Source organism: Neptunomonas sp. (assembly GCF_016744175.1).
Classification (GTDB): Bacteria; Pseudomonadota; Gammaproteobacteria; order Pseudomonadales; family Balneatricaceae; genus Neptunomonas.
Genome location: NZ_JADGEV010000008.1, coordinates 25,932 through 83,602 on the forward strand (window position 1 = coordinate 25,932; position 57,671 = coordinate 83,602).

Genomic DNA, 57,671 nt, shown 5'->3' on the forward strand with positions numbered 1-57,671 from the left:
TTTGATATCACCTCAGAGCGTACGCTCGAAACTGTTGCCTTAGATGACTTAGATTGAGCAACAATTTGACTGATCGTACTTTCTTGGCTTTGGTTTTGATTAGCCCGCTTTTTCATTGCTAGCTGAAGATTAGCTACCTTAGATTTAGGCGAAGTTTTAGACTCAGCATTTCTCTCTGATTTTGCTTCTTCAGCGGCTTTTGCTTCTTCAGCGGCTTTTGCTTCTTCAGCGGCTTTCGCTTCTTCGGCTGCTTTTGCTTCTTCGGCTGCTTTTGCTTCTTCGGCGGCTTTTGCTTCTTCGGCTGCTTTGGCTTCTTCGGCTGCTTTTGCTTCTTCAGCGGCTTTGGCTTCTTCAGCGGCTTTCGCTTCTTCGGCTGCTTTTGCTTCTTCAGCGGCTTTCGCTTCTTCAGCGGCTTTCGCTTCTTCGGCTGCTTTTGCTTCTTCGGCTGCTTTTGCTTCTTCAGCGGCTTTGGCTTCTTCAGCGGCTTTCGCTTCTTCGGCAGCTTTTGCTTCTTCAGCGGCTTTCGCCTCTTCAGCGGCTTTGGCTTCTTCGGCTGCTTTGGCTTCTTCAGCGGCTTTTGCTTCTTCAGCGGCTTTAGCTTCTTCGGCTGCTTTCGCTTCTTCAGCGGCTTTTGCTTCTTCGGCTGCTTTTGCTTCTTCGGCTGCTTTTGCTTCTTCGGCGGCTTTGGCTTCTTCGGCGGCTTTGGCTTCTTCAGCGGCTTTCGCTTCTTCAGCAGCTTTGGCTTCTTCGGCTGCTTTTGCTTCTTCAGCGGCTTTGGCTTCTTCGGCGGCTTTGGCTTCTTCAGCGGCTTTCGCTTCTTCAGCAGCTTTCGCTTCTTCAGCGGCTTTTGCTTCTTCAGCGGCTTTGGCTTCTTCGGCGGCTTTTGCTTCTTCAGCGGCTTTGGCTTCTTCGGCTGCTTTAGCTGCTTTGGCTGCTTTGGCTGCTTTGGCTGCTTTGGCTTCTTCGGCTGCTTCGGCTGCTTTCACTTCTTCGGCTGCTTTCGCATCCTCCGCGGCATCTGCTTCTGCTATCGAGGAAAAATCAACACTAAATTTTTGTTCTGCAGTCTCTATACTCGGATTTATTACTTCTTCAAAAAGCTGATCAATTGAGCTTTCTAAACTTTTTACACTAAAAGGTTTACATAAAGTTACGGTATTTTCCCACTGCAACTCGTTAATAGAAATAACGATAGCGGGAAGTGAAATTTTCTTTTCTAGGTATTTTTTTAAAAGATTCTTTGGCTGCGGTTGGTCTGCATTAAAAATAACCCAACTAGCACGCGATAAAGAATCAACTACTTTAAATTTTTTACCGCTGCGTTGTGACTGGAAGAAATATTCCAAAGTATGGAGCGTGCTACCTTCAAAACCGACAAGTAGAACATGCAGATAACCTTTTTTGTTTACAGCCATGTATTACTTCTTCCTCTTTTGATATGTCGCCGGCAGGCTACAACCATTTATCAAAATAGATCCTGAAACATCTAACTCAAATATCCGACTGGCACTTTTTTCTCGTGTAATCTCTTTTAGAGTTCCACACAACGGAGCACCAAGAAGCACCTCTGCTTCTTGAATAAGCCGAATCAATAAAGGGCTACCCCGATAACGTAATATAATTAGAAGGTCGATTAAAGAACCTAACACCTTTTTCTCGGATTTACACAACATAGCAAGATAAAAACGCTTTACGTGCGTCATCAATTGCATAGGTTCGCCCGCTACCCGTCTGATAGCGTAATCCAAGTTCAATTCTGTTAATGAGCCTTTATAAATCAAGCTTCTCTGTTCCATAGATTCAAAAGCAGCCTGAATATTTTCAGCCAAATCGCTTTCGAGTTCTGCATTAATATCCCAATCAGATAGTGCCATCCAAATAGGGGAATTAACCTTTTCTTTTTCCTGAACTAGCATAATTGTATAATTCTTATATTAAGCGTCTGATTGTTATCCGCGTTACTTCAGTAACATCATAGTATAATAAATCAATTACCAACTGAGAAATGTCTCTTTTTCATAAAATTCAAATAGTAGGACAGATCATGCTACAACTTAGGCACAAAGTCTAACACTCTGAATTGTCTACAAACTTAACTTTATGGCGCCTATAAGCTAGAATCTCCACGCAGATTAACAAAGAGACTAAATCTTTACGTAGCATCGACTTCCGGTGTGATGAGTAAAGAACGGTGGGAATAACAGATGAGGGCTAAATCGTGCTAGAAGCTTATCGTAAACACGTAGAAGAACGCGCCGCTGAAGGCGTACCAGCAAAACCATTAGACGCTGACCAAACAGCTGCGCTGGTTGAACTACTGAAAAACCCACCTGCAGGTGAAGAAGAATTCTTGTTAAACCTGTTAACAGACCGTGTTCCAGCCGGTGTTGACCAGGCCGCTTATGTAAAAGCAGGCTTTCTTGCTGCCGTCACTAAAGGTGATGCAAGCTCACCTCTAGTTGATAAAGTTCAAGCAACTCAATTACTGGGTACTATGTTAGGTGGTTACAACATTCAACCACTGATCGACTGCCTAGATAATGAAGCACTAGCGCCAACCGCTGCTACTGCACTATCACGCACACTGCTTGTATTTGATGCGTTCCACGATGTTCAAGAGAAAGCAGAAGCGGGTAATACCCATGCCCAGCAAGTTCTTGAATCATGGGCTAATGCAGAATGGTTCACGTCTAAGCCAGAATTGGCAGAAAAAATCACAGTTACTGTTTTCAAAGTAACAGGTGAAACTAACACAGATGATTTATCTCCTGCGCCAGATGCATTTACGCGTCCTGATATCCCAGTGCACGCAAATGCAATGCTGAAAATGTCACGCGATGGCATTCATCCAGATGATGATGGCACAACAGGCCCACTTAAGCAGATCGAAGAGATCAAAGCGAAAGGCTACCCTGTTGCATACGTTGGTGATGTTGTAGGTACAGGTTCTTCACGTAAGTCTGCTACAAACTCCGTATTGTGGTTCTTCGGTGATGATATCCCAAACGTTCCTAACAAGCGTGCTGGCGGATACTGCTTTGGTGGTAAAATTGCTCCTATCTTCTTCAACACAATGGAAGATGCGGGTGCTTTACCTATCGAAATGGATGTAGAAAAAATGAATATGGGTGACGTTATCGACGTTTACCCATACGAAGGTGTTGCTAAGAACGCTGAAACTGGTGAAGAACTTTGCACATTCGGTCTAAAAACACAGGTACTTCTTGATGAAGTTCGTGCTGGCGGTCGTATTCCTTTGATCATTGGTCGTGGCTTAACTGATAAAGCACGTACAGCGTTAGGACTAGCACCTACTGAACTGTTCCGTAAACCAGACCAGCCTGCAGATAGCGGAAAAAGCTATACTCATGCTCAGAAAATGGTTGGTAAAGCATGCGGCGTAGCCGGTGTTCTTCCTGGCACTTACTGTGAACCAAAAATGACGACTGTAGGCTCTCAGGATACTACTGGTCCAATGACACGTGATGAGCTTAAAGATTTGGCATGCCTAGGATTCTCTGCTGACCTGACAATGCAGTCTTTCTGCCATACAGCGGCTTACCCTAAACCAGTCGATGTCCATACTCACCACACATTGCCTGATTTCATCATGAACCGTGGCGGTGTTTCACTACGCCCTGGTGACGGTGTAATCCATTCTTGGCTAAACCGTATGCTACTTCCTGATACTGTAGGTACAGGTGGTGACTCTCATACTCGTTTTCCAATCGGTATCTCTTTCCCTGCAGGTTCTGGTTTAGTGGCTTTTGCTGCAGCTACCGGCGTAATGCCACTAGATATGCCTGAATCAGTACTGGTTCGCTTTAAAGGTGACAAGCTTCAACCAGGTATCACTCTACGTGACCTCGTTAATGCTATTCCTTTGTACGCAATTAAAGCTGGTTTGATGACAGTTGCTAAAGCCGGTAAGAAAAACATCTTCTCGGGTCGTATCCTTGAGATTGAAGGCTTACCAGACCTGAAAGTTGAGCAGGCTTTCGAACTGTCTGACTCTGCTGCTGAGCGCTCTGCTGCTGCTTGCTCTATCAAGCTAGATGAAGCGCCAATCCGCGAATACCTAAACTCCAACATCACAATGTTGAAGTGGATGATTTCTGAAGGTTACGGTGATGTTCGTACAATCGAGCGTCGTATCGTTGGCATGCAAGAATGGCTAGCTAACCCAGAATTGATGACGGCTGATACCGATGCTGAGTACGCTGCAGTCATCGAAATCGATCTAGCTGATGTTAAAGAACCTATCTTGGCTTGTCCTAACGACCCTGATGATGTGAAAATATTGTCAGAAGTTGCTGGTACAAAAATTGATGAAGTATTCCTTGGTTCTTGTATGACCAACATTGGCCATTTCCGTGCTGCAGGCAAGCTGCTAGAAGCAGCAAACACATCGCTGCCAACGCGTATGTGGGTTGCTCCACCAACGAAAATGGATGCTGCACAGCTAACCGAAGAAGGTTATTACAACATCTTCGGTAAAGCCGGTGCGCGTATGGAAATGCCGGGTTGTTCATTGTGCATGGGTAACCAAGCACGCGTAGCAGACAAATCAACCGTTGTTTCTACGTCAACTCGTAACTTCCCTAACCGTTTGGGTACAGGTGCTGATGTTTACCTGTCTTCTGCTGAATTGGCCGCTGTTGCAGCCCTTATTGGTAGAATTCCTACGGTTGCAGAGTATATGGAATATACCGCTAAGCTGGATCCAATGGCTGAAGATGTATACCGTTACTTGAACTTCGATCAGATCGAAAACTACACAGCTAAAGCGGCAACTGTTATTCCTACAGTTCAAGCATAATTACAGCTGGCATCAAAAAGCCCGTCTTATGACGGGCTTTTTAGTTTTATTGCCAATTATCTTTATAGTAATAATATTGCTTCTAATACAGTTAAATTTTTTCCTATAACATTAGATAATGGCCCTTTTAGATAACAAATGATCTCCCATCACCAGCATGCACGGTGTAAGAAACAAAGTCAGCAAGGTTGCAAAGCTTAAACCACCAGCAATGGTACTGGCCAGTTGAGTCCACATTTGCGATGAAGGAGCACCAATACCTATCTGCCTGTTGATTAAATCTAGATTCAAACCGTATGCCATCGGTATCAGCCCTGCAATGGTCGTAACTGATGTCAGCAAGACTGGCCTCAATCGCTCAGATCCGGTAGCTATAGCCGCCTCTACGGCAGAGATTTCCTGCACCCTCTTTCGGTTGTAGGCATCAATAAGAATAATGTTGTTATTAACCACAATACCAGCAAGTGCGATGACTCCTATACCTCCCATAACAATACCAAAAGGTTGGTGTGTTACAAACAAGCCCAACATCACTCCAGCGGTAGAAAAAATAATCGCACTCAGCACTAATACGCTTTGATAAACGCTATTAAACTGCGTCACTAGTATCAACAGCATGATAAATAAAGCGACCAAAAAGGCCTTAAATAAGAACTCCATACTCTCCTGCTGATCTGCATCCTCACCTTTAAATGTAAGCGCTATACCCGCGGGTAGATTTATCGCTCCAATACCTTCTTTCAGCTTTTTTAATTGGGTATCAACTAGTAAGCCCTCAAGTATGTCTGATTTCAACGTTGTTACCCGCCTACCATCAACACGTTGAATAATACTGGTTTTGGGTGATGGTCTGATTTCGACAAAATTACTAGTAGGTATCATACCTCTAGCCGTTTTCAATCTAAGATACTCTAATTGCTGTAATGTCCGATCTGAATGCGGAAAGCGCGCACGAACATCAATCTCATCATAAGCATTGTCTGGTCGATATTTAGTCAAATTAATACCTGATGTGACCATTTGTACTGCATTTCCAATTGAAGCTATATCAGCACCATAGCGTGCAGCTTCCAGCCTATTCACTGAAAGTATCCACTCAATGCCCGGCAGAGGGCGATTGTCTTCAATGTTGTTAAAACCCTTCATCTGCAGCATTAAGTTACGGATAAGTTCAACCGCCTTTGACAAGTCTTGTTGTTGTAGCCCGCTAACCTCTATCTCAATTGGCTTACCACCAGATGGGCCACCTTCCTCCTCAAGAATGTCTAAGTACAATCCGGGTATACCGGCCGTACGTTGTTGAAGATCCTTTAATATTTTTTTTGCAGGGCTTCGCTGATACCAATCTGTAAAGCGAAACTGCACAATACCAATTAAATCCTCTTTTCCCTCATTGTCTGATTGTGCAAAAGAGCGAGCGTAAACAGATCTAAGATCCTTCATTCCTATCATGCGTTTTTCAACGTGCCTTAGGAGCTCATCTTTTTCTATTACTGATAAATCACCACGAGCATGCACTTGGATCATTGCCGTTTCTGGCTCAGTATCAGGAAAAAATTCAATCCCAACACCATATAAGCCATACACTGAATAAATTGATAAAACACAAATCAATGTCGCTACTAACGTTTTTCTAGGGTGTTTAACTAAGGATCTTAGTAAGGAGGTATACACCCTAACACCTGTGCTGATAGGTATCACTTGATCCACTTTTGTGCCCGTTTTTGAGCGATTAAACATATGGCCTAACACCGGCAAAAAGATCAGTGCCATACAAAGAGATGCAAGTAAACACAAGACCACGGTGATAGGTAAGTACTTCATAAACTCACCTACCGTGCCTGGCCAGAACGCTAGCGGTATAAAAACAGCTAGCGTTGTTAGTGTGGATGCAATAATGGGCCAAGCCATTTGTCTAGCGGCATAACCAAATGCTTCAAACCCACTATCACCAGCTTTTAACCGTTTATCTGCCATTTCAACTATAACAATCGCGCCATCAACTAACATACCGACGACAAGAATTAGGCTGAACAATACGACTATATTCATCGTTATGTTAAGACTGTATATCAGTAAAATACCGATCAGGAATGATCCAGGGATAGCCAAGCCCACTAATAGCGCAGAACGTAACCCTAATACGGCAATAATGATTATCATCACGATGACCATAGCGCTAAGGATGTTATTGAGTAGATCCCATAATAACGTACTGATCTGAGCAGATTGATCAAGGATGTAAGTGATGTCTACTTGTTCTGGCATCACCTGCTGAGCAGCGCTCACTACTGCTTGTACTTGAGTGACTGTTTCAATAATATTGGCACCAGAACGCTTAGAAATTTCTAACGAAATAGCAGGCTTCCCATCCACTCTGGCGAAGCCATCTGGATCTTTAAATGTGCTTCGTAACGTTGCTATATCAGCGAGAGTGACCACTGTTGAACCACTAACTTTAACTGGCAACTGAAGAATGTCACCTAGCTCAGTTATCACTCCCGGCACTTTGAAAACCATTCTGCCAGCCCCTGTATCTAAAGCACCTGCCGTGACCAACAAATTATTTCGATTGACAATATCCATCACTGCTTGAAAATCGATTTGGTAGCCATCCAGCAAAACAGGGTCAATTTCGACCTCTAGGACTTCCTCTCTATCTCCTCCAATTTCTACAGAAAGCACATTGGGTAATGCGACTATTTCACGCTTTAATTGTCTTGCCATAGTAATAAGTTCACGCTCATCTAAAGCAGCTGAAAGACTTAGCGTCATCACAGGAAAAAGCGCCGTGTTAATCTCATTTACCGTAGGGCTCTCTGTTGTTGTCGGCAGCTGAGTCTTTGCTAGCTCAACCTGAGAGCGCACATCCAATAATGCTTGCTTGGCATCAAAACCGGCCTCAAACTCTAAAATAACTGAGGCAGAACCTACTGAAGCCGTAGATCTCATCTCTTTGATCCCTGTGATATTTCTTAACTCTTTTTCCATAGGCTGAACGAGTAAACGCTCGGCATCTTCTGGTGATATGCCTTCGTGAATCATCGAAATGTAAATAAAGGGAATAGGAATATCTGGATCGGATTCTTTAGGGATTGCTATAAAAGCTACTGCACCCGAAATCATCAGAAAAGCTAACAGCAATAATACGGTACGATTACGTCCCATCAAGAATCCAATCATAACGACTGCTCCTGCTTGAGCTCTGACACAGCAACTGACTTAACAACGTCATCGTTTAGGTGCTCTCCCTTCTGGTAATACCCCTGCCCTTGAATCAGCAAGTTCACAACATCGGGCAACCCCGATACCCAAACACCTTTCATTTCATGGCGAATAATTGAAACCGAATATGTTTCAACCCGATTATCTTCACCTAAGGTTTTTACGTATAACCCACCTTGGTAATCAAGGTTCAATAAAGCAGGTGAAACAAGGTGCGCACTGTACTGAGTTAAAGGTAATTCCACACGGCTACTTAAACCTAACCACGGCTGTCGCTCAGGATTAGGCACTTGTATTTCGGTGGTAAAGCTGCGGGTTTCTTCGTTGGCTAAACTAGCTATATATGAGACATGACCGCTCACCTCCTCACCGGTGACCAAGCGCGCTGTAACTTTTTGTCCCTGTTGAATATTCGCTAAGTGATTCTGCGGTATTTGTACGTTAATAAGTACATGGCTATCGTCGACGAGCACGGCTGCTTTATCTGCACGATCAACAAAGTCACCCACCTCCACAATGCGTTGGTCTAGTACCCCGTCAAAAGGTGCATATATTTGTGTTTTGAGAATATCTTCTTGAATGTGCGCTAATTCAGCTTCGGCGGTGGCAACTAAAACTGCATGATTAAGAACGGTGGATTTTGCGCGAAGACCTTTATTTTTCAATTTAACATTAGCACGCCAATCACTTTTACGTTGCTGCAGAGCTGTTTCCGCTTGCTTAAGCTTTGCTTTACGATCATTCATAGATAATGTGATGATTAATTGATTGGCCTTAACACGCTGGCCGCGTGCCACCGATGTGGAAACTACCTTAGCAGAAGTTTCTGCACGCAAAGTGACCATTCGATAAGGCTCTACATGCCCCGCTAGCGTAAGCATTTTATGAATGAGCTTGGCACTTGAAATGCTTGTTTTTACAACAACATTTGGATTCGTTACTACTGAGTTAGATTCTTCGTTATCCAACTCCTCATGGCTTGACTGGACACTGCCCGTTAGTACCCAGACACAAACCAATACAAACAAACTGGTAGCAAGCTGTTTTGATCGTTTCACCTAACACCTCAACCAATAACCGAAGAAAAAAAAGGGCCTTAATGGCCCTTGTAATGAGGATTGTTCTCAAAAGGTGTAAGCAACGCCCAGAGTCGTAGCCCACGTGTTATCGCGATCAACAATAGAAGAGTTTTTTATCTTGCTGCCTAACCAAGAATAACTAGTTGAGTGAAATAGACTCCACTGATCAGACACAGGAACCATGACGTCATAGCCAACATAAGGTGTGACTGTCGCCTCACCTTTATATGCAGTGCGTGTCGCTGTAGCCTCATTGGCACGTACACCATAGTAATAATCAACATAGTCTTTACTTAGAAAGCTCAAACCTGCCGATGGAGATAAAACTGCAAAGTTACCTAATTCTATAGCATGGCTATAACTGACGTCTGCAAAGAAACCTTTATAAGCACCTGCAACATCATGAAGCAAAGAAGCCGATAACTCTCCTGCATCGCCCACTCTATACACAGCAGAGATACCTAAATCAACACTCATATCGCGATCTTTCATGCCGGCAAAGTACTTAGAGTCTTTGCTTTTAAATTCCGACCCCACTGATGTCAGCGTGGCATAAAGACTTAAAGGCGTATCATCATTCCCTAAAAAACGATAATGCGCACCTGAAGAACCAACAGAAAAATCTTCTCCTTCGTATTCAATAAAGAACAAAGGGCCATTGTTATCTTTAAAGCCTTTGTAAGGAGTTTTAAAAGAAGCACCACCGGCACCTATTGTAAAGTCTCCGGCGTTAACCGTAAGCGTGGTCCCTAATAACAATATAGTGGTAGCAATAAGTGTTGTTTTTTTCATTGATCTAGCCTCATCTGTGTTTAAATTTAATGAGGCTATTATTCAGAACGCACCACCCGGACAATAGTGCAAGTATGTATTGGATTGTATAGATTATGTCTTCGAGGAAGAGGTCAGTGGTAGATAAAGCGCGAAACGCGCGCCCCCTAATGGAGAAGTAAAGACTTTCACCTCTCCTTTATGTAATTCCATGACTTCTTTGACTATAGACAATCCCAAGCCGTGCCCACCAGTATCACGTGTCCGTGCTGCATCAAGTCTTTCAAAGGGTTCAAAAACACGCTCACGATCTGTTTCAGGGACACCTTGCCCATCATCATCAATACAAATGACCAAGTAATCACTATCAATATATGAGTAAAGCTCTATCTGGGTTTTAGCATGAATATCTGCATTCCTGATTAAGTTGCTTAGCGCCCTAAGAAGCAAACGACTATCAAACTCAATCTCAACAGAGGGCCCTGGTAAAACACGAAGAGCCTTCTCACAACTTCGCTGCATTATTGGTCGCTGGAGCAATAACCAGTGCAAGAAAATTTGAGCACTAAAACTAGCTCCTCCACCCGCTCTTTGCATCTTTGCATAACTGAGCAACTCTTCTACCAGCTGATCCAACTCTGTTAAGTCTTCTTCCATACCCTGCAGAAACTGCTGATGACTGGAAGAGTTTATATCTTCTTCCAGCATTGTTAACTGACAACGTAAACGAAAGATAGGCGTTCGTAATTCATGAGCAACAGCATTGGTTAAGCGCTTATGACTGGCAATAAGTTGCTCTATGCGTTCAGCCATTTGGTTGAATGAACGATTTAGCCCCCCGACTCGATGCTTAGCTAACATAGGGGCCCTAGCGGAGAAATCGCCGTTAGCAATTGCAGTAGATGAGCTTTCTAACATTTTTAGTTTGCGTTGCAAGAGGTAAATCCATACGGCAAGCGTTAAAGCAGTAACGAGAAAAAAACCCCACAGATAGACTTGCCCTAATATCTCAGCAGCCTTTACGAAATCAGAAGAAGTATCGTTAGTAGAACGGTAGATTTTATCATTTACACTAAGACGGATATAAAGAACATCTCCATCATCAATGTCTGGCTCAAGGCTTTGAAGAAGTATGCTCGAATCCGGCATATTTTTAATTTCGATTCGTTCAAGTATGCTAGCATCCGTAACTACAGTTAGTATCTGGCTTTCTAGCTTTGCCGTTCGCAACATTGACGCCTCCATTTGTTCCTCGCCTGACAGCTCATATACTTCTTCAAAGAGGTGAACATAGGCAAGCAGGCTACGACGAGTACTCTCTTCTTCAAAGTCGTAAAATAACTGTGTAGTAAAGACCTCAATTAACACCAAAAAACCAATTAGCGCTGCAATAATACCCATATATAGGGTGAAGAAGAGACGAGCCATAAGCAGTGGTTCCCATTTATACTAATAGTGTTAACTTATTCTTACACAGAGAAGGTAATAGCATCACTAGAAGGAGTGTATGGAAATGTATGGATCAGCTCCATTGACCTGAAACTAACATGTATCCCTTGCCTCTTACCGTAATAATTCGCGAAGGCAGCGTTGAGTCATCGTTCAATTTTTTGCGAAGAATGGCAATTTTATTATCAATGGTTCGATCAACCCCATCATAATCAATTCCACGGGTCGATTTCACAAGAGTATCGCGAGATAAAGCTTCATCGGCATGTGAAACAAGCAGCAATAGAAGGTCAAACTCTCCAGGTGTGAGATTTACAAACTCACCCTCCAGATAGCAACGTTGGGTTAATTGGTTGAGAGACAGCGTACCCAAACTCAATTGATGTTCACTGGTTACAGACGGAGTTACTTGCCTGTTGCTTATAGACGTTGATTCATGACTGCTGCCTGTCTGTCGACGTAGCAACATACGAATACGAGCGAGTAACACTCTAGGCTGTAAAGGTTTACAGACAAAATCATCAGCGCCCATCTCTAACGCTGCCACCTGATCCATGTCATCATCACTTGCTGTAAGAATTAAGATTTTCCCGCTAAATGTTCCCCGAATCTCACGACAGACACTCAGACCATCCATTCCCGGCAGCATAAGATCAAGGATCAGCAAATCAGGCTGCTCTTGCTTCAAAAGCTGTTTTGCCTCATCACCTCTATGGCCAAACGCCACTTCAAAACCATTGCGTGTAAGGTATAAGCTAAGTAATTGAGTGAGTTTTTCATCATCTTCAATTAATAGGATTTTATCTGGCATCTATCGCGGTACCTGGTAATTTTTCAAATGAAACAAAAAAAGTGAAATTTTTCATATCGAACCCAACTATAAACCTTTTTTTAAATAATATTATATAAACTCATTAGCCAATAGATAGGTTTGTTTTGTTCCTCAATTTCTTCACTTTGCTATACAATATTGTTCGTTTTAAATTTCGTTGGATTTTGTTATGAAAACGCCACCAGTAGATACCCCTATTTCTGAAAACGCTGAAACTAATCAGACAAAAAATGGTTTTTTGGCTTTAGTTTCTAAGCTAACCTTTGATGAAAACTTGCCTATACGCTTTATGTACAAAACAGTACCGGAACACCTTAACGATACAGGCTGGCGCCTTTATACAGGCTATGAAACAGAAGAATATGCTGCAAACGAACTTGCAAACATGCTCCCTGTCCCTTTAGTAAAACTATCATCGATGGACCCTTCATTAACAGATTTACTGACATACAATGCAGGTACGGTGTGGGAGCGCGCACCTAATAGCGATAGCTGGGAGCGCGTACATGATTTTAAGATTCCATCAGCGAATGTTGAAGTAGATATTACAAACAACCTAGATCGCTTCAATGCTCCAGACGAATCCCAATAGTTGGCATGAAAAATAAGTAGCGAGGCACTCTAATGCCCCGCTACTGACGTTCTCTTATTATGAACCTATAAAAGCAGAGCATCGTCAATTGGATGGAAAACAGAGGCAGCCTCCACCAAAGAGTTAGCTGTTAATGAGGGCACACCATAAACCTCTGCGTTAACCCCATATTCTGTACATATTTTATCCAACAACAGATCAAAATCACCATCACCTGACAGCAAAATAACACTATCTACACCCTTAGCCACATCCATCACATCGATTGCGATACCTACATCCCAATCGCCTTTTGCCGAACCATCACTTCGCTGAATAAAAGGCTTAAGCTTAACAGTAAACCCCATATGCTTAAGCGCACTCTGAAATTTATGCTGTTTATCATCACCTCGATGAATCGCATAAGCAGTCGCTGACACTATTTCACCTTGTTGACTGATGCGCTCCCACAGTTTGCGGTAATTAAACTGTCGACCGTATGCTTGTCGAGTTGTGTAGTAGATATTTTGTACATCAACAAAAATTGCTATTTTTTTCAAAGAATTTGCCTAAATATCACACGTGTTTATTTTTTTGTTATCTCACTAGATAGACAGAATAACCGATTAATAACATCACTTTCTATAAAGTGCTTAACTATAAAAGAGTCAATAATTACAGAGGGTATGCAGAAGAATATACATTGCAGTTATTAAGTGTGACAAGAGGAGTATTGGAGAGATACTGAGGAGTAACAGATCGTTAAGCGAGCAACGCTTCACTCAAAGTTATATCCCCCCAGTATTTAGTATATATAGTGCTATTTTTCGTTCTTCTTTTCTTCGCTAGCCTTTTTGCGCTTTTCAGCATCAGCTTGCTCTTGTTGTTTAATTTCTTCTGCACTCTGACCACCACAAGAACCACAACATGTACTCATCACTGTTACCTAATTGTTTATGTAAGATGACTCATATAATAACCAACTAAAGAACTCGGACAATTGACATAAATCAGTTACTGTTACATTTCTTAAAACTTCACCCTCTACCCTACCCGAATCTTGCCGCCTTCATCATTTCAGGGGCTTAACGTTCTTACACCCATGCTAGCCACAGTCAATAAGGCTACTTCTATTAATTCAATTAAAGCACCTGCTGTATCCCCTGTAGTACCCTTTAAGCGTGCGAGCATCATGCTACGCGCAATCCAAAATACTATAACCGTTACCAACAACCATGCAAAACCAAGCCAGGCTAATACGAGTACTCCTAGTAAGCCCATTGCATAGATGCCTTGTCGGGGCATTGTCGCTACCATTGAAGATGCGATTCCTTGTGGTCGTACATAAGGCGTGCTAGCCAACAAGATAATAGCTCCCAATCGAGCAAACACCGGAGCAAGCAACATCGGTAACAGAGTCGCTGTACCGAGTAACGTTAAGAGCGCTGACCATTTCAATAGAAGTAATAGTATTAAAGCCAGAACACCTATCGCCCCAGAGCAGGGGTCCTTCATAATTCGCAAGGTGCGCTCAGGGTCACCTAAACCACCCATCCATCCATCAGCGCTGTCAGCTAATCCATCAAGATGTAAGCCTCCCGTAAGCACCACCCAGCAGATCAGCACGAGTGATGCTTGCATATATATTGGTTGCTCATTAAGCAACCAACTAAGTGCATACAAGACGCCACCAATCACAGCACCAACAAGTGGGTAGTAGAGCAATGACAGGGCTTGTAATCGGGAGTCAGGATAAGAGCGAAGTCGAATAGGAAGCTGCGTCAAAAACTGCATAGCTACGCAAAGAGCTTGCCAGTGCTTAGAGAAAAAAAGCTTCATGCGCGCGGCCACACAAGACGGTGTAATTCGCCGTGTTTAGCCTCAACCCCAAACATTCTAGATACAGACGCTCCTTCATTCAAACTGGTCAGCGCTTTGATCACACCACCGTGAGTAATTAAAAGTACTTTGTTATGCTCACTGGTGATCTTTGCATTTAAAAAAAACTGTAAGCGTTTAAAAAATTCAGTTATTAGTTCGCCTTGTGGAGGAGGAAAATGCTCGGGATCACGCCAAAAGTCTGCTAGCTCATCTGCCCAATGCAGCATAATATCTACTGCCGTCATGCCATCCCACAGACCAAAATCATATTCTTGGATTAATGGATCGGAGGTTAGTAATTCAGCACCTGACGCTTGAGACCCAACCCAACATTCAGCAAACGCCTGACAACGGATTAATGGCGAAGTAATGACGGCATCGTAATCATCCAGGCTGATATTTTGCATAGTGGTCTGCATTTGATGCCACCCATGATCCGTTAGCTCAGCATCAGTGCGCCCCAGATAGCATTGACCTTTTACTGTCTCTCCGTGTCGCAACGCATCAATAATCAACGGTTGTTTGCTATTACAGTGCTGTTTCATCTTACTGTGCTACTTCGCTGGTAGGCATTGTTACTGTTGAAGAAGACACCGCCGCTTCTTCAAATGTAGACATTTCATGGTGCAAAGAACAGGCAAGCCTTATAAGCGGAACAGCAATAGCTGCACCGCTACCCTCCCCTAAGCGCAATTCAAGATTCAGTAACGGCAACTGAGCCCCAAAGCTTTCTAGCAATAATGCATAGGCGGGTTCAGCTGAATTGTGAGATAAGATGAGCCAATCAGACACCTCAGGGTTAATACGACACGCCACCAAGGCTGCCACTGTACAGATGAAACCGTCAACAAGAGCAGGCATGCCCTCTTGCGCACACGTTAGATAAGCACCGGTAAGTGCCGCAATTTCAAAACCACCTAATATTTGTAATGCCATTAACGGGTCGGTTGAACTATTCGCCAGAGATTTCTCATGTACTTGCAGTGCTTGAGCGATAATCGCTGCCTTATGCGAAACACCTTTAGCATCTAACCCAGTACCAGGCCCAGCAAGTTTCTCAGGGGCTATGTTAAGTAGCACAGAAGCAACAGCAGTTGCCGATGTAGTATTGGCAATGCCCATTTCTCCTGCAATAAATAGATCAAGTTTCTCTTCTTGTTCTAGCTGTTTTTCTGACGCAGTTAATACCGCTTTGCGTCCAATATTTATTGCTAGTGCAAGCTGGCCTTCTGTCATAGCAGGATAATGAAGAAAACTGGCTGTCTGTGGAGCAATCACACAATTAACAACATTAGCCAACCCTTCAGTGGGAGAGATTGTACCTAAGTTGTATACTGTCATAGGAGCATTTATAAACCGCGCCGCCACACAAATAGCGGCACCACCATGAGAAAAGTTTTTAACCATTTCAGCAGTCACTGATTGAGGAAACATCGACACTCCCTCTTCTGCAATGCCATGATCTGCTGCAAAAATAGCGATAGAAACATTAGCCGCAGTAGGAAATAACACGCCTTGCATGGCAGCTAATCGAACAGCTATATTCTCCAACTTACCTAAGGAACCCGCAGGCTTAGTGAGCTGTTTCTGATGATCTTCAGCAGCCAGCATCGCCATACTATCTAATGGTTTTATCGCGCAGCGTAGCCATGCCACTGATGGAGTATCACTTTTCATATACTGTTTGCCTTTACATTAAATGCACTATGATTTGTCTTTATGATCATTAGCAACGGGTTTAATAACAACGGGAATTCCCGCCACCATCAAAACCACTTGGTCTGCTAACACCGCGACTTCCTGATGCAACCAGCCCGCTTCATCACAATAACGACGCGTTAGCTTTCCCATAGGAACAACTCCCATGCCCGTTTCATTGCTCACTAATATGACATCGCCTTTTGCGTTACTCAGTGCATCAATCAACTGTTGTTTATAATCAGCTATGCTTTTATCTTCACACAGTAAATTCGTAACCCATAACGTCAAGCAATCTATTAATAAACAATTACTTGAAGAGCTTTCATTATTAATAACATTACTTATCTCTAGCGACTCTTCAAAGACATCCCACTGACTCGGCCGCTGATTTTTATGCTGATCTATGCGTTCTTGCATCTCATCATCATAGGCTTGTGCTGTTGCTATATAGATGACATCAGAGCCACTATTTCTGGCTAAATTTTCAGCGTAACGACTCTTTCCTGAACGTGCACCGCCAATAATAAAATGAATCACTCAACACTCTCCGGTACAAAAGGAGCATTTAACAGACGATGAATAGCTTGCATATCCAGATGCTCTTCAATTGAGTCAGCTAACCTATCAAGATCAATATCTTTACGTTCGTTATAATCAAAAGCAGCAACAGTTTTAAGGCCTGCCCATTGCAAGACTTGATTCACAACACCTGAGGATTCAAATAAACCATGGAGGTAAGTTCCAGCAATTTGACCATCAACGGAAACGGCACCTTCAGGTGCCCCATCAGAAAAACGTATCAATGGAGTAACCAATGCATCGCCGATTGAGGTGCCACAGTGAATTTCATAACCAGCCACTACAACAGCTTCTTTATCACCAAGACAAAAAGTACCGATTTGATTTGATAAGTGCTTTCCAGGATGAAGACATGTGTCCATTGCCAGCAGGTGCAACCCTAGTGAGCAACCGGCCTTCCCTTCAATTGCATGAGGGTCATCAATTGTATGACCAAGCATCTGGAAGCCTCCGCATATGCCTAGTAGTTTTCCACCATAGCGAAGATGCTTATTAATCTGGGTATCCCAGCCTTGGTTTCGCAACCACTCTAAGTCACTTCTTACCGATTTTGAGCCTGGCAAAATGATAAGGTCAGCCGCTGGCATTGGTTGGTCTGGCCCAACGTAAGTCAGTTTAACGGAGGGGTGCAAACGGAGAGGATCAAAATCGGTATGATTGCTAATATGAGGTAGTACGGGAACAACCACATGCAATGCTTGTTCAGAATATTCGGGCTGTTGCAAAGAAACAGCATCTTCAGCTTCCAGATGGAACCCATGCAAATAAGGTAGAACACCTAATACAGGTTTGCCCGTGTAATCCTCTAACCAATCAAGCCCTGACTGTAATAGTGCAATATCACCTCGAAAACGGTTAACAACAAATCCTTTTACACGTGCCTGTTCAGATTCTGATAATAGTGCCAAGGTACCAACAAGGTGCGCGAATATTCCACCCTTATCGATATCAGCGATAATAATTACGGGGCAATCCTCGCGTTCAGCAAAGCCCATGTTAGCAATATCATTTTCGCGCAAATTAATTTCAGCAGGAGAGCCGGCTCCTTCCACAATGACATAGTCGTATACAGATCGTAAGCGTTGATGCGATAGCTCTACAGCCTTCCAGGCCACCTGCTTATAATCATGATAAGCCGTTGCCTCCATATTGCTCAGGGGCTTCCCATGAATAATAACCTGTGCGCCAGTATCACTATTAGGCTTTAGCAAAACAGGATTCATATCAATGTGCGGCGCTAACCCACATGCGTATGCCTGTACTGCTTGAGCGCGGCCAATTTCTCCGCCATCCGTTGTTACCGCGCTATTTAATGCCATATTTTGAGGCTTAAAAGGCACTACCGATAAGCTCTTACGCCACAACACGCGGCATAGCCCCGCCACTAAAGTACTTTTACCAGCATCAGAGGTTGTCCCCTGAACCATCAATGTGCCAATGCTTTTCATCTATTTAACTCACTTAGTGCCTTTTCAAGCTGCTGCCATGCCATATCATTTTTAGGTAGACCTAAACGAAATACCTGCAGATGTTTAAAGTTACGAATAAGGATGCCGCGTTTTGCAAAATACTCATAAATACAAAAATCTGTTTTCCTGAGGGTCGTAGGCAATGTAATTGTGCAAAAAAGAGGTGTTGATACATACTCAAAGTCATACTTTCTTAGTAAAGCGCAAAGCTGTTGGCCCTCCTGGGCTAAACGTTGCCGCATCAGTAGTTGCCAAGTTCCATCTTGCAATGCAATGCCACCCGCCCAACGGGCAACACTTGATACAGACCACGTTGTTTGATGTTGCGCTAACACTGATAGCAAAGCAGGCTCCGCCCAAACAAACCCCAAACGAATACCCGCTAAACCAAAAAACTTACCGATAGAGCGAAGCACTATCAGCCCACTTACAGGATTTTGAGTGATCAATGAAGATTCTTCACTGCTAGGCAGCGCATCGATAAATGCCTCATCTATCACCAGCCATCCGTTGTTCTGCTGCAGTAAATTCAACCAGTGCTTTAATTGTGTTCGTGACAAGAACTCTGTCGTCGGATTATTGGGACGTATAACAATCACTACATCAAGATGGGCAATTTGAGTATCTAATTCATCAACACTCAACTCTTTAACATCGTGCCCTTGAACCCTCCATTGATAAGCATATTCCGCATACGCAGGCGATAAAATCCCAACCCGCGAATGAGCTCTCAATTTTGGCAGAATCTCAATAGCTGCTTGGCTACCCGCCACCGCAAGCAGATGCACTGAACCATAATACGCAGCCGCCGCGCTCAGAAGATTATCATCAGTATCCGGTAGTTTTTGCCAAATCTCCTGAGGTACTTCCGGTAACGGATAACTATGAGGGTTTAAGCCAGTAGAAAGATCAACCCAGTTCTGGATTGGTATACAAAACTGCTGAGCCGCTTGATGTAAGCAACCGCCATGAACTGGAAGAATGTTATTAGCTGTACTCATAGCAGAGACCACAAAAGCTCTGCGCTACTAACCACACAGATCCAGAGCATCAGACTGTGTGACACCAGTCGCATTGCACGCTTAATATCATTAGCTTGAGGAGCCTTACCCTTCCCTAATATAGGCTTATCATGCCATACACCGTGGTAACGCGTAGGTCCACCCAACAACACGCCAAGCCCACCGGCCCCTGAAGCAATAACAGGTCCACCGTTAGGACTGGCATGTGCCGCTGCTTGTTTTTTCCAGCATATAAGGGCATCAGAGCAGTTCGATAAAACTGCATAGCTCAAAGCAGTAAAACGTGCAGGCAAATAATTTAGTACATCATCTAGCTTGGCCGCAGCCCAGCCAAAATGGCAATAACGCTCGGTACGATACCCCCACATAGCATCCAAGGTATTTACAAAACGGTAGAATAAGGCACCAGCGCCCCCGGCAACTACAAACCAAAAAATGGCACCGAAAACCGCATCACTGCCATTTTCTAACACTGATTCAATCGCAGAAACTTCAATATTAAGTGCTTCTGGATCACGACTAACAATCATCGATGTATGATGGCGTGCACGTGCATCATCTTGGCAAATTAAAGCATCAGCAATAGGTTGAATGTGATCCCATAAACTACGATGCCCAATCGCAAGGTAAAGAAGCGCCACATTAAACACACTGAGTAAGCTGATCGCCTCCCAACTGTGGGGTAATAAATAATACAAAAGCAGTGGAAGCGGCAAGCACAGCAGAACAACGGCGAGTACACCTAGCGTCTTCAGCTTTATTCCTGATACTTTTTCTACCGATATATCTACCATAAACGCAGTAGCGTTATGCTCACACGAATAAAGCGTTTTACCGTTAAATAAGCGCTCTACTCTTTGCGCAAGCAAACCAAAACCAATCAGGGGGTGCCAGCGTTTAGGCTCCCCTATAAACCAGTCGATGAGTACGCCTAAAAAGAGAGTAATGCTGATCATTCAGGCTTGAAAAGAGCAACACAAGCATCCACTGCTGATGGGAAATAGTGATGAATGTAACTGGCGTATAGATTTCCTTTTCTATAAACGGCTTCAGATGTTCTCGCGTAATTAGGGCACAAGCCCTGATAGTCTGATACTTCTTCTGTTTCAAAAGATGAATGGTGGTAGGTATGTCCGCGCAACGTACCTTCTGGCAAGGCAACGCTTTGCATAGCCAGCGCAGTTAAACGTGGTTGCATTGTTACCTTACCTCTAAGAACCCCGGACATAAGCTCAGTATGCCCATTAAGATCCGTAAGTGATTCAGTGAGGTAAAGCATTCCACCACACTCAGCAATGAGAGGTTTATTTGCATTAGCATGCTCTTGAATAGACTTCTTCATTGTTTCGTTAGCAGCAAGTTTTTGTGCGAACAACTCAGGGTATCCGCCTGGTAGATAAACGCTATCCACATTGGGTAAAGCATCATCGTGTATCGGCGAAAAGAACACTACACATGCACCTAGCCGTTTGAGCAGTGTGATGTTGGCAGGGTAGATAAACGAAAAAGCTTCATCTTTAGCTATACCAATACGTACGCCAGCTAAACCAGCTTTTAACTCACAAGGTAAGGCATCATTAATATCAACAGAATCATTAGTTTGCGGATTTGCAGTAAAACAGACAGCAGGAGGCAACTCACTAGCCCCTGTTGTTGAGATCATTTTAGCCGCCGTATTTAGGCGTTCATCAAGGTCACCAATTTCACTGCTTTGTAGTAGGCCCAAATGACGACTCGGAAGCTCAACATCTTTAGAGCGCTTAATGCCTCCGTACCAATGAATCGACTCAGGTAAACTGTCACGTAATATTTCAGCATGCCGGTCACTGCCTAGGCGATTCGCCAAAACACCAGAGAACGGTAAAGTATCTTGAAATGTAGCTAAGCCATGAGCAATAGCCGCAAAGGTTTGTGCCATAGCCGAACCATCTATTACAGCTAATACCGGCACACCAAATAAACGCGCTAAGTCTGCGCCAGAAGGCGTGCCGTCGAATAGGCCCATAACACCCTCAATTAATATTAGGTCGGCCCGCGTTGCTGCATCATGTAACAAAGCACGGCTTTGCTCTTCTCCAACCATCCACAGATCCAATGCATTAACAGGCTCACCAGAGGCTATTTCCAAAATCATAGGATCAAGAAAATCAGGCCCTGTTTTAAAAACAACGACTTTACGCCCCGCATTACGATGCAACCGTGCTAATGCAGCCGTTACCGTTGTTTTTCCTTGGCCAGATGCAGGCGCGCTAATAAATAGCGCAGGGCATAATTTAACATCGCTTGAAGGTAACGACTGAAGCAGTTGATCACTCACAGCTCAACACCTTTTTGCGCTTTAATACCGGCCTGGTAAGCATGCTTTACAACCTGCATTTCAGTCACAGTATCAGCAATGTCTATCAACGCTTGCGGTGCTCCACGACCAGTAATCACCACATGCTGATTCACAGGGCGGCTTTCAACTGCTTTAATAACTGCCTGCAAATCAACATATTGATACTTCAGCGCAATATTAAGTTCATCAAGTACAACTAAGGCAATATCATCATCATTGAGCAGCTCTTCAGATTGCTTCCACGCTTTAGTGGCCGCTGCAATATCACGCTCTTTATCTTGTGTTTCCCAGGTAAAACCTTCACCCATAACGTAGTACTGCACTTCTGGAAAGCGCCTAAAGAAAGCTTCTTCACCTGTACTAAAAGCACCTTTAATAAACTGAACAACACCGACCTGCATATCATGACCTAATGCACGTGCGACCATACCAAAAGCAGAACTACTTTTACCTTTACCATTTCCGGTATGAACAAGACAGACACCACGATCTTGATCAGCACGAGCAATCGACTGATCTATCACCTCTTTTTTACGCTTCATACGTGCTAGATAACGAGCCTCGCGTTGCTGTGCTTCAGGCTTTGTTTTATCTGATTCAGAAAAGCTTTTATCGCTCATAATGTTTCAGCTCCTGAATGGCGCGGACGGTTAAACCAGCTTAAAAATAGGTGCACTGCAATAGCACAACCTACATAGAAAAAAACAGCTTCAAACTGAGAAGGGGTATATTTAATGAGACGGTTAACCATTTCAGCCATTGTTGGATCTGTAAATCGACCAGAGTAAAAGTAGAAACTACCACTTGAAATCACCTGACAAACAACTGTACCTAATATCAAGCTACCAACAAGCACCGGTAAACTACTCCACTGTTCCTGATGACGCTTAGCATACCAACGGCCTGCCAACCACATCGATGCATACGCTGGAACTAGCATGATGTAAGTTGGGGTTACACAAAACGAACTAACGCCACCAAAGGTGATCGCTGCAAAATCTAACAGAAACGCTTCTAAAATCAGTAACGGAAAGGACCACAAAGGTTTAAGGTAAATACCTGCCAGAAAAAATACAGCCCACGATGCACTTGGCAAATGGTCGATGGATGCAAAATGATGACCACGGGTTACCGCCATCAGCAAAATCAAAAACGCACCGATTATTAGTTGTGACCGTTGTTGTATATTTATCATGGCAGATATCTCTTAATTAAGTGGTATTAATAGAAGCGCTACTAAGCTAACAACCTCTAATGAATTTACTGAGGCTGATAAGCCAAGGTAAACAAGGCAGTTAAACCGGATTGGTTATACCCACTAACGGTTTGATACTCTTTATCGAACAAATTGCTAAGCTTGGTTCGAACTTGCCATGCGGGTGCTATTTTATAAGCAGCACGCAAATCAACAGTAGCAAAGCCATCTAAAGAATTTGTGTTGCTATCGTTGGTGTAACGACGGCCTTCAGCATGCAATGTTGCACCTAAAGAAAGCGCCCCAAAATCACGATCAACGTTAATATTTGCAATCTTATTCGCACGGCGTTTAAGACGATTTCCTTTATTAACACCGCTGAGATTTTCAGGATCGATGAAAGATACGTTTCCGCTTAATAACCACTGCTGCCACTGGTAATCAGCACTTACTTCCACACCACGAATACGTGCTGAGTTGATATTACTGGGTACCCAAACTCCCGTAGCATTATCCCAAGCAATCATATTTTCAAACGTAGTTTGGTAAAGCGATGTTTGCCAATTAACACCTTGGTTTTTACCTCTAAGACTCAGCTCGTATGAATCAGACTCTTCTGGTACTAAATCAGCATTACCACTATTAGGGTAATAAAGGTCATTAAATGATGGGGCTTTAAAGGCGGTACCATAGGAAGCGACAAGGCTCATATCATCAGTAAGCGGAATTCCCCAAGCAACGCCTCCAGTAGTGTGTGAGCCAAACTGTTCATTATCATCCACGCGTGCGCTGAACTGTAAATCTGACTGGCCCAGTGTTAACTGGTACTGAGCAAAGCCTGCCCAGTTATCACGTTCTGTTTCAGCATAGGCGTTACTTGACTCAACCTGATCATTTAAATAGTCCAAACCAAAAATCAATTGATTGCCATCACCGATAAGAACATCATTTTGAATGGTGAAAGAATCACGTGTCGTTTCAAAACGGCTATTGAACGCACTTCCAGAAAATGTCTTACTTTGATTCAAACTTCGACCAGCAGACACGTTAATAAGCCACGCATCAGAAACAGCAACTGTACCCCGCGCACCCAGCACCTTAGTTAACGCATCACTACGGTCTGTATATCCATCGTATTCATTTTCCGAATCAGTGAAGGAGAAGAAACCTTCCACTTCATGACCTCCATCAAACCGCTGTCCTAGCTTAAGCTGCAAACCTTTGTTGTGATATCCATCATCATCACTATCACCCGTCGTTTTTGCATCAAACCCATCAGTGGTAATACCCGATGCCGTTACATTAAACCACCGGTTTTGATCACCTGCTTGCAAACCAATCTCAGCCAGTGAAGTACCGTCTGATCCAGCAGAAATAGTAAAAGAAGGTGCTAGCTTACCCGCGCCACGACGAGTGAATATTTGAATAACACCACCGGCAGCATCAGAACCATATAAAGAGGAACGCGGGCCACGAACTATTTCTATACGCTCAACCTGACTAAGGTTAAGCTCCTCAACACTAACCTGACCTAGCGTAGCAGAGCCGACACGAACACCATCAATCAATATCAGCAGGTCTTTAGTTGATGTGCCACGCAAATAAATACTACTCGCTTTCCCGATACCACCACTGTTGGTAACCATTACCCCTGGTGTTTTTTGCAATATATCAGCTACAGTAATTGCCTGTGAACGCTCAATATTTTCACGCGTAATCAAGGTAACTGAAGCAAGTGTTTCATCTACAGATTGAGCAGTACGAGAAGCCGTAACTAATACTTCATTAAGATTAGTTGCCTGCTGAGCGGCAGCTAAAGAGGAGTAGCAACACGCTGTTGCTAGAACAGTGTAGGAAAATTTTTTCATGAGTCTGATAGTGTCCTGTACGTGCCCGCCGCACGCCAATTAAATTAACGGCACTAACGAACAGGAATGAACAGAAACACCACAACCGCAAAGCATGAACTAGCCAATGGACTAGAGCAGAAAATACAGAAATGTGCTGCCGTTGCATTAGCCCTCCGCTATGCCGACTGAGTAGTGTTTGAGGCCGGTCTCCGGACTTTCGAGAGGATGACTATCCCAACATTACGCCTTCCCATGTATGACACAGTGGCTTTTGTAATGTCTTAACTCGATTACCGTTGCGGGGGCAGTGTTGGCTTTGCTTACAAAAAATGCAGTACGCACCAACTTCCCGTTTAAAATCCTGCTTTACAACAGGATTACCAAAAACTGAGTGCATTCTAGGGAGATGAATCGGTGGGGTCAACATCAAAAGTCATGAATAAATTTAACGAACTATCACGCTCTATTCATCTATGATTTTTATCAAGACGGACAAAAAACAAGCGCGTAGGACGCGCTTGAAAGAAGGTGAAGATTATACGAACAATTTACGTGCTCAAATTGCTCGTGCTTTATCAGCTATCAACTTGATCACGAATTAGTTTTTTATTTATCTTACCGACACTGGTTTTTGGTATCTCATCAACAATCGTGACTCGCTCAGGAATTGCCCATTTAGCAATTTGACCACTCTCAACATATTGCTGAAGATGCTGCTTAATATCATTAGCATCAATAGAGTGCCCTTCTGCGGGAACAATCATCGCAAATGGACGCTCACCCCATCGGGCATCGGGCACACCAACAACCGCCACCTGACTAACAGTACTACTCTGGCTAATTAGGTTTTCTAATTCCAGAGAAGAGATCCACTCACCGCCGGTCTTAATTACATCCTTGATGCGATCTTTAATTTCTAACGTACCATCGGGTGAGATCGAAGCCACATCACCAGTATGCAGCCAGCCGTTTGCCCATAATTCATCACTCTTTTCGGGTTCTTTGTAATAGCCCTGCGTCAACCAAGGCGCACGTACAACGACTTCACCCATTGCCTCACCATCATGGACAACTTCGTTACCGGCAGGATCTACAATACGCAAATCAACCAAACCAACCGGCACACCTGTTTTAATCCTTTCTGCCATTTGCTCTTCCATTGGTTGAGCAAGGTCATCATGGTGTAGGTATGTAGCCGTTAATAGCGGGCATGTTTCTGACATTCCATACGCGGTATAAAACTGAATACCACGCTCTGCCATATGCTTAGCCATACCTAAAGTAGGTGCGCTACCACCGGTCAGCATCTTCCAACCTGTTAGGTCTGTAGTCTTAGCCGCATCACTATCAAGAATCATTTGCAGCACAGTAGGTACGCCATGCGAGAAAGTCACCTTTTCTCGGGCAAACAATTCAACCAATTTATTAGGTTCATAACGACCTGGATAGACCTGTTTAAGTCCTAGCATTGTTGCCGCATAAGGAACTCCCCATGCATGCACATGGAACATCGGAGTCATTGGCATATAAACATCATTTGAGCGCAATAAAGGCTGGCCTTCGTAGCAACCTAACGTCGCGGCCATATTTAGCGTATGCAACACTAATTGGCGGTGTGAAAAGTAAACTCCTTTAGGGTTACCTGTAGTACCGGTAGTGTAAAAAGTGGTGGCTATTGAGTTCTCATCAAAATCCGGGAAATCATATTTATCTGATGCTTTAGCTAATAAGGCTTCATACTCGCCCAAGGTATTTAAACTGGTGTCTGCCGCAACGGCTTTATCTGATAGTTGTACATAACCTCTTACACTTGGAATTTGCTCACCAAACTGCTCAGCCAACATTAAAAAATCATCATGCACCAGCACATAGTTATCTTCGGCATGGTCCATCGTGTATATAATTTGATCTAGACTCAAACGGACATTCACATGATGCAGCACAGCACCAATCATCGGCACTGCAAAGTAAGCTTCTAAATAACGATGACTATCCCAATCCATTACTGCCACCGTATCACCTGCCTGCACTCCTGCTTGCGTTAATACATTGGCCAACTTAGAGATACGCTGGTTGAGTGTTTTATAGTCATAACGTAAAACATCACTGTAAACAATTTCGTGATTGGGTTCATAGCGCTGGCCAGAAAGCAGCAAGCTTTTAATTAACAATGGAGATGGGTGAGCATTTTGAGAGGGAGTGAGTATTTTTGTTTTCATTATCTAGGCCTGTTGTTTTTATTGTGTCCTTCTGAAACCGACGTTTTATAGCCAAACACGTCGCTCAACAAAGAATAAGTAGATACACTTATTCTGGTCGTATTACAGCCACACTCACAATAACAAAACAGGTCAAAGTTGTAACATTTTTATTCAGTGATTTATCGGTAAGCACAATAAACGTAGATAACCACTGGACCACTACCCTTCCTAAAGCATATAAAAAGCTGCTTTTTGTGGCACTAAAACGCAACCACAAAAAACAGCGAGCCTCACGGCTAACCTGCTGATTTAACGCATCAGCACGAGCGCAACACCTTCTAGTAGTTCCCCGTTAAGGGGGAGGCGACAGTGGCGGTGAAAGAACCGCTGCCGGATCAACTGGGATTTTAACCCCAGTGCTTGCATCGTAAGGAAAACCCGTTGGTATAATATGCACATTCGTTGGGCAGCTAATTAACGCAGCTAGACCAAGAATCATTCCTTCACCTCCCGCGCCATAGCCACCCACAGAGATAGCCTTACAGCCAACAGTCTGAGATCTATTAATGGCTAATTGAAGTTCCTGAGCTGCATCAGCACCCGTAGCGGATGATTCGCCAATGACAACAAAACTCTTGGTCGGGCCCGTAGACACGGGATTATGTTGGCATCCAGTAATGAAGATAGCCGAAGCTATGAGTGACGCAACGCCTATTGATCTCGTATTCATAATTACCTCCAAAGATAATTTGATGATACTTATCGCATCGTTATGTGGTTATTAACTCAGTCGTTAAAATTACTTATTTAAACACCTCCTGTTTGCCAGTATACAACATCCTAATAAATTGTATTTTCTTAGCTATATATGACCGGACCCTACCAACTTTGTAAATAAGTAAAGATGACAGTATCCGCAATACCGTACACTAAACCGTATCTAGAACGTCACTAATAATAAAAGGAATGCCATATGCTACTGAACACTCCCCTCTGTGATTTTGGCTGGCAAGCAGTAAACTTCACACTAAAAGACCCTACTGGGCGCTCTTTTGAAATGAAGGACTACTTAGGAGACAACGGTCTACTTATCGCCTTCATCTGTAACCATTGCCCTTATGTAAAAGCGATAGGAGAACGGTTCGCTCAAGACACAAACGATCTCATGGCCGAGGGCATTAATGTCATTGCGGTAATGTCCAACGACTATCATCATGTTACTGCTGATAGCCCTGAGAATATGATTCGTTTTGCTGACAATTATGGATTTAAATTCCCCTATCTTATTGATGAAAACCAATCAGTGGGCAAAGCTTACGGCGCCGTATGCACGCCTGATTTTTTTGGATTCAATAAAGGTGGCGGTTTGCAATATCGCGGCAGACTCGACAATGCCAACATGAAAAACACAACTGAACGTAGTAAAGAGCTCGTCACTGCAATGCGCCAAATTGCTGCAACCGGTAAAGGCCCAACTGAGCAGTTTGCATCAATGGGCTGTTCTATTAAATGGAATGAGTAAGACCTATTAAATGAACGTGCTACTAACTGTACTAAGGTTTGTTCAACATGATGAAAAATCATTATCGCTTTAAGACGACCAAAACAATGTTTTGGCCGTACCCACTTTTATAGCAATTGGTTCAATGCTTGCTTATGTTTCTGAGTGTTATGCAACCTTGGGATTAGTACCAAATTTATTTTCTTCATGACCATCTTGGACTAAGAAAACAATCAAAATGATAGCTCCTAATAATGGAATAATTGCTATTAGCTGCCACCAGCCCGTTCTACCCGTATCATGCAAACGTCTTGCAGCAATACTTATCGTTGGAATAAACATGGCTAGCGCATACAGAGATGACAACAGCATAGTCCCAATCAGTGAATCAACCACAGCCAAAAGCACATAAAAAATCATATAGAAAAGAATAAACATCCAATATTCTTTTCGTCGTGCTCGGCCAGTAAAGTCTGCGTATTTTTTAAGTGCTCCGGTAAAGTATTCCATATTTAACTCCTTGTTTTTAATTAACTCAATCCAATGTGCATTTCACACTCAACACGATCAAAACAATCACTTTCGTCTAGGCTCACCCCACAAAAATGATAATTTATCGCTGTAATGTATTTGATTAGGTAGATGATTTCTTATTAAGCGTTGAATTACTGATATTCACTACAAGCAGACCAGTTCCTAACATTTTTATTATATCTGTTTATATGTAATACCTTCTATACCCATACTGCTATTCTCTCGAATTACTTTCAAACCCAGTATAGATCTCGCACGAATTATTGAAGCAAGTATGCTTCAATAATTTTCAGGTATTTACCGGTTACTGTTTAGAGGTGTTGGAAAAAGCTAGGATAATACCCAAAACGACTCCCAGTAATGCTGCAAACAGAACCCGGTAATCTCCAGGTAATAGGAAGGTAACCGTATGAGCCGGTATCCAAAATAATGGGATGGTTTTCTTCAATACAAACGACCATTGCTTTTGCCAGTCCATCGTTGTCAAAATATACCCAATGTCTATCGGTCTAACTAAACTGCGGAGTTCTCCATCGTATAATTGAATATGCATATCGGTAACCTTGTGCATCGTCATCAGCCACGTACCAAACACCAAATTAATACTGAGACTAATGGCAAATGAGACGTACAATTTTTCAATGCTAAAAGGTCCACCCAAAACTGAAGATGCATCGGGAAAACCCAATAGGTACATAGCAGCAGGAACACCAACAGCAAAGATCGTAAAGCTAAGTTTTACGAAAATGCCAAATACACCCCAAACAATAGCTTTTGGTAACACACCAAACTGTTTCAAGTTGTAGTTACCCGAAGCAATTCGTTGTCCGATAACCTCACCAAGAGTGGCCAGCACAGCAAACTTTAAAAAACTCGCTAGTAGAGGGTAATCATTGCTGGCCTGTTTAAGTAGAACAAGTGGACTAATAAAAAGCGATACAAGTGCTATAGGTAAAATCACCGCTAACAAAAGGATATAATCTTTACGTGTAAGCATGGCAATAGAACCCATATGAATTTTTAAAAGTAGACCATTTTTCAGATGTTCTATTTAAGCGCGAATACCTTAAGAAGAAACAGTACTGATAAGGAAAAACACCATCAGCAGATCGGGGTTAATAGACACAGTCCGAAATTCACTCAGCAAATGCATTACATCTTAAAATGCCTACCTGTTACGCAATTTAGAGTGTGAGCATTTCAACATTTGTAATGATTTTTCGGGTTTTTTAATACTACGTCAAACAAACTGAGACCAAATTTGATTATCGGCCATGAGCCAAATAGACACACCTAACAAACAACACGCATAAAAATAATTTAACGATCTCTCATAGCGCTTGCTACTGGAAACCCGACCTAATAGCTCACCCGCTTTCACCCACAGAAGATGGATTGAAATATTAAGAATGGCTAGCCAAACAACTAATACAATAATTCCCCACTCACCAAACGCCACCTGTGCCTGCTCTGAAAAAAGAGTAAACATCAAGAAAACCATTAACCAACCTTTACTATTCAATACTTGGATAATCAAACCATCTAAAAAGCCTAAACATTCTTGATTCTTACTGAGTGTATTACTATTACTTTTAATGAACTTCACAGCTAAATACATAAGATAAATCGAACCAATAGCTTGTAGAATATTCATGATACTTGGATAAGAGTTAACAACCTGACCAAGCCCATAGCCAATGATGACCGACTTGATGATGAATACTGTATCTATACCTGCTACTAATGGAATAGAACGTTTGAGGCCAACTTGCGCCCCTGAAGCAGCGAATACAATATTTGCTGGACCTGGGCTAAAAACTAAAGGAAACATAACACCTAACCACATGATAAATAAGCTCATACTGACAACCTCCTAAATTTGAGGTTTCAAGTTTAATTGAACGTATAGGGGCTATCTTGTACGAAATTGAAAGTTAAACTCATGAACACATATAGTTTGAGGGAGTCACTCCAAAAGCACGCTTAAAGTTCCGGTTAAAGTGGCTTTGATCATAAAAGCCACAGGTAAGCGAGGTCTCAACACAACTTATGCCTTCAGACAAAAACTGCTTAGATTTTTTTGCTTTAACAATTAACAGAAATTGATGCGGCGTGATCCCAAACAACGCCTTAAAGCTATGAATCAACTGAAATTTAGTGCTGCCAGTTACAGTTTCCAGTTCTGCGAGTGATGGATTTCGTTGCCAATTATCTTGCAAGAAATCTCTCGCGATATACGCGCTTTTGATATCAATATTTTTTGCATAGCTAACTGATTTTATTGAGCCATACTGTTTAAAAAGTCGTTCTAACGTTAAAGTCAGCAAAGAATCTTTTGTGAGATCAAAACTTGACCTCTCTAGCGACAGATGTAATTGCAAAAGATCATTAAACAAGAACATGTCATCTATAACAGGCTTATCAATGACGGGGGCAATGGGTAGATCAATGTTTTCAAATTGCTTAGATAGCGTCGGCAAATCAAAATAGAACATTCGGTATCGCCAACCGGTTGACGCACCAGAAAAGCCTGTATGAACTTCAGAAGGGTTAATCGCAATAATATGATGCTTAGGAACCAGAAGGTTACTCCCTTTATAAAGTAACCCCTCTGCACCATCTTCGATAATGCCAATGGCTAATTCATCATGCCAATGTTTTGAAAACTCAAACTTGGTATAACTCGCCGACAGCAGTTCAACTCCGGGTAAGGTCTGATTTCTCCAAATTTTGGATTTTTCCAAAGCCAACACTTCCACAAAAAAAACATTCTGAAAATAACGGTCTTATTAGCAACGCTAAACAGCAGCGCTTCCCTATCATTAGTAACACTCGCCGTACATTAACTCCACTTTAAATCGCTAATAAAAGACCTGCCGTACGCTCATGTCAGATAAGAAGCACAAGAAAACAGACGTTGGCTTATCATCTTTACCTATAGCCATTACCCTGAAATATGAGAAGCAAGAAACTGTGAAAATAGCTTTTCAACAACATCAATAGAAGAGTTAAGCCGGTGATCTCCAGGAATCAAATGCAATGAGCAGTTCATGTTTTTTGCAAATTTAATGGAGCTTTCTGGTGGAATAACATCATCAGACCAACCGTGAACAATTTCTATGCAAGCTTTACTCGTATAGTTTTGCTTTTTGTCACCTGACACAAATAGAGCGGGTGCCAATAAAAACACCCCTATTGTATCAAGCCGTTCTGCTGCAACCAAAGAGACGTACCCTCCCATACTTGACCCAACAAGCAAGAAGTCATCTTCTTCATCATTCAATAGGTTAATAAGACGTTCAACCCTAAGGTCTGGGTCTAGAATATCGGAATAATCGATGCTATCGACGCTGTAGCCATATTCTTTAGCAATGCTGGCGAGCCTTTTTATTTTACTCCCCCAAGGGCCACTCTCTTTCCCATGTGAAAAATATACTTTCATATCACGCCGTCTTTTTAATTTGTACGCCTTCAATTGCCATCACAGAATTAGCATCCGCACGCTCTATAATTTTAAGCAAAGCAGATTGAAGAACCTCATTTTCTCTAGCATCCGTTTCACTCGCAAAGCGTTGCTCTTGAACGTCTTCGCTTTCGCTCTGGGCAAACTGCACAACCACCTCAGTTGCACAATCCGAACTATCACCAAAATACGTCAATGTGATTTGAGGGTAGCCCTTAAAGCCTTTTTTGACTTGCTTAGCAATACGTTTTTTAGCTTTATCTATATTCATAAAAATCCTTATCACCACGAAGCCTGAGAAAAGTACAGTACCGTTGCTGGCGACGAAACACATTGAGAAGTAATCACTCAGTGAACAGGAACATAGCCAGCGTTATACATCGCCTTGAACAACGAATTCTGTCTTTTCTTCATTTTTTCGTATTTCTTTTTGTAAAAACATTTCAACGGGTACAAAAGCAAAAGGGATAATAGCGGCAAGAATTATCAGGAGCCAAACAACGACAGACCAACCTTGTTTATGTGAAGCCAGAAATGAAAATACTAAATACAGAAGAAACAAAACACCGTGCCCCATCCCAATGGTATACACAAGTTCTCGACTAATAATTTCAAGTGAGACACTCAGTATAAGCAGAAACGAGATTCCCTCTAACAGACTTGCTACTCTAAAAAGCTTTAACATCTATGACCTATTCAAATTTATCATGTGCATATTCTGCCCTAAACATAGGCAAAAAACTGTAGGCTAAAAAAAGAACTCTATTTTGAACTGTCGTTACTTTACCGTAAAATGGATTTTCTTCATATTGATCTAAATTACGCGCTGTTCATTGAGAAATTATTTCGACTTAGTCCCTAGACTGCTACGTAGCAGCAGTCCAACATCAATAGTGCGAATGATGCCATAGAAAAAAGCTAGCGGCACATACAGAAAATCCGCTACAGCTCCTTAACCATAAAATATTTACAGCCTGTTTTAGGGTATCCCTCTTGAACCCATTGAGTTCTATAACCATGTTTTTCATAAAATGGCATGGCTTGAAAATCTAGCGTATCCAGAAGGCATTTTATACAACCACGCTTTTTACCTGAAGCTTCGATTTCGTTTAGAATTTCACTGCCTATATTTTGACCGCGCAATTCATCTGAAACCCACAATGTACCTAATAATAACCAGTCCCCAAATGTTCGAGCTGTAGCACCAGCAATGATTTCACCCTGAGTGTTTTTAATTTGTACTGCTAGAGGAATTCTTTCACTAACTTCCCAGTTAGCCCAGTTAAAATCAGCAATTTTTTTATCAAGATAATCTATGACTTCTTGTTCTGGATTGTCTAGTACTTCAATTTTCATTAATTCTCCAACTCATCGGGTACTGTTAACATTTGTATACCCGAAGGTCTGTGAATTACCCACCCTAGGTATTGATGCACCTAATTATTTATTTAGTCTCTGAGGCAATACAAGCTACTGAGTGAATAGACTACATAGAAAGCAAAAAAGCCCTCATTACTCAGTAATGAAGGCTCAGTTCCACCTGTCCAGTAGCTAACCAGACAGCTCTGCTAAGATCATCCCTGCGCCTTTCTCGGCAATCATCATTGACGGTGCGGAGGTGTTACCACTTATTAAGGTCGGCATCACGGATGCATCCATTACACGTAGATTGTGCATCCCTCTGACTTTTAGCGTGGTTGGGTCAACCACTGCCATTTCATCGATACCCATTTTGCAGGTACCTACGGGGTGGTACACCGTCGTTGTGGTGTTGCGTAGGTACTCCAGTATTTGCTCGTCTGTTTGTACATCTTTACCGGGTGCCATCTCTTCACCACGTAGGTGATTAAAATCTGGTGATGCTAGAATCTCACGGGCTTTTTTTACCCCTTCTATTAGTATCTTTTGGTCGCGTTCATCTGCAAAGAAGTTATGATCAATCAGCACAGTGCGTGCTGTTCCATCATCGGCTAATTTTACGCTGCCAGCACTACGTGGACGTAGTACACAGGTAAATACTGAATATCCATGCCCAAGTTCAAACTTTTTGCCTCGATGGCTGCGAAATAAAGGGGTGAAATGAAATTGCACATCGGGATCTGCATCTGCAGATCCTGGTTCTGCAGTGTCGGCTAACTTTGTTTTTGCAAAACCACCTGCTTCTACATAATTCGTGGTCCACCAGCCTTTACGTGCCAACCAGTATTTAAAGGGTGCAGGAATAATATGCGGTAGTAATGTTCCAAGAGAAATACCGATTGTCTGCGATTTAGAAGACCGGACTGTAACCATGCTATCGACATGGTCTTGTAGGTTTTCACCTACACCGGGTAAGTCTATTTTACATTCGATACCCAGCTGATCTAAAGCCATTTTATCACCTATACCCGATGCTAATAAGATACGTGGTGAGAGTATCGTTCCTGCACAAAGAATCACTTCTTTGTTACAACGCAATTCTAGCGGCGTAGCATTTTTTTCTACATTTAACCCCATTACAGTATCGCCACCCATTTGTAACGATACCACCTCGGTATGTGTCATCACTGTAAGGTTTTGGCGTGATAAAACGGGCTTCACAAATGCAGTGTAACTGCTCTCACGTGAACCATTATTTTGTTTCACGTCATAGATGCCCAACCCCAGCTGCGTTTCGCTGTTAAAGTCAGTGTTTTCCGGTAAGCCAGCTGCCGCACCGGCTTTCACAAAAACCTTACATACCGAGTTTGCATCCTGCGGCTTGGTTACACTTAGCTCGCCTTTAAAGCCATGGTACTGTTCACTCTGGCTGTTTCTGTTTGCTTCCATCTGCTTGAAAATAGGTAGTACATCCGCATATGCCCAACCATCGCACCCCAACTTAGCCCAACCGTCGTAATCATTCTGGTTACCACGGATGTACACCATACTATTTATAGCACTGGATCCACCTAGCGCTTTACCTCGGTTAACCATCATTGTGCGGTTGTAGAGATGTTTCTGAGGTACACCCTCAAAGGTGTAGTCGTATGTTTTATTGCCATACAAACCAAAGATACCCGCCGGGATCGACACTAGTGGGCTTTTTCCACTCCCCCCCGCTTCTACCAAACAAACAGTGACAGAAGGGTTAGCACTAAGCCGGTTTGCAACGACACAGCCGGCAGAGCCAGCGCCAACAATGATGTAATCATAAGATTTCATGGCTTATCTTCCTCACATCAGCGCAATTATTAGTCGGTGGATGTTTTAAAGTGAAAACTTTTTGGGCGAGTTAATGCATCAAAGCCCATGGCTGACAATGAACAGCCACGCCCAGTATCTTTAACACCGGTCCACGCTAGTGCAGGGTCTAAATAATCACAGCGGTTCATAAACACAGTGCCTGTTTCTAACTGCGGCGCGATACGCTCTGCTGCGTTTAAGTCTTCTGTCCAGATACCAGCAGTTAGGCCAAAGTCAGAGTCATTCATTAGCGCTATGGCTTCATCATCGTTGGATACTTTAATGACACCAACAACCGGGCCAAAGCTCTCATCCATCATGATAGACATCTCATGTGTCACACCAGATAGCACCTGTGGTGCCATATACGCGGAGCCCGGTTGATCCAGCGTAAACTTACTGGTGTCCACGTGGGTTTTAGCGCCTGCTGATACGGCATCAATTACCTGTTTACGTACGAAGTCGGCGGCCGCAGGTTTTATCATAGGACCTAGAGTCGTTGTTGTTTCTAGTGGGTTGCCCAATACATATGCTTGACCTGCTAAGGCTAGGCCTGCGACAAGCTCATCATGAATACTCTCGTGAACATAGATACGCTCGATACTGCAGCATGATTGCCCACTGTTAAAGAAGGCACCATCTGCCAAGTTTTCGATGGTATAAGGGAGATTACAGTCGGCACGCACGTAGGCAGGATCTTTGCCTCCTAGCTCTAACCCCAGCGGAATAAACTGGCCAGCAGCAGCTTGCTCCATTGCTTTACCGCCACCAACGGAGCCTGTGAAGCACACCATGTCAACATTACCTGAGCCAATTAATTCACTGGTGGTTGAGTGATCTAGCACGATATGTTGAAACACACCATCTGGTAAACCCGCCTGATCAAAGGCATCTTGTATCCGCTCAGCAACCAATAAGGTATTAGCAGCATGCTTTAGTACAACAGTATTACCGGCTAATAAAGCAGGAATAACAGAATTTAGCGCTGTCATAAAAGGGAAATTCCAGGGTGCAATGGTCAGAATCACACCCAAAGGTTCATGGCTAATTTTACGCACAAACCCCTTTTTTTCTCCCGGGTCTAACGGTTGTAGAGAGGCTTCAGCAATAGATATCATGTGACGGGCACGCTCTTCCAAACCACCCACTTCACCTGCTCCCTGACTGATTGGCCGTCCCATTTGCCAAGCAAGTTCTTCCGCAATTCGTTCTTTCATGTCAACCATAGCGTCTACTGCCGCACTACAAAACTGACATCGCTGTGCAACTGTTAGCAGCGCCCAACTATGCTGTGCTGCTTTGCTGCCAGCAAACAGTGCAGCAACGTGTTCTGCATCGGCTATAGGGCGCTCTGCATACACACTGCCATCGACTGGCGAAATACATTGAATTTTACTCATGGCTTTGTCTCATGTTTTTGTGCTCTGTATTCAGCACTTTTATTCGGGCATTGCTGCTTCTAAGCATGTTGTTATTGCAAGCATTACTAAGCACGCTCAAAACCACGTGCTATTTCCCAATCAGTGACTCGCTTGTCGTGCTCTTTTTGCTCCCAGCGGGCGGCATGGACATAATGATCGACCACATCATCACCAAAAGCTTCACGCAACATGCTTGAGTCGTTCATTTTTTCGGTGGCAGCTCTTAGCGTATTCGGTACTTGTCTGGCATTTTCACCCGCATAGGCATCACCTACAAATTCTGGTTCTAGCACAAGTTTTTGCTCAATACCGGCAATACCTGCTGCAAGCTGCCCTGCCAAGGCGAGGTACGGATTTAGATCAGCGCCACCTATTCGACACTCAATACGAATCGCTTTTGTGCCTTCGCCGCACAGCCTAAAACCAGCCGTACGGTTATCCAAACTCCACACGGCTTTTGTCGGTGCAAACGTTCCTTCTTGGAATCGTTTATAAGAATTGATATATGGCGCGAGCAAGCAAGTCACATCATCCGCATGCGCCAGTAAGCCCGCTAGATAGTGGCACATGAGTTCAGACATACCGTGCGGACGGCTTTCATCCAAAAACAACGGATGTCCATCTAAGCTCCACATAGACTGATGCACATGAGAAGAGCTACCTGCAGCATCATTGTCCCATTTGGCCATAAAGGTAATCGCTTTACCGTGTGCCCAGGCAATCTCTTTACACGCATTTTTAACAATAGAGTGCTGATCTGCAGTAGTAAGCGCTTTGTCGTACTTTATGTTGATTTCTTCCTGCCCTGCGGAGGCCTCACCTTTGGAGCACTCAACAGCTATACCTGCACCGTAAATACCGTTACGCATGGCGCGGATCACACCCTCTTCCTTGGTCGTTTGGAAGATGTGGTAATCCTCGTTATACGCACTTGCCAGTTTCAGACCACGATAGCCAGATTCACATGCCTGAGCGTAACTCTGATCAAACAAGAAGAACTCCAGTTCGGTCGCCATCATAGGCTGGATTCCTAATGCGCTTAAGCGCTCAATCTGCTTACGCAAAATTGCACGTGGCGAGTGAGGTATTGGGTTGTGATGATGGTCTAGCACATCGCATAATACTAATGCGGTTCCTTCTAACCATGGCACACGGCGAAGCGTACTCATATCTGGCTTCATTACATAATCACCGTAACCGGCTTCCCAACTTGTAGATTTGTAACCCTCTACTGTTTCCATCTCTAAGTCAGTTGCCAATAGATAATTACATGAATGTGTTTCTTCTACCGCATGATTGATGAAGTAGTCAGCATGGAAACGCTTCCCCATCAGGCGCCCTTGCATATCAACCATGCAGGCCAATACTGTATCGATGCTTCCTGTCGCAAATTCTTGTTTTAATTCTTCCAGCGTCAGCATAGCGTTCATCAGGTTTCCTCTTTAAATCGGCTAAATTTGGGTTATAGGCTATACAAGCTAAGCAAGGCTGTTTAACGTATCGGCTACTAACTTTGCCCATTCTTGCTGCCCTGCTTCGTCAACAATTAAATCATTGCGCACTTCTAGCATGATGTTCCTTATGTGCTGCTCATCACCGTGACGAGTCACCATATGCAATACTGGATCAGTTGGCCCATAAGGTTCATTCATACGAATATCGAAGCCGCTTCGTTTACTAGCACTTAGGTAAAAATCTCTAGCGAACGTATTGCTTTCATGGCTAATGACGCCTAACTGCACTGCCCTGTTTTTCCCCATAAATACAGGTGTAAAACTATGAATAGTAACCAGTATGGTTTCTCGGCCAGCCGCCTTACGTGTTGCTACCTGTGCTGCAATTTCTTGATGAAACGTCTCATAAATATGTTGTATTCGGTAATTACGCTGCTCTTTTGTCAGGTCTTTATTACCCGGGATTTCGATCACTTCGCTTAAGGGCGGTATAGCGCTCGCTTCACAAGGAGGACGGTTGCAGTCATACAACAAACGCGAATAGCGCTGTAAAACCAAACTCGCATCCAATGTGTTGCTAAGCAACCTTGCCATGCCGGCAGCACCAATATCCCATCCTATATGACTGAGCCGTTCGGCTTCGCTTAATCCTAAATTGGCAAAGTTATCCGGGATGTAATGGCTGGCATGCTCACACACCAGCAATACATTGGATTTACCTTGAGGATTAACTAATTCTGCCGACGACTGTTCTAAGCCTTGCATCATCACAGTAGTCATACTCCTACTATTATTCTGAACATCCTTATTTCGTACCGAACACTAACTCGGGCAACCACAATGTTATTTGTGGGAAAGCCATAAATAGAATCAGTGCAAACACCATGATGGCAACAAACGGCGTGATGGACTTATAAATATCCACCAACCCTACCTCCTTGGGGGCCATCGCTCGCATGAGGAATAAATTGTATCCAAAGGGTGGTGTCATATAGGCAATCTGACATGTCACTGTATAGAGTACGCCGTACCAGATAGGATTGAATTCAAGAGCAATGATAAGCGGGATATACAGAGGCGCTACAATAACGAGCATTGCTGTATCATCCAGAAACATACCCATGATGATGTACGATAACTGCATCATCACTAGCACCTGCCAAGGGCTCAAACCCCATTCTTCAAGGAACAAAGCTTCAATTGCTTTTACTGCACCCAAACCATCAAACACCGCACCAAAACACAATGCCGCCATAATGATCCACATAAACATACAGCTAACCCCTAAGGTTTTTCGCAGCGTTACGTGAATCAAAAGAAAGTTAAGACGCCCTTTTACCAGTGCAGCCAACATAGCGACTGATGCCCCAACAGCAGAACACTCAACTAAGCTGGTATAGCCCATCAAGAACAAACCAATGACCGAGAAGATAACAAACAGAGGCAATACACCCGCGCCCAATAACATGTACTTTTCTTTACGGGTTATTTGGTCACGCTCCTCCTGTGGAAGTGGAGGGCCAAGCTCTGGCTGAAGGTGACAGCGAATGACAATATAACCAATAAACATCACCGCAAGAATCAAGCCTGGCACTGCACCGGCTAACCACAGCTGGCTAACAGGCTGTCGTGCAATCATGCCATATAACACGAGTACGATACTTGGTGGCACCAAGATACCCAGAGAGCTACCCGCCTGAATGACACCTGTGACCATACGTTTGTCATAACCACGTTTGAGCATTTCGGGTAGTGCTATGCTGGTCCCTATTGCCATACCGGCAACACTCAAACCATTCATTGCAGAAATAGCAACCATTAACACGATCGTACCTATGCCTAAGCCTCCTTTCAGAGAACCCATCCAGACATGCAGCATCCGATAAAGATCTCCGGCAACTCCTGATTCAGAAAGCATATAACCCATAAAAACAAACAGTGGCAACGTTAACAACGGATACCAGTTCATCAGTTTCATGGTAGCGTTAAACGCCATTTCTGAACCACCATCTCCCCACAGCGCCAGTGAAGCAACCACTGCAACAAAACCAACAGCACCAAAAACCCGCTGACCAGTTAATAGCATTAACATCAATGATGAGAACATCAGTAAAGCAATCATTTCATAACTCATACGGATGTTTCCTCTGGATGCTGCTCAACATCAAAAGGCTTACCTATGGCGTCAGCTACATTCTGAGCGAAAGTTGCCAGCACCTGCAGTAACATCAAGGAAATACCTGTCGTCATGATGATTTTTATAGGCGCCAACGGTGGAGCCCAGGAAGAATAGTTTTTTTGCCCATACTCAACGGCGTAGATCGTGCTAGATAATGCACCAAACAACAGCATACCTAAGTAAGTCAGCAAGCACAGAACGGTGAAAGCATCCGTAATCGCTTGTCTTTTAGTAGACCAGCTACCATAAAAAACATCCATGCGAACGTGAGCATCCATCTGCATGGAGTAGCCGCCGCCTAAAAGGTAGTAAGCAGCCATAGTAAACTGCGCCATTTCGATCACCCATATTTGCGGTGACCCCACGCCTTTGGAGATAGATGAGAACAATAAAATGCCCATCAAAAGTAGCACCAAGTACATGGCAAATATGCCCACTGTACGATTAAACTTATAGATAAACCGTACATAGGCTTGAATCGCGTTATACACAATTACGTACCTAGAATAGAACTGGGAAGCCCTCTTTTACCGGACGGTAAAAGAGGATCTGAAACGAACAACAAAGAAAGCTAGCTATAACGGTACGGACGGCCCGCCTTATTCATTACGTCGTTATATTTCTTGAAGATTTCGACAACCTTTTTAGTTCGTGGACTTGTCTCAGCAATTTCATCCCAGAATTTATGGGCTTCAGCCTCTACCGTGCTCCACTCTTCATCAGGAATTGTTGTGAGCTTCATCTTAGTACCTTCGGTACGCAATTTAGCTTCACCACCCCAGTACCAGTGTTGGCGGTAGTAATGAGAGCTGTCCATGCATAGCTTCCATAGCTCTTTTAAGTGCTCAGGTAATTCATTCCAAGAGTCATTATTAGCGAAGAAAGAACCGCTCCATGCGCCTGAAATATTATTCGTTAGGAAGTAGTTAGTAGCATCAGCCCAACCTACGGTGTAATCCTCTGTAATACCCGACCAAGCGATACCGTCTAGTTCACCTGTTTGCAAAGCAACTTCGATATCTTCCCACGGTAGCGTTACTGGAATCACACCAAAGCGGTTAAGAAAACGACCCGCTGTAGGGAAAGTAAAGACGCGCTTACCTTTAAGGTCAGCAAGACTATTAATTGGCTCTTTTGTTGCAAAATGGCATGGATCCCATGCCCCTGCACTCAGCCATTTAACACCAACTTCGTCGTATGCTTCTTCCCAAATTTCTTTTAAGCCGTATTGCTCAAACAGAACAGGTACATCTAGGCTGTAACGGGTAGCAAACGGAAAGTAGCCACCGAACACAGAAATATCTACTGGCGCACCCATCGAGTCATCATCACTTTGAACGGCGTCAATTGTTCCTTTTTGTAGCGCACGAAATAGCTCAGGAGTAGGTACTAACTGGTCAGCGTAATAGAGTTCAATTTCCATCTCACCATTAGCAGCAAGGTTAAACGCATCGACTGCAGGTTTAATAACGTGAGCACCTAATGCCGCGCCTGCATACGTCTGTAAACGCCATTTAATCGGAGCTTTTTTGGCATGAACATAAGGTGCTGTTGCACCCAGTGTCGCAGCTGCTGCCCCACCGACAACAGCTTTCTTCATAAAATCGCGTTTATTCTTATTCATTTTCAGTCCTCTGCAACATGAGATTATTTTTTTTGTATTGCGAACTTAACGATGTTTTCAAATCTTTCGTTTCGAAGGCTTGCTGGATTACAACTCAAACATTGAGCTCAACACTGAAACAACCGATGTAAACATTTATACATTACATTTTTTACTTGTCAATTTTTTTATGTAATGTACATTACAAACTTATTAAAGGGTTATTGATTACTGGGCATATTACTTATGAGCGACATTCTAACCAAGCAAGACAACAGCCATACCATTGCTGAACTTATCCGTTCCCAGTTAAATAAATTCAGCCCAGCAGAAATTAAAATTGTTAACCACCTGCTGGCCAACTACCCAATGTCTGGCATGGTTTCTATCACTGAACTCTCGGAAAACTGCGGCGTATCAACACCCACCGTGATGCGCACACTTAAAAAAATTGGCTATTCGAGCTTCACTACATTTCAAAAAGAATTAAAAGAAGAGCTGCAACAAACGCTGTCTGACCCTATTACCAAGCATGATAAATGGGCAGCAGATGCACCAGAAAGTCATGTACTTAACCGAGTTGCAGACACCGTCACGACTAATTTGCGACACAGCCTAAATCAAGTGAGCTATGAGCAGTTTGATGCAATTATTGATTTACTAGCAGAACAAGATAAAGCATTACATATTGTAGGAGGCCGAATCACTAGCGCCTTTGCCCGCTATATGAATACGCATTTAGAAGTCATACGTGAAAATGTTTACATCTTCCCAGAAGCGGTTGCTCTGTGGCCTCACCATCTACTAAAAATCAAACCAAACGACGTTCTTATCGTCTTTGATGTGCGCCGCTATGAACAAGACTTGATTACCATTAGCCGACTAGCTAATGCGCGGGGCGCCAAGATCATTCTCTTTACTGATCAATGGCTATCCCCTATTGCTAGCGAAGCAATCCACACACTACCCATCCGTATTGAGGGTAAATCTGGTTGGGATTCAGGTGTCGTTACTTTGTTTTTTGCTGAAGCTATTGTGGTTGCACTTGAAGAAAAACTCTGGACACAAACATCCGAACGCATGCGAGAGCTAGAAGATATGTTCGACTTAACAGAACGCTTTAAAAAACGCATAGAGTAATGAGAAAAACGGGATTAACTACCACTCAATACGAATTGGAGTACCTACGCTGACTAGTTCCATAAACTCATCAATTTCAGAATTAGTTAGCGCTATACACCCATTCGTCCAATTAAATTGCTGAGTTATAGAGGAAAACCAGCCAAGCCAATTCCGCTGTCCATGCACCATGATAAAGCCTCCCGCTGAAAACCCTTTTTCTGTCGCTCTATTTTTATCCGCTTGGTTCGGGTAGCTAATATGCATAGCACGATAGAACGATGAGTCTTCTTTTTTATAATCTAATGTATAAACACCTTTCGGTGTTTTCTGGTCGCCTTCCTGTTGTTTATGACCTTCAGGATTTGCACCAAAAGCTACTGGGTACTCCCTAATAACTTTACCATTTGATATCAGGAACATCTTTTGTGAAGATTTATTGACCTTGACTAAATCGACTTCTGCCATTGCACAAGTGGTCATAAACAACGCTAGTAAGATTAGGTATTTCAAGGCATATATCCTTACAGCGATTCTGTGATTATTGTTCGTGTTCAGTTAACCGGGCTAATTCTTAACCGTCCCAACAGACTCTCTTTTCTTCAGCATGGCCATCAAACCCGCCAGAGTAATAAGCACGATACCAACCCACGTATTCCAGCCAAGGCTCTCTTGCCAAATCCACCAGCCGAAGAGTGCGGCAAAAGCGACAGAGCCATAGGTGAACGGCCCTAACTGCCCAGCAGGTGCGTAACTGTACCCTTTACTTAATAATAGTTGTGCGACAGTCGATGTAGAAGCGAGAAGCATTAACCAACTAAGTTGTATGACTGTTGGCATTTGCCATACAAGTAATGCCGGCAGTGCAGATAAAGTTGCACTGAAAAAAGCAAAATAGAAAACAATACGCTGCGGGCTTTCGGTGCCAACCATCCGGCGAATCGTCACTTTAGCTAACGCGCCAAGCATAGCCCCGATAACCGCTATGATAACCGCAAAATTCAAGCTTCCTTCATGTGGATTAAGAACGACATAGACCCCAACAAAGCCAACCAGAATCGCAAGCTTTGCACGCCCACTGATATTTTCGCCTAACCAGTAAAGTGCTATCAATGGCATAAAAAACGGAGCTGTCTGTTTAAGTAACGCCGCTTGCGCTAAGGGCAAATGTCCCCATGAATAATACAAACAGCTCATCGCGGTTACACCAACAGCTGCTCGCATAAAATGAAAGCGTAGCAAGTTTGTGCGAATCGCTTTTCTACCGTTTTTAAGTAACCAAGGCATCAATAACAATAAGCCAAAAAGATTACGTATGAATACGATTATTTCGGTTGGTAGTTCGTCACTAATTTGCTTTATAACCATTCCTGAAGAAACCAAAAAAAGTTCAGACAGTAGAATCAGTAAAGCACCTTTATAGATGGCATTATCAGTAAAATTGTTAGTCATAACGAGAAGAGCACCCATGCGGGTGCTCTATTGGCCTTTCCTTAAGTCATTTGATTACAGCGAGATCACTTCAAACTGATCATCCAGTCCTTTGGCTTTCTCTACGCTGGTTACTGCAGCAATACTTGCCAATTCAGGCTTAAGGTACTTTTCTGCCACTCGCTTAAGATCATCAATCTTTACATTCAGAATGCGTTGACGAAAGGCGCGGCGATGCTCTGGTGTACGCCCAAACAATGTGCTGTGATACGCACCTTTGGCTTCTCCCGCTGGAGACCCCGGTTTATCAATGGAGCTCACTACACCAAGAATAGCTTCCTCAAGTTTGGCTTCATCGTGATCATTCTCTAGCAACCAGCTTACAGAGCCGTCAAAGTCATCTAGTGTTTCTGTTAAGCGCGGATCGCGGTAAGAGAAGAAACGAAATACCGCTTCGCCGCTATCTTGCCCTGCTCCTGAGCCATATGCACCACCCTGCTCACGCACGGCGCGATGCAAGAAACCATTTCGCAAGAAGTCACCCAAAATGGTTAGCGGTGCTGAATCTTCATGATCAACAGGTACCGTGGGGTAGGCTTTTGCACAAAAGCTCACCTGAGTACTGGTCGTCCACAGTTGCTTAACAGTCTTGCGGGTTGCTTTAAGCGTTAAGCTAGAAGTAGCCGTTCCTTTAGATGTAGCCCATTGCTGGCTCATTGAAGCAGTGAGGGACTCTTTCTGCTCTGGCTCACCTATTAATAAGAAGCGACGTGGCGCTTGTTTAATTTTCTCATGGATAGCAATCAATTTAGCAGACAGTTCTTGCAGCGCTGCAGGATCATCTAACTGCTTATCCAGCTCTTTAACAAAGCGGATGCTTTCTAGTCCACGAGATTTTTGATCAACTTGCGCCGCTGGGCTTAGCTGCGCAGCCGCTGCCATAATAGCAAGACTGTGTCCTTGCCCAGTGATGCTTTGCTCTTTACGGCTACGCTGTTGAGCGACTATCTCGCGCAAGCGTGTTGTCTCATCAAAGCGCGCCTCATTCAGCGTCTCATGCAGCAATTTTGTAAGCGCATCCTGATTATGCAGTAGCGCTTTACCCGATACGACAAAGTAACCATGAACGTTTTGCTCATCATTCGTCGCACCGCGCATAGTAGTATAGGCACTTACACCGCCAGAAACCTGCACGTGATATTGCTGGTTCTCTTGATAGGTTCTATCAGCACAACCAAGCTCTGTCATGCCGTAGTTAAACAACGGCATAATTTGCAATTCATCATCGCTCAGTTCAGGTAGATCAATGATGACCTGCTGATAAACCAGACCGTTTGTACCTTGGCCATACCAGTCAAGTGTTTGTCCGGCCAACGCTTGCTGCTCACTCATAGGAACATGCATTTGAGCCGGTACATCCTGTAAAGTCACTTTAGGTAAGATTGATTCATCATCTTGTTGCATCTGACGTGCTTCAAGTGCAGCGGCCTGATCAATAACAAACTGTGTTTGCTCTTCAGACATTCCTGCTTTAATCACTTCGAGTTTTGCTTTTTCGTCTTGGCCTTTACGCTCTGTCATTTTGTTATCAGGGCGCATTGTCAAACAAACTCGGTGGGTATTCTCTAACAATAGTTCACGAATCATTGAAGGAATAAAATCAGTATCCTTAATCAACTCGCGTAACTCATCTAACACGGGGTCGAGATTCAAGAGTGCAATAGGGTCACCACGATGAATAGCGGACGACACCGACGCCATGATTAAGCTCAAGCCATAAGGGTAACCATCGCCACTTATTTCACGTTGGCCCAATTCCAATTGGTGCAAGTGTGCTTCAACCATTGACTGAGGCACACCGTCTTCAGCAACACGCTGTAAAGTTTCTATTACCAACTTTTCAAACGCATCAGCATTACCGGGTTCGCTACCTTCTAGTCCGCACATAAAAGACATCTGGCGGTTTGAATCTTCCAAGCCACATAACGGCGATGGCGCACTCCCTAACTCTGATGACTCTAATGCATAACGCAAAGGTGACGCACTGTTATCGAGCAATACACGTGACAGTAGGTGAGCCTTCAGCTGTTCTTTAAGGTCAATCGAGTGCCCAAGTAACCATGACATAACATGATGCGTCTTACCGGAAGTATCATCTTCATCAAGTGCATAAGCTTCTTCAACTTTAACCGGCGAGAAAACTCTCTTTTCATCAGTCACTTCAATATTGATATCAAGCTTCTCAAAATTACTAAGCGCCTGCTCTTCGAAGCGTGCTTGTAATTCTTTAGCAGGGATATTACCAAATGTCATAAATACAGCATTACTAGGATGATAATGCGTACGATAAAAAGCCAGTAGCTCATCATAGGACAAGTCAGTAATGCTATCTGGATCACCACCACTGTTGTAATGGTATGTCACCGTTGGAAATAAGTGCTTTGTCGCTGTTTGCCACAGTGTCGATACTGGCGAACTCATAGCACCTTTCATTTCATTAAGAACAACACCTTTATAAACTAAAGGTGACTCTGGATTATTCGCTTCTTCAAACTCGACACGGTGGCCTTCTTGTGCGAAATCCAATGGATCTAGGCGTGAATAAAATGTTGCGTCCAAATAGACATCAAGCAAGTTAAAGAAGTCTTTACGGTTTTGGCTAGCAAATGGGTAGGCCGTCCAATCAGAACTGGTGAAGGCATTCATGAAAGTGTTTAATGAGCGTCGCGTCATCATAAAAAACGGATCTCGAACCGGGTAATGCTCACTTCCACATAACGCCGTGTGCTCAAGAATATGCGCTACACCTTTTGAGTCCATAGGCACTGTTCTGAAGGCAACCAAAAAAACATTTTCATCTTGATCTGCCGCAATGTGAAAATGCATCGCACCCGTGATCTTATGTCTGTATTCCTCTACATGGACATTAAGCGACTCTATTTTTTCTGAGCGGATAAATTCAAAGCTGGTATGAGCATTTGCAGCAGGCATAGAAGTTCATTTTCCTTATTTTCATGAATCTGTAACAGGCACTAAGCACACTATTGTGCCATGCATTAGGGAATTGTAACGGCAAAAGTAAACTTTGCGTATTAGATTTAGCTAAAGCTTACCGACTATTACCTATTTTCTTAAATATTTAGATGAACATATGTTGCTTAAAATGCACACCAGTTTCTTTTAATGAACACATGACACGTTAATAAACTTTTAAAATACAGTTAATTAGCTTTTAAATGTGTAGAGTAAAATGTTTTATTGCACTGCACAAAAATGATTGACAGATAAAAGCTGTAATACTAATATAAACCCATATGTTGCATTGCAACAATAGATAACTTGCTGCTTACCGAGGATTTTAAAATGTACGAAGATATGATGAAAGACGTTCAAAGCAAAATGAAGCCTGTAACAGATATGGCTGAAATCAATAAATCTACTGCTGAAAAGCTTATCTCTCTTCAGACTGAATACATGACTGACTTGTTCAATTCAGGTCTAGCTCAGATGAAAGCACTAAGCGAAATTAAAGAGCCTAAAGCAGCTATCGAACTTCAAGTTAAATACTTCAAAGACCTTGAAGCTAAGTTGACTAACGTTGCTGAAAAAGAAATCGCTACACTAACAACAGCTAAAGAACAGCTTACTGACCTCGTTGAGCAAGGCGTTTCAGACATGTCTGAAGTTCCTGCACTAGCTGACGTTACTAAATTCATGCAGACAGCTCAGGAAAAAATGTCTGAACTGACTGACACTCCTGTTATGGCTGAAATGACTAAGTTCATGCAAACAGCTCAGGGACAAATGGAAGAAGCGGCTAAAGCTTTCACTCCAGAAGCTGCTGCAGCACCTGCTGCTAAAGCACCTGCAAAAGCTACTCGTAAAGCTGCTTCTACATCTTAATTAAACAGTGTTAGGAGGGTGACTTGCTCTCCTAAGCAATGTTAGAAAAAGCCGCTTTTTGGAGCGGCTTTTTTACGTTCAAAATTTAAGTAGTTACTTTACTATTTTGCAAGAGTCGGGAGATTTCCTTCCAACCCCATAGCAAATGACATGACCTTGCGCTTCAACGGAAATGCTTTTCCTGCAACACCCAAACCTACGTTTCTTAATAGTTTCAATGGCAACACATCATTACTAAACATGCGATAAAATAAATCCATTGCCTGCATCATCACAAGATTATGTTTACGCCGCTGCTTCTCATACTGAGTCAACACCGCCATTGTTGAGATATCATCTCCATTTGCCACTGCATTAATAAGCACTTCAGCTAAAGCCGCTGCATCCAACAAACCAATATTGACACCCTGGCCTGCCAGCGGATGAATCATATGAGCAGCATCACCTACCAGCGCAACACCGTCCTTAACATATTGTTGTGCATGCTGGCGCCTTAGAGGAAAGCTTCCACGTGCAAGCAAACTATCGATTGAGCCTAGAGCTTCAGGAAATTCATTAACGAGTTCTGACATAAATTGATCATCAGAACAGCGCATTAGGCGCTTTACTTCTGCTGGCGTGTTATACCACACCAGTGATGCCCTTTTGCCACTCAATGGCAAAAATGCTAATGGGCCTGTCGGTGTAAACTGCTGCCACGTTATATCTTCTTGCGGATATGCTGTCACAACCGAAGCAACCAGAGCTTGCTGTTCGTAATCCCATTTATGTACACCAATACCAACGGCTTGTCGCACTCGTGACTCACCTCCATCGGCAGCTACCAACAAACGCCCTACCAACTGGCGTCCATCCTCAAGCTCTATAATGCTGGAACCCGAAGAGTAATCAATTCGCTTGGTTTTAGCAGGGGTGATTAGATCAACATTATCCAACGCTTTCATTTGGTCTATGAGCGCTAGTTGTATTATACGGTTTTCAACAATATGGCCTAAATGATCATACTGAAGATTAAGCGAGTCAAACAACGTAGCTGCATGCTCTTCACTCGCTTCCCATACTTTCATTCGACGATAAGGGCACTCCCGCCTATCGAGAACACCTTGCCAAGCATTAATAGATTTAAGAATGTTCTCTGAGGCAATACTAAGCGCAGACACGCGTAGGTCATGTTCTTGCGTAGAATTAAACGGGGCTGGAAGCTGTGTTTCAATGACAGCCACTTTCAATGAGGTATGACCTAAAGCACAGGCTAATGTGCCACCCACCATACCGCCGCCAACAATAACGACATCATAACTAGATTGCATCTCGACTCTCTTTAAAATTTTTCGTCATTATAACTGATTCCCACCTTCATCATATCTACAGTAACTATCTATAAATAGTAGAAAAGCTCTCTGGTAAGTGTTGCTCCAATAAGTCGAGAAAGCGGCCGTTATTAAGTATGAGATAAATACCGGATGGGAGGAAAAAAATACTTTAGCAATTGATAGCATTGTCACTGGATAACGTTAAGCATGGTATGAGCAGCCCTCAATTAACACTTGGCCCTCATGCTCTCGAAAGCCATAAATAAGTAGACCTTGCTCCTTCCTTTCCTCCAAATCTACTTTCCATATCACTATGACGTGATCTGGATTTCTGTGTATGGCCACTAAGTCAGCTATCGTATGTTTACCATATGCGTCATAGCTTTCTTCAATTTGTCGATTAAACTCTTCTTCAGGAAAACTCTCGTCAATTAAAAAATGACAAAAGCCTTTGTAGTTTTTTTCATTCCATGAATTTTCGGTGTGTTCAGCCATTGGCCTTACTGTATCGAGAATTTCCTTATCGCTAATATCATTCCATTTCATACTCACCCCTCTAACTCTCAGTGAAGCTAACCATAAATAACAGTACCATAAAGAAATCTGCTGTAGCACAACCGGTAGGCTGTTAAGCTAATGTACTCTCCTGCCTGTATAGAATAATTTTTTACTTTACGCTTTGGAGAGTTTACATGCGCACCCTCTATTCATTTTTTTATATCACTTTCATGCTAATGATACTTCAGGGATGCGCGACATTAAAACCGCTCGATTTTGAAGACCCAAGTGTTACCGTGAATTCGGTGAAAGTCATACCCAGTGATGGTATAGCGCCAAAATTTGAGATCAGCCTTCATATAGTTAATCCAAACAGTATCGCTCTACCTCTTCGCGGCATGGCCTATACCGTTAATATAGAAGGGCGGCAGATATTGAATGGTGTTTCAAATAAAATGCCTCAAATCGCAGCTTACGGTGACGGTAACATCACCGTAAGCGCCACCGCAAATTTACTTAATAGCGTGCGGCTTCTTGCATCATTAATACAAAAAAACCAAGGCCAGGTGGCGTATGAAATGAACGCCAAACTGGACCTAGGTACATTTACACCGGATATTCATGTAAAAGAAGTAGGGGAAATTTCGCTAAATCCTAATGACCAGTGAATAACTTAAAAGCTAACAATCAAGAGCTGCAGCGCTACTTAAAACTATCCTTAACCAAACTGGTAACAAGCCATACCAATATTGCCATACATATAGCCATCGTAGATGAGCCCTCCTTCTTGCCCTCCTCCTGCGGCTAATGCAACAAACAGCGGGGCTAAATGCTCAACACTGGGGTGTGCATGTGCAAATTCACTGGGGTAATTAGCACTATCTAATAACAGTTTGATGTCTCCAGTGGCCACAACACGGTTCAACCAATGAGAGAACGATAGCGCCCATGCATCTGTGCGGTTTGAACGGTTAACAGCAGATAAATTATGTACGCTGCCACCAGAGCCAATGATTAAAATGTTTTTTTGGCGCAACTCTTGTAAGGCAACACCTAGCACAGCACACGCTTCAAGCGTATTGGGTAGTGACGCTGCAACTACCGGAATATCTGCTTTGGGGTAAATAGCTTTTAAAGGGATCCAAGCACCATGGTCTAACCCTCGTGAGGTATTTTCCTTACAGCTAATACCTTTGCTATTTAACAGCTTGAGTATCTGTTGAGCTAACGCTTTGTCACCTTTCGCTGGGTATTTAATATCATAGAGTTCACCTAAGAACCCAGAAAAGTCATAGATAGTGTCATACTCATCGATAACACTCACCTCAACAGGTTCTGCAATCCAGTGGGCTGACACAATAACTATGGCTGCTGGAGTGACCCGCACCTTGCCTAAATGAGCAAACAATTCCAATACAGGGTCATTACTCAACAACACATCAGGAGCACCGTGACTTAAAAATAGAGAAGGTTGCTTCATTGCCATTCCTTAAATAAGGTATCTCAAACAGTATTGCCTAACCCTAAAGGAGCAATACCCGTTGGGTTGAACGCTTCAAGTGAGCAAAAACCAGCTTTTATATGAACAAGATTCACCGCCTCTACTATCTACGGCAAGCTTTGAATCTTTTCCATATAGGCGCAAGTGTTAGGGTAATCTTTATAAAGACGCTCATTGACTGTCTTTTTTCTGAATAGGCTGAAAATCTTCTGCCCACTGCCCATCGATTAGCATTTCATAACACCTCATGAAAAGAGTGCCACTATTGACACTTTACGCCCATAAATAGGATTGGTTCATTATCAACTAATCGTTATTTAACAAACAATACTATAAAATATTGAATCATTATCAACATTACAGAGACAATATGGACAAGCTTAATTGTATGCGGGCTTTTGTTTACGTGATCGAAGCCGAAAGTTTCACCCAAGCAGCCATCAAAATGCAGATATCTAAAGCACTCATCAGCAAATACGTAGGCGCATTAGAAACATCTTTAGGAATACGACTACTCAACCGAACAACCCGCAGAATGAGCGTTACTGACAGCGGAAAAGCATACTATGAGCGTTGCTTAAATGTACTGCAGGAAATTGATGAGATAGAAGCGGCTCTACGCTCAGAGCATAACCAACCCGAAGGAATACTGCGTATTAATGCGCCGATATCATTTTCTGAGTTAACGTTAATGCCAATTATCACTGAGTTTGCTCAAAGCTATCCTGATGTCACTATTAAACTTGATCTAGCAGATCGGTTTATCGACCTCGTCGAGGAAGGTGTTGACTTAGCTATTCGTGTTGGAGACCTGCCTGATTCATCACTTGTAGTCAGAAAACTAACAGAGATACGAATGATCCTTTGCGCAAGCCCTGCTTATTTAGCCAAAACGAATATTCCCGTTAGCTTAGAATCGCTACCCCTGCATCGATGTATTTGCGACAGTAACTACAAACATAATAACCGCTGGGTCTTAGGTCGGGGACAGCAATCAGTATCCGTCCCTATTAGCAGTCAAATCAATATCAACAGCGCACGCGCAGTACGTCAGCTTGTACTCAATGGGCAAGGGATAAGCTTGTTACCCTCATTTGCAGTACAGAAGGATCTTGAAGAGGGACGATTAATCCAGTTGTTAGAAAAACACGAGCCAGAAAGCACTGGTTTATACGCTTTATACCCACACCGCAAGCATCTTTCAGCAAAAGTAAGACTGTTTATTGATGCATTGATAAACGCGTTTGGTGGAACGGGATATTAATAAATCTAGGCTGCGCTAAACCTTTTCTTATCTAACGTCCAATGAACAATAAATAAGAGTGGCCGATTAACGCAGAAGAGATTCTACTCAGTGTTCAATAGGCAGCTGTATATGAACCGTTGACCCAACATTCAGGTCAGACGTTATCGCCATATGCCCTTGATGTTGTTCAGTTACGATGTAATAAGAAAACGATAATCGCTGTCCCGCATCAAAGTCTGCTTCAGGCGCTTTATTGCTAAAGAAAGGTTCAAATAAATACATTTGCTCTTCACTGCTCAAGCCTACGCCATTGTGTTGGACCTTAATCCATAAACTGTCATAACATTCTGCCAGAATAATTTTGATCGTAGGCTCATACACTATACCGGACTGGCTTGCTTCCATTTTTACTTCAAGCGCATTACACGCATGACGGAAAAGACCTAAAAAGACTTGTTGAAGCTCAGTAACATAACAAGGTGTTAACGGTAAGTTTTTTTCAAAGTTGCGCTCTAATGTCACCTTACTAAAGGGCAAGTTATCCGATACAGAAATAACATCATTTGCCAGACTAATAGCGTTCTCCATTACATCAACAATATTTACTAATTGTTTCTTTTCATGACGACTACGAGCAAATGACAACAAATTACTGATAATAGTGGAAACTTGCTCACCTTTATCTGACATGTCGTGAAGAATAGTGTTTAACTGCCTAGCTTGTTTATCTTCTGCATCGGTTTGAGTGTTAGCTTTATCCGCGAGTGTATGCTGAAAGCTTTTAAGGTCCATCAAAATAGCCTGTAGCGGCACGTTAATATCGTGCGCCATGGTAGAGGCAAGCTCTCCCATAAAGGACATCTTATCATTGTGAATCAGCATGTTTTCTGCGGATGTTTGCTTACTAACATCATCTACCAATATCACAACACCTGTGTCTGCCTGGCCTTGTAAAGGGTAAATCGTAATGTCGTAATGCGCGACACTTCTTAAACTTTGCTTTAAATGAATAGGCGTATTTTTTTCTATAACCTGCTGTATTTGTTCTGGTGCTATCGATACGGTGGGATAGGCCTCCCACAGGGTTTTACCTAACGCTTTTTCAGCAGGAATTCCTGATACATCTTCTACTTGCTTATTCCATTGTGTCACACGGCCCTCTTTATCTAGCCCTACTAACATCAAAGGCATGGACGCTAAGATATCCTTGATATAAGACTCTGAGGAACGTAACAGGTCACTAGTTACAACATGCCCAGACACTTCATCTTCTAATAGTTGGTTGCTTTGTTGTAAGCGCTTGTTGGACTCATCAAGCGTAGCGGTTCGATCTTTCACACGCTGTTCAAGTTCTTTGCGAATTTCAGTTAGCTCAATATTTGCCTTATTAGCTCTGCGGCGTGCAAAGAATAAACTAACAGCAACGATAGACAGCAAAATAATCAGTGTCCCGCTGCTCCAGTTCGCCAAGATTTGCCAATTGGTTTTACCATGTTCATCTTTAAAGATGCCGGTAATACCAGCTTGAACCCAAGAAGACTGCATAAAAAACAACGTTAAAACCAAAAATCTTTTCATAGAAATCCAAATATAATCAAATATTTACAAAATACTCTTGAGAGCCCGTATATCATTAAAAGCCTAGCCTCATTCGCAAAGACTACTCGTATCATTCCTTAGAAACAACTAGACAAAAAAGTTTCATAAAGAAACCCAAATAAGTTAGCAGCGACTCGTGAAACAATCTCTGAACAGCGCTAGAAATACCAACCTCATTAGCTACAAACCACTCATTTGATTAATTTTCAGCAAAAAGAAGCAAAATAGTCGCTATTAATTGCGCTCTGACTTGTCCCTAACGCCACATATCCATAGAATAATGCGATTTTCAAGTGAACTTTGTAAAGGTCGATACTGCCATGCGCGCAAGCCAATTTCTTATCGCAACGCTAAAAGAAACTCCTTCTGATGCTGAAGTCATCAGCCATCAGCTGATGTTACGCGCAGGTATGATCAGAAGAGAAGCATCAGGCCTCTATTCGTGGTTGCCAATGGGTCTGCGTACGCTGCGCAAAGTTGAACGCATTGTCAGAGAAGAGATGGATAATGCCGGCGCCATGGAAGTGCTCATGCCAGCTATCCAACCGTCAGAACTCTGGGAGGAGTCCGGACGTTGGGAGCAATATGGCCCAGAATTATTACGTTTAAACGATCGCCACGGTCGTGCGTTCTGCGTAGGCCCTACCCATGAAGAAGTTATCACCGATATAGTGCGTAACGAAATCAGAAGCTATAAACAATTACCTGCTAATTTTTATCAGATTCAAACCAAATTCCGTGATGAGATTCGCCCTCGCTTTGGTGTAATGCGTTCGCGCGAGTTCATCATGAAAGATGCATACTCTTTCCATTCTTCACGTGAGTCTTTAGAAGCCACCTATGACGTGATGTATCAAGCTTATATCAATATCTTTACACGCTTAGGCCTTGATTTTCGCCCAGTGATTGCAGATAACGGCTCTATTGGTGGCAATGGTTCGCATGAGTTCCATGTACTTGCTTCGTCTGGCGAAGATGATATTGCCTTCTCTGATGGCAGTGATTACGCCGCTAACGTTGAAATGGCAGAAGCACTTGCACTAGGTGAAAGAGCCGCCCCAACAGCTGAGATGGCACTCTTTGATACCCCTAATGCAAAAACCATCAATGAGCTCGTTGAACAATTTAACCTGCCTATTGAGAAAACAGTTAAAACATTAGTCGTTGCTGCAGCAGAAGAATGCGAAGCCGATTTCGTAGCTCTATTGGTACGCGGTGACCATGACTTAAATGAAATAAAAGCAGAGAAACAACCCGATGTAGCGGCACCACTTTGCTTTGCTACAGAAGAAGAAATTCTCAAAGTAATGGGCGCAGGCCCTGGTTCACTAGGGCCACTTAATCTAACTATTCCATGCATCATTGATCGTAGTGTTGCCAACATGGCTGATTTTGCTGCCGGTGCCAACATCGAAGATAAGCACTACGCTAATATCAATTGGGAACGCGACCTACCTACGCCAACTATTGCAGACCTACGCAATGTTAAAGAAGGCGATCCTAGCCCTTGCGGCCAAGGAACACTGCAAATTAAACGCGGTATTGAAGTAGGACATATTTTCCAGCTAGGCACGAAGTACTCTGAAGCGATGAGCGCCACTGTTCTTAATGAAAATGGTAAAGCAACCGTATTAGAAATGGGCTGTTACGGTGTGGGAATAACACGTGTAGTTGCTGCGGCAATTGAACAAAATTATGATGACAATGGCATTATATGGCCAGCAAGCCTTGCTCCATTCCAAATTGCTTTAGTTCCATTGAACTACGACAAATCGGAGAAAGTTCGCACCGTAGCAGATGAAATTTACACGTCACTTAAAGCAGCAGGCATTGAAGTATTGTTAGACGACCGTAAAGAGCGCCCTGGTGTGAAATTTGCCGATATGGAACTAATGGGCTTACCTCACCGACTAGTCATCTCTGATCGCGGTATTGAAGCCGGTGCTTACGAATACAAAGGCCGTCGTGACAACGAAAAGCAAGATGCCTCAGCAGAAGGCATTATTGAGTTCTTAACGCAAAAAATCATAGACTAATACCTAGAGAAAAATCAAAAAAGGCTGCCTCTTAATGTGAGCAGCCTTTTTTATGCCTATGGTTTTTTATATCGCTAGCCTTCGCTTTCTTCATTTTGCATAACAAAACCGTTTAAGCCTTCATCATAGGGCAACGACTCAGATGTAACCTGCGCTACGCTAGCAAGTGCAGGGCCTATTTGTAGCCATGCTTCAACTTGACGAACCGCATTACTTTCTCCGCAGAGCATCACTTCGACACGCCCATCAGAAAGATTCTTCACCCAGCCCGATAGGCCATGGGACAACGCCTGATCCATTGTAGATTTACGAAACCAGACACCTTGAACCTTTCCAGTAACAAAAGCATTAACACATATTTTCGTCACTTCTCACCTCTCTTACATTCCTGACCATAGCGCTACCGATTAACGACTGACAAAACCTCTTTTGTAGCATTGCTCGCTTCAGATTTGCTATTTGAAAATAATCGATCCAGTGTAATATTAAGATCACGTTCCTGCATTTTTTTAACATCATTCAAGCAACTGTCTAAATTATTCTCCCACGTCGCTTCACCACCACTAGCCTCCAATGGATCGGGTATCGGCCAAGGCAAAAGACGGCATAATTCATTCAGGGTTATTGTGCTTAGCCCGCGTGACAGCAAATACTCACCTTGATCGGTACGTCTAATAAGATTTT

53 protein-coding genes and 1 riboswitch (1 of these 54 only partly in view) are annotated in these 57,671 nt (G+C 43.1%); of the genes, 8 read left to right on the forward strand and 45 right to left on the reverse strand.

What is annotated here, in order from left to right; translation table 11 throughout:
• Positions 1-1,415 (reverse strand): hypothetical protein (locus tag QZZ55_RS05120; protein ID WP_293266014.1); only part of this gene is annotated, 1,415 nt, incomplete at its 3' end.
• Between the two features lie 3 nt (positions 1,416-1,418).
• Positions 1,419-1,916, reverse strand: a complete 498-nt coding sequence (locus tag QZZ55_RS05125) for a hypothetical protein (RefSeq protein WP_293266016.1) — start codon at positions 1,914-1,916, stop codon at positions 1,419-1,421.
• 302 nt (positions 1,917-2,218) lie between these two features.
• On the opposite strand from QZZ55_RS05125, the gene acnB reads away from it, so the two are divergent.
• A complete protein-coding gene (gene acnB / locus QZZ55_RS05130) occupies positions 2,219-4,819 on the forward strand; it encodes a bifunctional aconitate hydratase 2/2-methylisocitrate dehydratase (RefSeq protein ID WP_293266018.1) in 2,601 nt (866 codons plus the stop codon).
• Between the two features lie 111 nt (positions 4,820-4,930).
• Here the strand turns inward: acnB and QZZ55_RS05135 are convergent, their stop codons facing one another.
• The 5 genes from QZZ55_RS05135 to QZZ55_RS05155 all read right to left on the reverse strand — a co-directional run bounded on the left by QZZ55_RS05135 (position 4,931) and on the right by QZZ55_RS05155 (position 12,154).
• Positions 4,931-8,002, reverse strand: a complete 3,072-nt coding sequence (locus tag QZZ55_RS05135) for an efflux RND transporter permease subunit (RefSeq protein ID WP_293266020.1) — start codon at positions 8,000-8,002, stop codon at positions 4,931-4,933.
• Positions 7,999-9,102, reverse strand: a complete 1,104-nt coding sequence (locus tag QZZ55_RS05140; RefSeq protein WP_293266023.1) for an efflux RND transporter periplasmic adaptor subunit — start codon at positions 9,100-9,102, stop codon at positions 7,999-8,001. Before QZZ55_RS05140 ends, QZZ55_RS05135 begins: the two co-directional genes overlap by 4 nt.
• A gap of 66 nt (positions 9,103-9,168) precedes the next feature.
• Positions 9,169-9,915, reverse strand: coding sequence for a MipA/OmpV family protein (locus tag QZZ55_RS05145; protein WP_293266025.1), 747 nt, complete (start codon positions 9,913-9,915; stop codon positions 9,169-9,171).
• Positions 9,916-10,008: 93 nt separating this feature from the next.
• Positions 10,009-11,322: an ATP-binding protein gene (locus tag QZZ55_RS05150; protein WP_293266027.1), complete on the reverse strand. Its 1,314-nt coding sequence runs from the start codon at positions 11,320-11,322 to the stop codon at positions 10,009-10,011.
• A gap of 94 nt (positions 11,323-11,416) precedes the next feature.
• Positions 11,417-12,154 carry a response regulator gene (locus tag QZZ55_RS05155; RefSeq protein WP_293266029.1) on the reverse strand — a complete coding sequence of 246 codons (738 nt, stop codon included), beginning with the start codon at positions 12,152-12,154 and terminating at the stop codon, positions 11,417-11,419.
• A gap of 190 nt (positions 12,155-12,344) precedes the next feature.
• Between QZZ55_RS05155 and QZZ55_RS05160 the strand changes: the two genes are divergently transcribed.
• Positions 12,345-12,767: a DUF2185 domain-containing protein gene (locus tag QZZ55_RS05160; RefSeq protein WP_293266031.1), complete on the forward strand. Its 423-nt coding sequence runs from the start codon at positions 12,345-12,347 to the stop codon at positions 12,765-12,767.
• A gap of 65 nt (positions 12,768-12,832) precedes the next feature.
• Here QZZ55_RS05160 and QZZ55_RS05165 read toward each other — a convergent pair whose 3' ends face one another.
• The 14 genes from QZZ55_RS05165 to QZZ55_RS05230 all read right to left on the reverse strand — a co-directional run bounded on the left by QZZ55_RS05165 (position 12,833) and on the right by QZZ55_RS05230 (position 27,712).
• Positions 12,833-13,306 carry an NYN domain-containing protein gene (locus QZZ55_RS05165; RefSeq protein WP_293266033.1) on the reverse strand — a complete coding sequence of 158 codons (474 nt, stop codon included), beginning with the start codon at positions 13,304-13,306 and terminating at the stop codon, positions 12,833-12,835.
• Between the two features lie 517 nt (positions 13,307-13,823).
• Entirely contained in the window at positions 13,824-14,585 is a 762-nt protein-coding gene (locus QZZ55_RS05170; protein WP_293266035.1) for an adenosylcobinamide-GDP ribazoletransferase, read from the reverse strand.
• On the reverse strand, positions 14,582-15,172 hold the full coding sequence (locus tag QZZ55_RS05175) for a histidine phosphatase family protein (RefSeq protein ID WP_293266037.1): 591 nt from the start codon (positions 15,170-15,172) through the stop codon (positions 14,582-14,584). Before QZZ55_RS05175 ends, QZZ55_RS05170 begins: the two co-directional genes overlap by 4 nt.
• A 1-nt stretch (position 15,173) precedes the next feature.
• Complete coding sequence (gene cobT, locus QZZ55_RS05180) at positions 15,174-16,304, reverse strand: nicotinate-nucleotide--dimethylbenzimidazole phosphoribosyltransferase (protein ID WP_293266039.1); 1,131 nt, start codon at positions 16,302-16,304, stop codon at positions 15,174-15,176.
• Between the two features lie 27 nt (positions 16,305-16,331).
• Positions 16,332-16,865 carry a bifunctional adenosylcobinamide kinase/adenosylcobinamide-phosphate guanylyltransferase gene (gene cobU, locus QZZ55_RS05185; protein ID WP_293266041.1) on the reverse strand — a complete coding sequence of 178 codons (534 nt, stop codon included), beginning with the start codon at positions 16,863-16,865 and terminating at the stop codon, positions 16,332-16,334.
• Positions 16,862-18,355 (reverse strand): cobyric acid synthase, encoded by a 1,494-nt coding sequence (locus QZZ55_RS05190; protein ID WP_293266043.1) that lies wholly within the window; start codon positions 18,353-18,355, stop codon positions 16,862-16,864. Before QZZ55_RS05190 ends, cobU begins: the two co-directional genes overlap by 4 nt.
• Positions 18,352-19,377 (reverse strand): threonine-phosphate decarboxylase CobD, encoded by a 1,026-nt coding sequence (gene cobD / locus QZZ55_RS05195; protein WP_293266045.1) that lies wholly within the window; start codon positions 19,375-19,377, stop codon positions 18,352-18,354. Before cobD ends, QZZ55_RS05190 begins: the two co-directional genes overlap by 4 nt.
• Positions 19,374-20,354 (reverse strand): CobD/CbiB family cobalamin biosynthesis protein, encoded by a 981-nt coding sequence (locus tag QZZ55_RS05200; RefSeq protein ID WP_293266047.1) that lies wholly within the window; start codon positions 20,352-20,354, stop codon positions 19,374-19,376. The genes cobD and QZZ55_RS05200 overlap by 4 nt, the downstream gene beginning before the upstream one ends.
• Positions 20,351-21,715, reverse strand: a complete 1,365-nt coding sequence (locus QZZ55_RS05205) for a cobyrinate a,c-diamide synthase (RefSeq protein WP_293266049.1) — start codon at positions 21,713-21,715, stop codon at positions 20,351-20,353. Before QZZ55_RS05205 ends, QZZ55_RS05200 begins: the two co-directional genes overlap by 4 nt.
• Entirely contained in the window at positions 21,712-22,356 is a 645-nt protein-coding gene (cobO, locus tag QZZ55_RS05210) for a cob(I)yrinic acid a,c-diamide adenosyltransferase (RefSeq protein ID WP_293266051.1), read from the reverse strand. The genes QZZ55_RS05205 and cobO overlap by 4 nt, the downstream gene beginning before the upstream one ends.
• The gene (locus QZZ55_RS05215; protein WP_293266053.1) at positions 22,353-22,931 is read right to left on the reverse strand and encodes a hypothetical protein; all 579 of its coding nucleotides are present in this window, start codon (positions 22,929-22,931) and stop codon (positions 22,353-22,355) included. Before QZZ55_RS05215 ends, cobO begins: the two co-directional genes overlap by 4 nt.
• A gap of 65 nt (positions 22,932-22,996) precedes the next feature.
• A complete protein-coding gene (locus tag QZZ55_RS05220; protein ID WP_293266054.1) occupies positions 22,997-24,799 on the reverse strand; it encodes a TonB-dependent receptor in 1,803 nt (600 codons plus the stop codon).
• 164 nt (positions 24,800-24,963) lie between these two features.
• Positions 24,964-25,181, reverse strand: a riboswitch (cobalamin riboswitch).
• Between the two features lie 175 nt (positions 25,182-25,356).
• Entirely contained in the window at positions 25,357-27,000 is a 1,644-nt protein-coding gene (locus tag QZZ55_RS05225) for a fatty acid--CoA ligase (protein WP_293266056.1), read from the reverse strand.
• A 334-nt stretch (positions 27,001-27,334) separates the two neighbouring features.
• Positions 27,335-27,712, reverse strand: a complete 378-nt coding sequence (locus tag QZZ55_RS05230; RefSeq protein ID WP_293266058.1) for a hypothetical protein — start codon at positions 27,710-27,712, stop codon at positions 27,335-27,337.
• 243 nt (positions 27,713-27,955) lie between these two features.
• Between QZZ55_RS05230 and QZZ55_RS05235 the strand changes: the two genes are divergently transcribed.
• Complete coding sequence (locus tag QZZ55_RS05235) at positions 27,956-28,504, forward strand: thioredoxin family protein (RefSeq protein WP_293266060.1); 549 nt, start codon at positions 27,956-27,958, stop codon at positions 28,502-28,504.
• Positions 28,505-28,651: 147 nt separating this feature from the next.
• Here QZZ55_RS05235 and QZZ55_RS05240 read toward each other — a convergent pair whose 3' ends face one another.
• The 15 genes from QZZ55_RS05240 to QZZ55_RS05310 all read right to left on the reverse strand — a co-directional run bounded on the left by QZZ55_RS05240 (position 28,652) and on the right by QZZ55_RS05310 (position 42,362).
• A complete protein-coding gene (locus tag QZZ55_RS05240; RefSeq protein ID WP_293266062.1) occupies positions 28,652-28,993 on the reverse strand; it encodes a DUF805 domain-containing protein in 342 nt (113 codons plus the stop codon).
• Positions 28,994-29,321: 328 nt separating this feature from the next.
• Positions 29,322-30,014: a hypothetical protein gene (locus QZZ55_RS05245; RefSeq protein ID WP_293266064.1), complete on the reverse strand. Its 693-nt coding sequence runs from the start codon at positions 30,012-30,014 to the stop codon at positions 29,322-29,324.
• A 243-nt stretch (positions 30,015-30,257) separates the two neighbouring features.
• Positions 30,258-30,878 (reverse strand): LysE family translocator, encoded by a 621-nt coding sequence (locus QZZ55_RS05250; protein ID WP_293266066.1) that lies wholly within the window; start codon positions 30,876-30,878, stop codon positions 30,258-30,260.
• A gap of 79 nt (positions 30,879-30,957) precedes the next feature.
• Complete coding sequence (locus QZZ55_RS05255) at positions 30,958-31,770, reverse strand: AraC family transcriptional regulator (protein WP_293266178.1); 813 nt, start codon at positions 31,768-31,770, stop codon at positions 30,958-30,960.
• Between the two features lie 191 nt (positions 31,771-31,961).
• Positions 31,962-32,459 carry a YqiA/YcfP family alpha/beta fold hydrolase gene (locus QZZ55_RS05260; protein WP_293266068.1) on the reverse strand — a complete coding sequence of 166 codons (498 nt, stop codon included), beginning with the start codon at positions 32,457-32,459 and terminating at the stop codon, positions 31,962-31,964.
• A gap of 1 nt (position 32,460) precedes the next feature.
• Positions 32,461-32,751 (reverse strand): hypothetical protein, encoded by a 291-nt coding sequence (locus QZZ55_RS05265; protein ID WP_293266070.1) that lies wholly within the window; start codon positions 32,749-32,751, stop codon positions 32,461-32,463.
• 102 nt (positions 32,752-32,853) lie between these two features.
• A complete protein-coding gene (locus QZZ55_RS05270) occupies positions 32,854-33,165 on the reverse strand; it encodes a DUF3817 domain-containing protein (RefSeq protein ID WP_293266072.1) in 312 nt (103 codons plus the stop codon).
• A 257-nt stretch (positions 33,166-33,422) separates the two neighbouring features.
• Complete coding sequence (locus QZZ55_RS05275; RefSeq protein ID WP_293266074.1) at positions 33,423-33,836, reverse strand: GNAT family N-acetyltransferase; 414 nt, start codon at positions 33,834-33,836, stop codon at positions 33,423-33,425.
• Between the two features lie 195 nt (positions 33,837-34,031).
• Positions 34,032-35,663 (reverse strand): GMC family oxidoreductase N-terminal domain-containing protein, encoded by a 1,632-nt coding sequence (locus QZZ55_RS05280; RefSeq protein ID WP_293266076.1) that lies wholly within the window; start codon positions 35,661-35,663, stop codon positions 34,032-34,034.
• A 29-nt stretch (positions 35,664-35,692) separates the two neighbouring features.
• Positions 35,693-37,084, reverse strand: coding sequence for an aldehyde dehydrogenase family protein (locus QZZ55_RS05285; RefSeq protein WP_293266078.1), 1,392 nt, complete (start codon positions 37,082-37,084; stop codon positions 35,693-35,695).
• Between the two features lie 86 nt (positions 37,085-37,170).
• Positions 37,171-38,535: a glutamine synthetase family protein gene (locus QZZ55_RS05290; RefSeq protein ID WP_293266080.1), complete on the reverse strand. Its 1,365-nt coding sequence runs from the start codon at positions 38,533-38,535 to the stop codon at positions 37,171-37,173.
• 48 nt (positions 38,536-38,583) lie between these two features.
• Positions 38,584-39,339: an N-formylglutamate amidohydrolase gene (locus QZZ55_RS05295; protein ID WP_293266082.1), complete on the reverse strand. Its 756-nt coding sequence runs from the start codon at positions 39,337-39,339 to the stop codon at positions 38,584-38,586.
• 25 nt (positions 39,340-39,364) lie between these two features.
• Positions 39,365-40,693: a TRAP transporter large permease subunit gene (locus QZZ55_RS05300; RefSeq protein WP_293266084.1), complete on the reverse strand. Its 1,329-nt coding sequence runs from the start codon at positions 40,691-40,693 to the stop codon at positions 39,365-39,367.
• Entirely contained in the window at positions 40,690-41,229 is a 540-nt protein-coding gene (locus QZZ55_RS05305) for a TRAP transporter small permease subunit (RefSeq protein ID WP_293266086.1), read from the reverse strand. Before QZZ55_RS05305 ends, QZZ55_RS05300 begins: the two co-directional genes overlap by 4 nt.
• A gap of 80 nt (positions 41,230-41,309) precedes the next feature.
• On the reverse strand, positions 41,310-42,362 hold the full coding sequence (locus QZZ55_RS05310; RefSeq protein WP_293266088.1) for a TRAP transporter substrate-binding protein: 1,053 nt from the start codon (positions 42,360-42,362) through the stop codon (positions 41,310-41,312).
• Positions 42,363-42,587: 225 nt separating this feature from the next.
• Here QZZ55_RS05310 and QZZ55_RS05315 point away from each other — a divergent pair, with 225 nt between their 5' ends.
• Positions 42,588-43,481: a MurR/RpiR family transcriptional regulator gene (locus QZZ55_RS05315; RefSeq protein WP_293266090.1), complete on the forward strand. Its 894-nt coding sequence runs from the start codon at positions 42,588-42,590 to the stop codon at positions 43,479-43,481.
• Positions 43,482-43,499: 18 nt separating this feature from the next.
• Here QZZ55_RS05315 and QZZ55_RS05320 read toward each other — a convergent pair whose 3' ends face one another.
• Genes QZZ55_RS05320 through QZZ55_RS05330 form a run of 3 tightly spaced genes read right to left on the reverse strand, consistent with a single transcriptional unit; the run spans position 43,500 to position 47,882 of the window.
• Positions 43,500-43,973, reverse strand: a complete 474-nt coding sequence (locus tag QZZ55_RS05320; RefSeq protein WP_293266092.1) for a L,D-transpeptidase family protein — start codon at positions 43,971-43,973, stop codon at positions 43,500-43,502.
• Positions 43,974-44,027: 54 nt separating this feature from the next.
• Positions 44,028-44,912, reverse strand: coding sequence for a DMT family transporter (locus QZZ55_RS05325; RefSeq protein WP_293266094.1), 885 nt, complete (start codon positions 44,910-44,912; stop codon positions 44,028-44,030).
• A gap of 54 nt (positions 44,913-44,966) precedes the next feature.
• Positions 44,967-47,882: an insulinase family protein gene (locus tag QZZ55_RS05330; protein ID WP_293266096.1), complete on the reverse strand. Its 2,916-nt coding sequence runs from the start codon at positions 47,880-47,882 to the stop codon at positions 44,967-44,969.
• 372 nt (positions 47,883-48,254) lie between these two features.
• Here QZZ55_RS05330 and QZZ55_RS05335 point away from each other — a divergent pair, with 372 nt between their 5' ends.
• The gene (locus tag QZZ55_RS05335; protein ID WP_293266098.1) at positions 48,255-48,794 is read left to right on the forward strand and encodes a phasin family protein; all 540 of its coding nucleotides are present in this window, start codon (positions 48,255-48,257) and stop codon (positions 48,792-48,794) included.
• A 101-nt stretch (positions 48,795-48,895) separates the two neighbouring features.
• Here the strand turns inward: QZZ55_RS05335 and QZZ55_RS05340 are convergent, their stop codons facing one another.
• Positions 48,896-50,104 carry a UbiH/UbiF/VisC/COQ6 family ubiquinone biosynthesis hydroxylase gene (locus tag QZZ55_RS05340; protein WP_293266099.1) on the reverse strand — a complete coding sequence of 403 codons (1,209 nt, stop codon included), beginning with the start codon at positions 50,102-50,104 and terminating at the stop codon, positions 48,896-48,898.
• A 204-nt stretch (positions 50,105-50,308) separates the two neighbouring features.
• Complete coding sequence (locus QZZ55_RS05345) at positions 50,309-50,653, reverse strand: hypothetical protein (protein WP_293266100.1); 345 nt, start codon at positions 50,651-50,653, stop codon at positions 50,309-50,311.
• 146 nt (positions 50,654-50,799) lie between these two features.
• Here QZZ55_RS05345 and QZZ55_RS05350 point away from each other — a divergent pair, with 146 nt between their 5' ends.
• Positions 50,800-51,273 (forward strand): LEA type 2 family protein, encoded by a 474-nt coding sequence (locus QZZ55_RS05350; protein ID WP_293266102.1) that lies wholly within the window; start codon positions 50,800-50,802, stop codon positions 51,271-51,273.
• 50 nt (positions 51,274-51,323) lie between these two features.
• On the opposite strand, the gene QZZ55_RS05355 is transcribed toward QZZ55_RS05350, so the two are convergent.
• Positions 51,324-52,085 (reverse strand): class III extradiol ring-cleavage dioxygenase, encoded by a 762-nt coding sequence (locus QZZ55_RS05355; RefSeq protein WP_293266103.1) that lies wholly within the window; start codon positions 52,083-52,085, stop codon positions 51,324-51,326.
• Positions 52,086-52,476: 391 nt separating this feature from the next.
• On the opposite strand from QZZ55_RS05355, the gene QZZ55_RS05360 reads away from it, so the two are divergent.
• On the forward strand, positions 52,477-53,370 hold the full coding sequence (locus tag QZZ55_RS05360; protein WP_293266105.1) for a LysR family transcriptional regulator: 894 nt from the start codon (positions 52,477-52,479) through the stop codon (positions 53,368-53,370).
• 87 nt (positions 53,371-53,457) lie between these two features.
• Here the strand turns inward: QZZ55_RS05360 and QZZ55_RS05365 are convergent, their stop codons facing one another.
• Positions 53,458-54,930, reverse strand: a complete 1,473-nt coding sequence (locus QZZ55_RS05365) for an ATP-binding protein (RefSeq protein WP_293266107.1) — start codon at positions 54,928-54,930, stop codon at positions 53,458-53,460.
• 341 nt (positions 54,931-55,271) lie between these two features.
• Here QZZ55_RS05365 and QZZ55_RS05370 point away from each other — a divergent pair, with 341 nt between their 5' ends.
• Positions 55,272-56,987 (forward strand): proline--tRNA ligase, encoded by a 1,716-nt coding sequence (locus QZZ55_RS05370; protein WP_293266180.1) that lies wholly within the window; start codon positions 55,272-55,274, stop codon positions 56,985-56,987.
• Between the two features lie 74 nt (positions 56,988-57,061).
• Here QZZ55_RS05370 and QZZ55_RS05375 read toward each other — a convergent pair whose 3' ends face one another.
• Entirely contained in the window at positions 57,062-57,355 is a 294-nt protein-coding gene (locus tag QZZ55_RS05375; protein WP_293266109.1) for an acylphosphatase, read from the reverse strand.
• 32 nt (positions 57,356-57,387) lie between these two features.
• Positions 57,388-57,671, reverse strand: partial view of a virulence factor BrkB family protein gene (locus tag QZZ55_RS05380; RefSeq protein ID WP_293266111.1) — the 3' portion only. 985 nt of this gene lie beyond the right edge of the window; 284 of the gene's 1,269 nt are visible here — the last part of the coding sequence; its start codon lies beyond the right edge, outside the window; the stop codon is at positions 57,388-57,390.

What these genes read in the sequence shown, in the direction of transcription:
- QZZ55_RS05125 (WP_293266016.1), bottom strand. Translation starts at nt 1,916, where the DNA reads ATGCTAGTTCAGGAAAAAGAAAAGGTTAATTCCCCTATTTGGATGGCA.
- QZZ55_RS05135 (WP_293266020.1), bottom strand. Translation starts at nt 8,002, where the DNA reads ATGATTGGATTCTTGATGGGACGTAATCGTACCGTATTATTGCTGTTA.
- QZZ55_RS05145 (WP_293266025.1), bottom strand. Translation starts at nt 9,915, where the DNA reads ATGAAAAAAACAACACTTATTGCTACCACTATATTGTTATTAGGGACC.
- QZZ55_RS05150 (WP_293266027.1), bottom strand. Translation starts at nt 11,322, where the DNA reads ATGGCTCGTCTCTTCTTCACCCTATATATGGGTATTATTGCAGCGCTA.
- QZZ55_RS05155 (WP_293266029.1), bottom strand. Translation starts at nt 12,154, where the DNA reads ATGCCAGATAAAATCCTATTAATTGAAGATGATGAAAAACTCACTCAA.
- QZZ55_RS05160 (WP_293266031.1), top strand. Translation starts at nt 12,345, where the DNA reads ATGAAAACGCCACCAGTAGATACCCCTATTTCTGAAAACGCTGAAACT.
- QZZ55_RS05170 (WP_293266035.1), bottom strand. Translation starts at nt 14,585, where the DNA reads ATGAAGCTTTTTTTCTCTAAGCACTGGCAAGCTCTTTGCGTAGCTATG.
- QZZ55_RS05175 (WP_293266037.1), bottom strand. Translation starts at nt 15,172, where the DNA reads ATGAAACAGCACTGTAATAGCAAACAACCGTTGATTATTGATGCGTTG.
- cobT (WP_293266039.1), bottom strand. Translation starts at nt 16,304, where the DNA reads ATGAAAAGTGATACTCCATCAGTGGCATGGCTACGCTGCGCGATAAAA.
- QZZ55_RS05190 (WP_293266043.1), bottom strand. Translation starts at nt 18,355, where the DNA reads ATGAAAAGCATTGGCACATTGATGGTTCAGGGGACAACCTCTGATGCT.
- cobD (WP_293266045.1), bottom strand. Translation starts at nt 19,377, where the DNA reads ATGAGTACAGCTAATAACATTCTTCCAGTTCATGGCGGTTGCTTACAT.
- QZZ55_RS05200 (WP_293266047.1), bottom strand. Translation starts at nt 20,354, where the DNA reads ATGATCAGCATTACTCTCTTTTTAGGCGTACTCATCGACTGGTTTATA.
- cobO (WP_293266051.1), bottom strand. Translation starts at nt 22,356, where the DNA reads ATGAGCGATAAAAGCTTTTCTGAATCAGATAAAACAAAGCCTGAAGCA.
- QZZ55_RS05215 (WP_293266053.1), bottom strand. Translation starts at nt 22,931, where the DNA reads ATGATAAATATACAACAACGGTCACAACTAATAATCGGTGCGTTTTTG.
- QZZ55_RS05220 (WP_293266054.1), bottom strand. Translation starts at nt 24,799, where the DNA reads ATGAAAAAATTTTCCTACACTGTTCTAGCAACAGCGTGTTGCTACTCC.
- QZZ55_RS05225 (WP_293266056.1), bottom strand. Translation starts at nt 27,000, where the DNA reads ATGAAAACAAAAATACTCACTCCCTCTCAAAATGCTCACCCATCTCCA.
- QZZ55_RS05230 (WP_293266058.1), bottom strand. Translation starts at nt 27,712, where the DNA reads ATGAATACGAGATCAATAGGCGTTGCGTCACTCATAGCTTCGGCTATC.
- QZZ55_RS05235 (WP_293266060.1), top strand. Translation starts at nt 27,956, where the DNA reads ATGCTACTGAACACTCCCCTCTGTGATTTTGGCTGGCAAGCAGTAAAC.
- QZZ55_RS05240 (WP_293266062.1), bottom strand. Translation starts at nt 28,993, where the DNA reads ATGGAATACTTTACCGGAGCACTTAAAAAATACGCAGACTTTACTGGC.
- QZZ55_RS05245 (WP_293266064.1), bottom strand. Translation starts at nt 30,014, where the DNA reads ATGCTTACACGTAAAGATTATATCCTTTTGTTAGCGGTGATTTTACCT.
- QZZ55_RS05250 (WP_293266066.1), bottom strand. Translation starts at nt 30,878, where the DNA reads ATGAGCTTATTTATCATGTGGTTAGGTGTTATGTTTCCTTTAGTTTTT.
- QZZ55_RS05260 (WP_293266068.1), bottom strand. Translation starts at nt 32,459, where the DNA reads ATGAAAGTATATTTTTCACATGGGAAAGAGAGTGGCCCTTGGGGGAGT.
- QZZ55_RS05265 (WP_293266070.1), bottom strand. Translation starts at nt 32,751, where the DNA reads ATGAATATAGATAAAGCTAAAAAACGTATTGCTAAGCAAGTCAAAAAA.
- QZZ55_RS05270 (WP_293266072.1), bottom strand. Translation starts at nt 33,165, where the DNA reads ATGTTAAAGCTTTTTAGAGTAGCAAGTCTGTTAGAGGGAATCTCGTTT.
- QZZ55_RS05275 (WP_293266074.1), bottom strand. Translation starts at nt 33,836, where the DNA reads ATGAAAATTGAAGTACTAGACAATCCAGAACAAGAAGTCATAGATTAT.
- QZZ55_RS05280 (WP_293266076.1), bottom strand. Translation starts at nt 35,663, where the DNA reads ATGAAATCTTATGATTACATCATTGTTGGCGCTGGCTCTGCCGGCTGT.
- QZZ55_RS05285 (WP_293266078.1), bottom strand. Translation starts at nt 37,084, where the DNA reads ATGAGTAAAATTCAATGTATTTCGCCAGTCGATGGCAGTGTGTATGCA.
- QZZ55_RS05290 (WP_293266080.1), bottom strand. Translation starts at nt 38,535, where the DNA reads ATGAACGCTATGCTGACGCTGGAAGAATTAAAACAAGAATTTGCGACA.
- QZZ55_RS05295 (WP_293266082.1), bottom strand. Translation starts at nt 39,339, where the DNA reads ATGACTACTGTGATGATGCAAGGCTTAGAACAGTCGTCGGCAGAATTA.
- QZZ55_RS05300 (WP_293266084.1), bottom strand. Translation starts at nt 40,693, where the DNA reads ATGAGTTATGAAATGATTGCTTTACTGATGTTCTCATCATTGATGTTA.
- QZZ55_RS05310 (WP_293266088.1), bottom strand. Translation starts at nt 42,362, where the DNA reads ATGAATAAGAATAAACGCGATTTTATGAAGAAAGCTGTTGTCGGTGGG.
- QZZ55_RS05315 (WP_293266090.1), top strand. Translation starts at nt 42,588, where the DNA reads ATGAGCGACATTCTAACCAAGCAAGACAACAGCCATACCATTGCTGAA.
- QZZ55_RS05325 (WP_293266094.1), bottom strand. Translation starts at nt 44,912, where the DNA reads ATGACTAACAATTTTACTGATAATGCCATCTATAAAGGTGCTTTACTG.
- QZZ55_RS05330 (WP_293266096.1), bottom strand. Translation starts at nt 47,882, where the DNA reads ATGCCTGCTGCAAATGCTCATACCAGCTTTGAATTTATCCGCTCAGAA.
- QZZ55_RS05335 (WP_293266098.1), top strand. Translation starts at nt 48,255, where the DNA reads ATGTACGAAGATATGATGAAAGACGTTCAAAGCAAAATGAAGCCTGTA.
- QZZ55_RS05340 (WP_293266099.1), bottom strand. Translation starts at nt 50,104, where the DNA reads ATGCAATCTAGTTATGATGTCGTTATTGTTGGCGGCGGTATGGTGGGT.
- QZZ55_RS05345 (WP_293266100.1), bottom strand. Translation starts at nt 50,653, where the DNA reads ATGAAATGGAATGATATTAGCGATAAGGAAATTCTCGATACAGTAAGG.
- QZZ55_RS05350 (WP_293266102.1), top strand. Translation starts at nt 50,800, where the DNA reads ATGCGCACCCTCTATTCATTTTTTTATATCACTTTCATGCTAATGATA.
- QZZ55_RS05355 (WP_293266103.1), bottom strand. Translation starts at nt 52,085, where the DNA reads ATGAAGCAACCTTCTCTATTTTTAAGTCACGGTGCTCCTGATGTGTTG.
- QZZ55_RS05360 (WP_293266105.1), top strand. Translation starts at nt 52,477, where the DNA reads ATGGACAAGCTTAATTGTATGCGGGCTTTTGTTTACGTGATCGAAGCC.
- QZZ55_RS05365 (WP_293266107.1), bottom strand. Translation starts at nt 54,930, where the DNA reads ATGAAAAGATTTTTGGTTTTAACGTTGTTTTTTATGCAGTCTTCTTGG.
- QZZ55_RS05370 (WP_293266180.1), top strand. Translation starts at nt 55,272, where the DNA reads ATGCGCGCAAGCCAATTTCTTATCGCAACGCTAAAAGAAACTCCTTCT.